57 protein-coding genes and 3 tRNA genes (2 of these 60 only partly in view) are annotated in these 55,767 nt (G+C 67.1%); 42 read left to right on the forward strand and 18 right to left on the reverse strand.

Features of this window, described 5'->3' with window-relative positions:
- On the reverse strand, positions 1–1,243 hold the 5' portion of the coding sequence (locus DWF00_RS03240) for a multicopper oxidase family protein (RefSeq protein WP_114830153.1). 227 nt of this gene lie to the left of the window's left edge; 1,243 of the gene's 1,470 nt are visible here — the first part of the coding sequence; it begins with the start codon at positions 1,241–1,243; its stop codon lies beyond the left edge, outside the window.
- Positions 1,244–1,431: 188 nt separating this feature from the next.
- Between DWF00_RS03240 and DWF00_RS03245 the strand changes: the two genes are divergently transcribed.
- The 7 genes from DWF00_RS03245 (at position 1,432) to DWF00_RS03275 (ending at position 8,945) form a co-directional block, all read left to right on the forward strand.
- A tRNA-Leu gene (locus DWF00_RS03245) sits at positions 1,432–1,516 on the forward strand.
- Between the two features lie 138 nt (positions 1,517–1,654).
- A complete protein-coding gene (gene tig, locus DWF00_RS03250) occupies positions 1,655–3,097 on the forward strand; it encodes a trigger factor (protein ID WP_114829979.1) in 1,443 nt (480 codons plus the stop codon).
- Positions 3,098–3,375: 278 nt separating this feature from the next.
- Positions 3,376–3,999 carry an ATP-dependent Clp protease proteolytic subunit gene (locus DWF00_RS03255; RefSeq protein WP_114830154.1) on the forward strand — a complete coding sequence of 208 codons (624 nt, stop codon included), beginning with the start codon at positions 3,376–3,378 and terminating at the stop codon, positions 3,997–3,999.
- Between the two features lie 341 nt (positions 4,000–4,340).
- Positions 4,341–5,612 (forward strand): ATP-dependent Clp protease ATP-binding subunit ClpX, encoded by a 1,272-nt coding sequence (clpX, locus tag DWF00_RS03260; protein WP_114829980.1) that lies wholly within the window; start codon positions 4,341–4,343, stop codon positions 5,610–5,612.
- A 385-nt stretch (positions 5,613–5,997) separates the two neighbouring features.
- A complete protein-coding gene (gene lon, locus DWF00_RS03265; protein ID WP_114829981.1) occupies positions 5,998–8,427 on the forward strand; it encodes an endopeptidase La in 2,430 nt (809 codons plus the stop codon).
- A gap of 147 nt (positions 8,428–8,574) precedes the next feature.
- Positions 8,575–8,650, forward strand: a tRNA-Val gene (locus tag DWF00_RS03270).
- 218 nt (positions 8,651–8,868) lie between these two features.
- Positions 8,869–8,945 (forward strand) — tRNA-Asp (locus DWF00_RS03275).
- 89 nt (positions 8,946–9,034) lie between these two features.
- On the opposite strand, the gene DWF00_RS03280 is transcribed toward DWF00_RS03275, so the two are convergent.
- Together DWF00_RS03280 and DWF00_RS03285 are read right to left on the reverse strand one after the other, a co-directional pair.
- Entirely contained in the window at positions 9,035–9,781 is a 747-nt protein-coding gene (locus DWF00_RS03280) for a DUF882 domain-containing protein (RefSeq protein WP_114829982.1), read from the reverse strand.
- A gap of 2 nt (positions 9,782–9,783) precedes the next feature.
- On the reverse strand, positions 9,784–10,101 hold the full coding sequence (locus DWF00_RS03285) for an HdeA/HdeB family chaperone (RefSeq protein ID WP_114829983.1): 318 nt from the start codon (positions 10,099–10,101) through the stop codon (positions 9,784–9,786).
- A gap of 273 nt (positions 10,102–10,374) precedes the next feature.
- On the opposite strand from DWF00_RS03285, the gene DWF00_RS03290 reads away from it, so the two are divergent.
- The 22 genes from DWF00_RS03290 (at position 10,375) to DWF00_RS03395 (ending at position 29,675) form a co-directional block, all read left to right on the forward strand.
- Positions 10,375–10,755: an NADH-quinone oxidoreductase subunit A gene (locus DWF00_RS03290; RefSeq protein WP_425453047.1), complete on the forward strand. Its 381-nt coding sequence runs from the start codon at positions 10,375–10,377 to the stop codon at positions 10,753–10,755.
- Between the two features lie 57 nt (positions 10,756–10,812).
- Positions 10,813–11,397 carry a NuoB/complex I 20 kDa subunit family protein gene (locus DWF00_RS03295; RefSeq protein WP_114829984.1) on the forward strand — a complete coding sequence of 195 codons (585 nt, stop codon included), beginning with the start codon at positions 10,813–10,815 and terminating at the stop codon, positions 11,395–11,397.
- Positions 11,394–11,717 carry a hypothetical protein gene (locus DWF00_RS03300; RefSeq protein WP_210207900.1) on the forward strand — a complete coding sequence of 108 codons (324 nt, stop codon included), beginning with the start codon at positions 11,394–11,396 and terminating at the stop codon, positions 11,715–11,717. The genes DWF00_RS03295 and DWF00_RS03300 overlap by 4 nt, the downstream gene beginning before the upstream one ends.
- Before the next feature lie 4 nt (positions 11,718–11,721).
- Entirely contained in the window at positions 11,722–12,327 is a 606-nt protein-coding gene (locus tag DWF00_RS03305; protein ID WP_114829986.1) for an NADH-quinone oxidoreductase subunit C, read from the forward strand.
- A gap of 11 nt (positions 12,328–12,338) precedes the next feature.
- Positions 12,339–12,584 (forward strand): hypothetical protein, encoded by a 246-nt coding sequence (locus DWF00_RS03310; RefSeq protein ID WP_114829987.1) that lies wholly within the window; start codon positions 12,339–12,341, stop codon positions 12,582–12,584.
- A 6-nt stretch (positions 12,585–12,590) separates the two neighbouring features.
- Positions 12,591–13,781: an NADH-quinone oxidoreductase subunit D gene (locus DWF00_RS03315; protein ID WP_114829988.1), complete on the forward strand. Its 1,191-nt coding sequence runs from the start codon at positions 12,591–12,593 to the stop codon at positions 13,779–13,781.
- Positions 13,781–14,722, forward strand: a complete 942-nt coding sequence (nuoE, locus tag DWF00_RS03320; protein ID WP_114829989.1) for an NADH-quinone oxidoreductase subunit NuoE — start codon at positions 13,781–13,783, stop codon at positions 14,720–14,722. Before DWF00_RS03315 ends, nuoE begins: the two co-directional genes overlap by 1 nt.
- A 9-nt stretch (positions 14,723–14,731) precedes the next feature.
- Positions 14,732–16,036 (forward strand): NADH-quinone oxidoreductase subunit NuoF, encoded by a 1,305-nt coding sequence (gene nuoF, locus DWF00_RS03325; RefSeq protein ID WP_114829990.1) that lies wholly within the window; start codon positions 14,732–14,734, stop codon positions 16,034–16,036.
- Positions 16,037–16,040: 4 nt separating this feature from the next.
- Positions 16,041–18,104, forward strand: a complete 2,064-nt coding sequence (gene nuoG / locus DWF00_RS03330) for an NADH-quinone oxidoreductase subunit NuoG (RefSeq protein ID WP_114829991.1) — start codon at positions 16,041–16,043, stop codon at positions 18,102–18,104.
- A gap of 6 nt (positions 18,105–18,110) precedes the next feature.
- Complete coding sequence (nuoH, locus tag DWF00_RS03335) at positions 18,111–19,130, forward strand: NADH-quinone oxidoreductase subunit NuoH (RefSeq protein ID WP_114829992.1); 1,020 nt, start codon at positions 18,111–18,113, stop codon at positions 19,128–19,130.
- 20 nt (positions 19,131–19,150) lie between these two features.
- Positions 19,151–19,372 (forward strand): hypothetical protein, encoded by a 222-nt coding sequence (locus tag DWF00_RS03340; RefSeq protein WP_114829993.1) that lies wholly within the window; start codon positions 19,151–19,153, stop codon positions 19,370–19,372.
- A 23-nt stretch (positions 19,373–19,395) separates the two neighbouring features.
- Entirely contained in the window at positions 19,396–19,884 is a 489-nt protein-coding gene (nuoI, locus tag DWF00_RS03345; RefSeq protein ID WP_114829994.1) for an NADH-quinone oxidoreductase subunit NuoI, read from the forward strand.
- A gap of 131 nt (positions 19,885–20,015) precedes the next feature.
- A complete protein-coding gene (locus DWF00_RS03350) occupies positions 20,016–20,639 on the forward strand; it encodes an NADH-quinone oxidoreductase subunit J (RefSeq protein ID WP_114829995.1) in 624 nt (207 codons plus the stop codon).
- Positions 20,636–20,944, forward strand: coding sequence for an NADH-quinone oxidoreductase subunit NuoK (gene nuoK, locus DWF00_RS03355; RefSeq protein WP_066620004.1), 309 nt, complete (start codon positions 20,636–20,638; stop codon positions 20,942–20,944). The genes DWF00_RS03350 and nuoK overlap by 4 nt, the downstream gene beginning before the upstream one ends.
- 26 nt (positions 20,945–20,970) lie before the next feature.
- Positions 20,971–22,986, forward strand: coding sequence for an NADH-quinone oxidoreductase subunit L (nuoL, locus tag DWF00_RS03360; RefSeq protein ID WP_114829996.1), 2,016 nt, complete (start codon positions 20,971–20,973; stop codon positions 22,984–22,986).
- A 4-nt stretch (positions 22,987–22,990) separates the two neighbouring features.
- A complete protein-coding gene (locus tag DWF00_RS03365; protein ID WP_114829997.1) occupies positions 22,991–24,505 on the forward strand; it encodes an NADH-quinone oxidoreductase subunit M in 1,515 nt (504 codons plus the stop codon).
- 67 nt (positions 24,506–24,572) lie between these two features.
- A complete protein-coding gene (nuoN, locus tag DWF00_RS03370) occupies positions 24,573–26,000 on the forward strand; it encodes an NADH-quinone oxidoreductase subunit NuoN (protein WP_114829998.1) in 1,428 nt (475 codons plus the stop codon).
- 11 nt (positions 26,001–26,011) lie between these two features.
- Positions 26,012–26,770, forward strand: coding sequence for a biotin--[acetyl-CoA-carboxylase] ligase (locus DWF00_RS03375; protein WP_114829999.1), 759 nt, complete (start codon positions 26,012–26,014; stop codon positions 26,768–26,770).
- 117 nt (positions 26,771–26,887) lie between these two features.
- Positions 26,888–28,558 carry a ribonuclease J gene (locus tag DWF00_RS03380; RefSeq protein ID WP_114830000.1) on the forward strand — a complete coding sequence of 557 codons (1,671 nt, stop codon included), beginning with the start codon at positions 26,888–26,890 and terminating at the stop codon, positions 28,556–28,558.
- Positions 28,559–28,607: 49 nt separating this feature from the next.
- The gene (mce, locus tag DWF00_RS03385) at positions 28,608–29,012 is read left to right on the forward strand and encodes a methylmalonyl-CoA epimerase (RefSeq protein WP_114830156.1); all 405 of its coding nucleotides are present in this window, start codon (positions 28,608–28,610) and stop codon (positions 29,010–29,012) included.
- Positions 29,013–29,026: 14 nt separating this feature from the next.
- Positions 29,027–29,413 carry a RidA family protein gene (locus tag DWF00_RS03390; RefSeq protein WP_114830001.1) on the forward strand — a complete coding sequence of 129 codons (387 nt, stop codon included), beginning with the start codon at positions 29,027–29,029 and terminating at the stop codon, positions 29,411–29,413.
- 28 nt (positions 29,414–29,441) lie between these two features.
- A complete protein-coding gene (locus tag DWF00_RS03395; RefSeq protein WP_114830002.1) occupies positions 29,442–29,675 on the forward strand; it encodes a DUF1467 family protein in 234 nt (77 codons plus the stop codon).
- Between the two features lie 332 nt (positions 29,676–30,007).
- Here DWF00_RS03395 and DWF00_RS03400 read toward each other — a convergent pair whose 3' ends face one another.
- The gene (locus DWF00_RS03400) at positions 30,008–30,253 is read right to left on the reverse strand and encodes a hypothetical protein (RefSeq protein ID WP_114830003.1); all 246 of its coding nucleotides are present in this window, start codon (positions 30,251–30,253) and stop codon (positions 30,008–30,010) included.
- 204 nt (positions 30,254–30,457) lie between these two features.
- Here DWF00_RS03400 and DWF00_RS03405 point away from each other — a divergent pair, with 204 nt between their 5' ends.
- The 4 genes from DWF00_RS03405 to queA all read left to right on the forward strand — a co-directional run bounded on the left by DWF00_RS03405 (position 30,458) and on the right by queA (position 33,321).
- Positions 30,458–31,018: a peptidylprolyl isomerase gene (locus tag DWF00_RS03405; protein WP_114830004.1), complete on the forward strand. Its 561-nt coding sequence runs from the start codon at positions 30,458–30,460 to the stop codon at positions 31,016–31,018.
- A gap of 16 nt (positions 31,019–31,034) precedes the next feature.
- Positions 31,035–31,661, forward strand: coding sequence for a hypothetical protein (locus tag DWF00_RS03410; RefSeq protein WP_114830005.1), 627 nt, complete (start codon positions 31,035–31,037; stop codon positions 31,659–31,661).
- The gene (locus DWF00_RS03415) at positions 31,661–32,128 is read left to right on the forward strand and encodes a peptidylprolyl isomerase (protein ID WP_114830006.1); all 468 of its coding nucleotides are present in this window, start codon (positions 31,661–31,663) and stop codon (positions 32,126–32,128) included. The genes DWF00_RS03410 and DWF00_RS03415 overlap by 1 nt, the downstream gene beginning before the upstream one ends.
- A 98-nt stretch (positions 32,129–32,226) precedes the next feature.
- The gene (gene queA, locus DWF00_RS03420; RefSeq protein WP_114830007.1) at positions 32,227–33,321 is read left to right on the forward strand and encodes a tRNA preQ1(34) S-adenosylmethionine ribosyltransferase-isomerase QueA; all 1,095 of its coding nucleotides are present in this window, start codon (positions 32,227–32,229) and stop codon (positions 33,319–33,321) included.
- Between the two features lie 28 nt (positions 33,322–33,349).
- Here the strand turns inward: queA and DWF00_RS03425 are convergent, their stop codons facing one another.
- Positions 33,350–34,366, reverse strand: a complete 1,017-nt coding sequence (locus tag DWF00_RS03425) for a purine-nucleoside phosphorylase (protein WP_114830008.1) — start codon at positions 34,364–34,366, stop codon at positions 33,350–33,352.
- Positions 34,367–34,587: 221 nt separating this feature from the next.
- On the opposite strand from DWF00_RS03425, the gene DWF00_RS03430 reads away from it, so the two are divergent.
- Together DWF00_RS03430 and der are read left to right on the forward strand one after the other, a co-directional pair.
- Positions 34,588–35,250, forward strand: coding sequence for a tetratricopeptide repeat protein (locus tag DWF00_RS03430; RefSeq protein ID WP_114830009.1), 663 nt, complete (start codon positions 34,588–34,590; stop codon positions 35,248–35,250).
- 37 nt (positions 35,251–35,287) lie between these two features.
- A complete protein-coding gene (gene der, locus DWF00_RS03435) occupies positions 35,288–36,703 on the forward strand; it encodes a ribosome biogenesis GTPase Der (protein ID WP_425453048.1) in 1,416 nt (471 codons plus the stop codon).
- A gap of 173 nt (positions 36,704–36,876) precedes the next feature.
- Here the strand turns inward: der and DWF00_RS03440 are convergent, their stop codons facing one another.
- From DWF00_RS03440 to rpsF, 10 genes are all read right to left on the reverse strand, one after another.
- The gene (locus tag DWF00_RS03440) at positions 36,877–37,617 is read right to left on the reverse strand and encodes an SDR family NAD(P)-dependent oxidoreductase (protein ID WP_114830010.1); all 741 of its coding nucleotides are present in this window, start codon (positions 37,615–37,617) and stop codon (positions 36,877–36,879) included.
- 17 nt (positions 37,618–37,634) lie between these two features.
- Positions 37,635–39,107, reverse strand: coding sequence for an amidophosphoribosyltransferase (purF, locus tag DWF00_RS03445; RefSeq protein WP_114830158.1), 1,473 nt, complete (start codon positions 39,105–39,107; stop codon positions 37,635–37,637).
- A 146-nt stretch (positions 39,108–39,253) separates the two neighbouring features.
- Positions 39,254–39,937, reverse strand: coding sequence for a CvpA family protein (locus DWF00_RS03450; protein ID WP_114830011.1), 684 nt, complete (start codon positions 39,935–39,937; stop codon positions 39,254–39,256).
- A 104-nt stretch (positions 39,938–40,041) separates the two neighbouring features.
- Positions 40,042–41,439 carry a DNA repair protein RadA gene (gene radA, locus DWF00_RS03455; protein ID WP_114830159.1) on the reverse strand — a complete coding sequence of 466 codons (1,398 nt, stop codon included), beginning with the start codon at positions 41,437–41,439 and terminating at the stop codon, positions 40,042–40,044.
- A 4-nt stretch (positions 41,440–41,443) separates the two neighbouring features.
- Positions 41,444–42,574 (reverse strand): alanine racemase, encoded by a 1,131-nt coding sequence (gene alr, locus DWF00_RS03460; protein ID WP_114830012.1) that lies wholly within the window; start codon positions 42,572–42,574, stop codon positions 41,444–41,446.
- Positions 42,571–44,058, reverse strand: coding sequence for a replicative DNA helicase (locus DWF00_RS03465; protein ID WP_114830013.1), 1,488 nt, complete (start codon positions 44,056–44,058; stop codon positions 42,571–42,573). Before DWF00_RS03465 ends, alr begins: the two co-directional genes overlap by 4 nt.
- Positions 44,059–44,289: 231 nt before the next feature.
- A complete protein-coding gene (gene rplI / locus DWF00_RS03470) occupies positions 44,290–44,856 on the reverse strand; it encodes a 50S ribosomal protein L9 (protein WP_114830014.1) in 567 nt (188 codons plus the stop codon).
- Between the two features lie 28 nt (positions 44,857–44,884).
- Positions 44,885–45,835 (reverse strand): DUF2232 domain-containing protein, encoded by a 951-nt coding sequence (locus DWF00_RS03475; protein WP_114830015.1) that lies wholly within the window; start codon positions 45,833–45,835, stop codon positions 44,885–44,887.
- 160 nt (positions 45,836–45,995) lie between these two features.
- Positions 45,996–46,241 (reverse strand): 30S ribosomal protein S18, encoded by a 246-nt coding sequence (rpsR, locus tag DWF00_RS03480; protein WP_038367644.1) that lies wholly within the window; start codon positions 46,239–46,241, stop codon positions 45,996–45,998.
- A gap of 3 nt (positions 46,242–46,244) precedes the next feature.
- Entirely contained in the window at positions 46,245–46,694 is a 450-nt protein-coding gene (gene rpsF, locus DWF00_RS03485; RefSeq protein ID WP_114830016.1) for a 30S ribosomal protein S6, read from the reverse strand.
- 333 nt (positions 46,695–47,027) lie between these two features.
- Here rpsF and fabD point away from each other — a divergent pair, with 333 nt between their 5' ends.
- The 7 genes from fabD to gmk all read left to right on the forward strand — a co-directional run bounded on the left by fabD (position 47,028) and on the right by gmk (position 53,774).
- The gene (gene fabD, locus DWF00_RS03490) at positions 47,028–47,972 is read left to right on the forward strand and encodes an ACP S-malonyltransferase (RefSeq protein ID WP_114830017.1); all 945 of its coding nucleotides are present in this window, start codon (positions 47,028–47,030) and stop codon (positions 47,970–47,972) included.
- Between the two features lie 47 nt (positions 47,973–48,019).
- Positions 48,020–48,757, forward strand: coding sequence for a 3-oxoacyl-[acyl-carrier-protein] reductase (gene fabG / locus DWF00_RS03495; protein ID WP_114830018.1), 738 nt, complete (start codon positions 48,020–48,022; stop codon positions 48,755–48,757).
- 255 nt (positions 48,758–49,012) lie between these two features.
- Positions 49,013–49,246: an acyl carrier protein gene (locus DWF00_RS03500; RefSeq protein WP_043236751.1), complete on the forward strand. Its 234-nt coding sequence runs from the start codon at positions 49,013–49,015 to the stop codon at positions 49,244–49,246.
- 45 nt (positions 49,247–49,291) lie between these two features.
- Positions 49,292–50,557 (forward strand): beta-ketoacyl-ACP synthase II, encoded by a 1,266-nt coding sequence (gene fabF / locus DWF00_RS03505; protein WP_114830019.1) that lies wholly within the window; start codon positions 49,292–49,294, stop codon positions 50,555–50,557.
- A gap of 136 nt (positions 50,558–50,693) precedes the next feature.
- Positions 50,694–52,118, forward strand: a complete 1,425-nt coding sequence (gene mltG / locus DWF00_RS03510) for an endolytic transglycosylase MltG (protein ID WP_114830020.1) — start codon at positions 50,694–50,696, stop codon at positions 52,116–52,118.
- 121 nt (positions 52,119–52,239) lie between these two features.
- Entirely contained in the window at positions 52,240–53,121 is an 882-nt protein-coding gene (locus DWF00_RS03515) for a YicC/YloC family endoribonuclease (protein ID WP_114830021.1), read from the forward strand.
- A 5-nt stretch (positions 53,122–53,126) separates the two neighbouring features.
- The gene (gene gmk / locus DWF00_RS03520) at positions 53,127–53,774 is read left to right on the forward strand and encodes a guanylate kinase (protein ID WP_114830022.1); all 648 of its coding nucleotides are present in this window, start codon (positions 53,127–53,129) and stop codon (positions 53,772–53,774) included.
- Positions 53,775–53,791: 17 nt separating this feature from the next.
- Here gmk and rsmA read toward each other — a convergent pair whose 3' ends face one another.
- The 3 genes in view from rsmA to DWF00_RS03535 are tightly spaced (at most 52 nt apart) and all read right to left on the reverse strand, a layout consistent with a single transcriptional unit that may run on beyond the window.
- Positions 53,792–54,640, reverse strand: a complete 849-nt coding sequence (rsmA, locus tag DWF00_RS03525) for a 16S rRNA (adenine(1518)-N(6)/adenine(1519)-N(6))-dimethyltransferase RsmA (RefSeq protein WP_114830023.1) — start codon at positions 54,638–54,640, stop codon at positions 53,792–53,794.
- Positions 54,637–55,653 carry a 4-hydroxythreonine-4-phosphate dehydrogenase PdxA gene (pdxA, locus tag DWF00_RS03530; protein ID WP_114830024.1) on the reverse strand — a complete coding sequence of 339 codons (1,017 nt, stop codon included), beginning with the start codon at positions 55,651–55,653 and terminating at the stop codon, positions 54,637–54,639. Before pdxA ends, rsmA begins: the two co-directional genes overlap by 4 nt.
- 52 nt (positions 55,654–55,705) lie before the next feature.
- Positions 55,706–55,767, reverse strand: partial view of an LPS-assembly protein LptD gene (locus DWF00_RS03535; RefSeq protein ID WP_114830025.1) — the end only. It continues 2,464 nt past the right edge of the window; only the last 62 of its 2,526 coding nucleotides appear in the window; its start codon lies off the right edge, out of view; it ends in the stop codon at positions 55,706–55,708.

Here is a 55,767-nt window from a genome sequence, read left to right on the forward strand (position 1 = left end):
TGTCGATGCCGATCACCACCGGCGTGCCGCGCTTGACGCTGAACAGCGGCTTGCCATTGGCCTCGCCGACGCCGCCATTGAGCGTCCAGGGCTTGGCCAGGTCGAGCCCGGCAAGGTCGAGCTTGGTGTCGGGCAGGAGCCTGGCACCGCCCGCGATCACGATCTCGCTGCGCCGCGCATCCTGCAGGCGCACGGCGGCAGGCAAAGCCGGATTCGGCTTCAGCATCGCGATGGGCGTGGCCTGCGTCCTCTTCGGTCCCTCGGCGACGAAGCGCACGAGCGGCACGCCCGAGCTGATCAGCGCCGTCACGATCGCGGTCGCGCCGTCCTCCTCCGGCATGTCGAAGATCAGGTCGTAGCGCGTGCCGGGCGGGAAGGGCAGTTGCCCGCGCACCGGCTCGAAATTCTCGGTCGGCTGGCTATCGACGGCGATGACGATGGGCTTCATCCCATCGAAGCGCAGCCGCGTGATCCTCGCGTTGCAGGCATTGGCCAGCCTGATCCGGACGCGCGCGCCGGGCGCGACCGCGACGCGCTGCGGCGGCGCCTTGCCGTTGGCGGTCAGCCAGCTGCCGAGCCGGCCGGCCGCGGCGTTCTCCGCAGCCTTGGCGTCGAACGGCTTGAGCACCTGGTCGTCGCCGAGCAGCCAGTCGTCGATCAGCACGGGCAGGTCGAGATCGACCGGCGGCGGGTTCTCCTCCTCCACGATGAGGAAGCCGCTCAGGCCGCGTTCGGCCGGCTCCGACGAGCCTCCGATCACAAGCGGCCGGTAGAGGTAGCTGCCCGAATCGGGCGGCGTCAGCGCGTATTCGAAGCTGGTGCCGGGCGCGATCGGCGGTTGGCTGAAGCCGCCGACGCCATCCATCTCCGACTGGCCGCGCAGGCCGTGCCAATGCAGCGAGAGCGGGGCGGTCGTCTTGTTCTCGACCAGAAGCCGGGTCTTCTCGCCTTGCTTCGCCCTGAGAACCGGCCCGGGCGTCGCGCCGTCGAAGGCCCAGATCTCCGTCTCAGGTGCCGGCGCCGGACGCAGCCGCACCTTGGCCGGGGCGGCCGTGAGCGTGCGGATGGCGGGCTTTACGGCGGCGGCGGGCGGCGTGATCGTCGGCGGGGTGCCCGCCGGCTGTTGGGCGGCAGCTCGCTCAGTCAGCAGCAGGGCGGCGGCCATGGCGCCAAACCCGGTCAGCGTCGCGCGTCGCGTCGGCTCGGTTGCGGATGGCGGGCGGCTTTGGCTGCGGTCGGTCATGGTCAGCGGCATAATCCGCCCGGCGCGATCTGGCGAGAGGGCGTGCACAGGTGCTCCGACGGTCCCTCGCCAGCCGACCTTCGCAGAAACGTCGCATTTTTTTGCTGCATGGTCCGTCCGAAATGCGTATAGCACCGCGGCCCAACGATGGCGGCGCTGCGCTTGCTCGCACGCGGCGCCTCGGGTCGGCGGGCGTGGCGGAACTGGTAGACGCACTGGATTTAGGTTCCAGCGGCGAAAGTCGTGGGGGTTCGAGTCCCTCCGCCCGCACCAGTGGCTTGCGATTGCGTCGGGATGATTGGTCCTGAGGAATCACATGCCGGGCATTGACGGAATTTCGCGAGCGCGGCGGCGGTTACCCGGCGTCGCGCTTTGGACATTGAAGTAAAGAGCTGTTGGCGGATCAGAACGATGAACGTGACCGAAACCCTGTCCCAGGGCCTCAAGCGCGAATTTCAGGTGGTGCTGAACGCCACCGACCTCAAGACGCGGCTCGATGACAGCCTGCAGGACCTCCAGGGCAAGGCCAAGATCAACGGCTTCCGTCCGGGCAAGGTCCCGGTCGCGCATCTGCGCCGGCTTTATGGCCGCTCGGTCATGGCCGATGTCGTGCAGAACGCGGTCAACGAGGCCAACCAGAAGATCGTCGCCGATAACGGCCTGAAGCTCGCCTTCGAGCCGCAGATCCGTTTCCCGGAGAACAAGGACGAGATCGAGGCCGCGATGGAGGCCAAGGGCGACCTCGCCTTCACCGTCGCGCTCGAAGTGCTGCCCAAGATCGAGATCGCCGACCTCTCGGACGTCTCGCTGGTCAAGCCCGTCGCCGAGGTGCCGGATTCCGAAGTCGATGCCGCCTTGGAGCGCATGGCCTCGTCGAACCGCACCTTCGCCTCGAAGGGCGAGAAGGCCAAGGCCGCCACCGGCGACCGCCTGCTGATCTCCTTCGTCGGCACGCTCGAGGGCCAGCCCTTCGACGGCGGCACGGGCGAGGGCATCCCGCTTGACCTCGGCTCCGGCCAGTTCATCCCCGGCTTCGAGGAGCAGCTCGAAGGCGTCAAGACCGGCGAGAAGCGCACCGTCAAGGTGACCTTCCCCGAGAACTACACCGCGACCCATCTCGCCGGTAAGGCGGCCGAGTTCGAGGTCACGGTCGACGACGTGCAGGGCCCGGAAGCCGTCAAGATCGACGACGAGCTCGCCAAGGCCTTCGGCATGGAATCGCTCGATTCGCTCAAGACCGCGATTCGCGAGCAGATCGGCCGCGATTTCGTCGCCCAGTCGCGCCGCAAGGTGAAGAAGAGCCTGCTCGACGCGCTCGACGGCAAGTACACCTTCGAACTGCCGCCGACCCTGGTTGAGCAGGAGTTCGCCAGCGTCTGGAGTCAGGTCGAGACCGACATGAAGGAGGCGAAGAAGAGCTTCGCCGATGAGGGCACGACCGAGGACGAGGCCCGCGCCGAGTACCGCAAGATCGCCGAGCGCCGCGTCCGCCTCGGCCTCGTGCTGGCCGAGATCGGCGAGCAGGCCAAGGTCCAGATTTCGGATGACGAGGTCACCCAGGCCCTGGTCGAGCGTGCCCGCCAGTTCCCCGGCCAGGAGAAGCAGGTCTGGGAGTTCTACCAGAAGAACCCGCAGGCCCTCGCCGAGATCCGCGCCCCGATCTTCGAGGAGAAGGTCGTCGATCATCTGCTCGGCCAGGTGAAGGTCGAGGACCAGACGGTCAGCCGCGAGGCTCTCTACGCCGACGAGGATTCGGACGAGGCTCCCGCCGCCGAGGCCAAGCCGAAGAAGGCCGCCGCCAAAAAGGCCAAGAAGGCCGAGCCCAAGGACTCCGACGCGGCCGAAGACGCCTAGAGCCGGATGATTTGCGTTGGAATCGCAAAGCGTTTCCAACGCAAATCTGAATCCGTCTCTCAGCTAAGAACAGAGCATGATGTCGTCCGAAAACCGCTTCGCACTTTTCGGCATCATGCTCCGCCTGAGGCGCTCGGAAACCTTGATCTCAGATTTGGCGCCGCCCGGCTTCCTGCGGGGCGGCGCTTCCCTTTTCAGCAGCCACAAGCGTGCTTATGTGGTGGCTCTCACGACATCCGCTGATTCCCGGCGCCCGCGATCTCAAGGATAAAACCATGCTGCGCGATCCGATCGAGACCTACAACAATCTCGTCCCGATGGTGGTCGAGCAGTCGAGCCGCGGCGAGCGTGCCTTCGACATCTATTCCCGCCTGCTGCGCGAGCGCATCATCTTCCTGACCGGCCCGGTCGAGGATTACTCCGCTTCGCTGATCGTGGCCCAGCTGCTCTTCCTCGAGGCCGAGAACCCGAAGAAGGAGATCTCCTTCTACATCAACTCGCCCGGCGGCGTGGTCACCTCGGGCCTCTCGATCTACGACACGATGCAGTTCATCCGCTGCCCGGTCACGACGCTCTGCGTCGGCCAAGCCGCCTCGATGGGCTCGCTCCTGCTGACCGCCGGTGCCAAGGACATGCGCTTCGCCCTGCCGAACGCCCGCATCATGGTGCACCAGCCCTCCGGCGGCTATCAGGGCCAGGTCACCGACATCCTGATCCACGCCCGCGAGGTCGAGAGCCTGAAGCGCCGGCTGAACGAGATCTACGTCAAGCACACCGGCCGCAGCTACGAGGACGTCGAATCGGCGCTGGAGCGCGACAACTTCATGACCGCCGAGGCGGCCCGCGATTTCGGCCTGATCGACAAAGTCATCGACAAGCGCTCTGACGAGGCCGCTGCCTGAGCTGGGCCGGCATCACGGAAGATCAAGGCGCGAGCGCCGCAAAAAAGCCTCGCGTCTTGCTGCATCATGTTTTGAGCCGGCTGCGACCACTGGCCCCGTTGCCTGTGGGTTGGCGTCGCCGGCCGAAGCCCCCATATTGCAAGGGGGGCGGCCCCATGTTTGCATGGGGAATCGGACGAGCTGCATAGCGCTCGGTTTTGGGTCAGCTTTTCGGGTCGGGTGTGCCGGTCTGCGACGTTAACCTAATAATCGTGAACTGAGCGCCCTATTATGACGGAGAGACGACGCCTGCATCTGCGCTTGCTGATGTGAGCCTCCGGCTCCGGGAATGGAGATGGACGATGAGTAAGGTCAGCGGCAGCGGCGATTCGAAGAGCACGCTCTACTGCTCTTTCTGCGGCAAGAGCCAGCACGAGGTTCGCAAGCTGATTGCGGGACCGACCGTGTTCATCTGCGACGAATGCGTCGAGCTCTGCATGGACATCATCCGCGAGGAATCGAAATCCGCGCTGGTGAAGTCGAAGGACGGCGTGCCGACTCCGAAGGAGATCCGCAAGGTCCTCGACGATTACGTCATTGGCCAGGATCACGCCAAGAAGGTGCTCTCGGTCGCGGTTCACAACCACTACAAGCGCCTGTCGCACGCGACGAAGCACAACGACGTCGAGCTCGCCAAGTCGAACATCCTGCTGATCGGGCCGACCGGCTCGGGCAAGACGCTGCTCGCGCAGACGCTGGCCCGCATCCTCGACGTGCCCTTCACCATGGCCGATGCGACGACGCTGACCGAGGCCGGCTATGTCGGCGAGGACGTCGAGAACATCATCCTGAAGCTGCTCCAGGCCTCCGACTACAATGTCGAGCGGGCCCAGCGCGGCATCGTCTACATCGACGAGATCGACAAGATCAGCCGCAAGTCGGACAACCCCTCGATCACCCGCGACGTCTCGGGCGAGGGCGTCCAGCAGGCGCTGCTCAAGATCATGGAGGGCACGGTCGCCTCGGTGCCGCCGCAGGGCGGGCGCAAGCATCCGCAGCAGGAATTCCTCCAGGTCGACACCACCAACATCCTCTTCATCTGCGGCGGCGCCTTCGCCGGGCTCGACAAGATCATCTCGAGCCGCGGCAAGGGCACCTCGATCGGCTTCGGCGCGACCGTGAAGGCGCCGGACGATCGCCGCACCGGTGCGATCTTCCGCGAGGTCGAGCCCGAGGACCTGCTGAAGTTCGGCCTGATCCCCGAGTTCGTCGGCCGCCTGCCGGTCCTGGCGACGCTGGAGGACCTCGACGAGGCCGCGCTCAAGACCATCCTCACCGAGCCGAAGAACGCGCTGGTCAAGCAGTACCAGCGCCTCTTCGAGATGGAGGATACCGAGCTCACCTTCACCGACGAGGCGGTCAGCCTGATCGCCCGCAAGGCGATCGAGCGCAAGACCGGCGCGCGCGGCCTGCGCTCGATCATGGAGGGCATCCTGCTCGAGACCATGTACGAGCTGCCGGGGCTGGAAGGCGTCGAGCAGGTCGTGATCGGGCCGGAGGCGGTCGAGACCAAGTCGCGCCCGCTCTTCATCTATTCCGAGCGCGAGGACGAGGCGAAATCGGCCTCGGCCTGATCGCCCTAGCGACAGCACAAGCTCGTGAACGCGCGCCCCGTGGCGCGCGTTTTGCGTTGTGGGTCCACTGCTTTCGGGCATGGATTGGGCGCGACGAACCGGTCGTCCGACGCCTGTTCCACGTTCTCCTGGCGCGCGTTTTGCGTATAGAACATGGCTGGTCTGCCGCAGGCCTCGATTTGCGATAATCCAGCATGGGATGACGTAGCGGGCAGCTTGAAAGCCGGCGCGGAAATCTCCACCTTGGTCTCACTCGCGAGAGTCGCGTGCCTGTCTAGGGCGCGGCCGGCGAGGGTGGATGGGGTGAATAGTCGTCTCAGGCCGCTTACGTCCGATCGCTCCGCCCATGAGGGGGTCCGCCGGGCGCAACCACAAAGGATAAGTCATGACTGGCTCGGCGCCCCGCGCTCCATTCGTTCCTGGTGAGACCGGCACCTATCCGGTTCTTCCCCTGCGTGACATCGTGGTCTTCCCGCATATGATCGTGCCGCTCTTCGTCGGCCGCGAGAAGTCGATCCGCGCGCTCGAGGAGGTGGTCAAGACCGACGGGCTGATCCTGCTCGCCACCCAGAAGAATGCCGGCGACGACGACCCGGCGACCAAGGACATTTACGAGATCGGCACGCTCGCCCGCGTGCTCCAGCTGCTGAAGCTGCCCGACTCCACCGTCAAGGTGCTGGTCGAGGGCGTCGGCCGCGCCAAGGCCACGGGCTATGTCGCCGACGAGACCTTCTACCAGGCCGAGGCCGTCGCGCTCGCCGAGGAAGATGGCAAGAAGGTCGAGGTCGAGGCGCTCGGCCGCTCGGTCGTCAGCGAGTTCGAGAGCTATGTGAAGCTCAACAAGAAGATCTCGCCCGAGATCGTCGCCGCCGTCTCGCAGATCGACGAGCCCTCCAAGCTCGCCGACACCGTCGCCTCGCATCTGGCTGTGAAGATCGCCGACCGGCAGGCCGTGCTCGAGGTCGTCAACGTCGCGCACCGGCTGGAGAAGGTGCTCTCGCTGATGGAAAGCGAGATGTCCGTCCTCCAGGTCGAGAAGCGCATCCGCTCGCGCGTCAAGCGCCAGATGGAGAAGACCCAGCGCGAGTACTACCTCAACGAGCAGATGAAGGCGATCCAGAAGGAGCTGGGCGACGGCGAGGAAGGCCGCGACGAGCTGGCCGAGCTGGAGGAGCGCATCGCCAACACCAAGCTCTCCAAGGAGGCCCGCGACAAGGCGATGGCGGAGATGAAGAAGCTCCGCCAGATGTCGCCCATGTCGGCGGAGGCGACCGTCGTGCGCAACTACCTCGACTGGATGCTCGGCATCCCGTGGGGCAAGAAGTCGAAGATCAAGAAGGACCTCAACGTCGCCCAGGCGGTGCTCGACGACGACCATTACGGCCTCGACAAGGTCAAGGACCGCATCGTCGAATACCTTGCCGTGCAGCAGCGCACCAACCGGCTCGCCGGTCCGATCCTGTGCCTCGTCGGCCCTCCGGGCGTCGGCAAGACCTCGCTCGGCAAGTCGATCGCCAAGGCGACCGGCCGCGAGTTCGTGCGCATGTCGCTCGGCGGCGTGCGTGACGAGGCCGAGATCCGCGGCCACCGCCGCACCTATATCGGCTCGATGCCCGGCAAGATCATCCAGTCGATGAAGAAGGCCAAGACCTCGAACCCGCTCATCCTGCTCGACGAGATCGACAAGATGGGCCAGGACTTCCGCGGCGATCCGTCGGCGGCCCTGCTCGAGGTGCTCGATCCCGAGCAGAACGCCGCCTTCAACGACCACTACCTGGAGGTCGACTACGACCTCTCGAACGTGATGTTCGTGACCACGGCCAACACGCTGAACATTCCGCCGGCCCTGCTGGACCGGATGGAGGTGATCAGGCTCGCCGGCTATACCGAGGAAGAGAAGGTCGAGATCGCGCGTCGCCACCTGATCCCGGGTGCGATCAAGAAGCACGGCCTCGAATCCAAGGAATGGTCGATCGACGACGAGGCCCTGCTGACGCTGGTGCGGCGCTATACCCGCGAGGCCGGCGTCCGCAACCTGGAGCGCGAGCTCTCCAACACCATCCGCAAGGCGGTGAAGGACATCGTGCTGGCGAAGAAGAAGAGGGTCGCCGTCACCACCCCGGTGCTCGAGGAGTACCTCGGCCCGCCGCGCTTCCGCTATGGTGAGGCTGAGACCGAGGATCAGGTCGGTGTCGTCACCGGTCTGGCCTGGACCGAGGCCGGCGGCGAGCTGCTGACGATCGAAGGCGTCATGATGCCCGGCAAGGGCAAGATGACCGTCACCGGCAACCTGCGCGACGTGATGAAGGAATCGATCTCGGCGGCGGCGTCCTACGTCCGCTCGCGCGCCATCGATTTCGGCATCGAGCCGCCGCTCTTCGACCGGCGCGACATCCACGTCCACGTTCCCGAGGGGGCGACCCCGAAGGACGGTCCCTCGGCCGGCATCGCGATGGCCACGGCCATCGTCTCGGTCCTGACCGGCATCCCGGTCCGCCGCGATCTCGCCATGACCGGCGAGGTGACGCTGCGGGGCAGGGCGCTGCCGATCGGCGGCCTCAAGGAGAAGCTCCTGGCGGCCCTGCGCGGCGGCATCAAGAAGGTGCTGATCCCGGAGGACAACGCCAAGGATCTGGTCGACCTGCCCAAGTCCGTGAAGAACGGGCTGGAGATCGTCCCGGTCTCGCGCATGGAGCAGGTGCTCCAGCACGCGCTGGTGCGCCAGCCCGTGCCGATCGTCTGGGAAGAGGACCTGACCACCTTGCGGCCGAAGTCGGCGGAGGATGACGCGGCGGGCGGTTTCGTCGCCCACTGAAGTCTTATACCGTCGGGAATCATCAACCGCCGACCTTCGGGTCGGCGGTTTTTCATATCGGCGTGGCCGCGAGAATGAGCGGCATTCTTGGGAAAGCGGTTGTCGAGGCTTGAAGGCGCCTTAGCTAGGCCTTAAACGCTGCCTGAAGGGCGGTTAGCTCAGTTGGTAGAGCATCTCGTTTACACCGAGAGGGTCGGCGGTTCGAGCCCGTCACCGCCCACCAGGCTTCATGCGGCGCAGCTCTCGATTCGGGGATGGGCTTGCCGCCTGACCCGCTGCGTTAAAGTTCCATTCAGAACGAAATTGCGTTTCGCCGGCTTTGCCGGGTCGATTGGTTCGGTTTGCGTGGATGGTTCAATTTGCCGGCGTGAGGTGCTTGACACTTCGGGCCGGGGGCCATAATCCCAACCCCGCTGGCGACCGAGGTCGTCAGCCGCCCGCGCGGGCGTAGCTCAGTTGGTTAGAGTGCCGGCCTGTCACGCCGGAGGTCGCGGGTTCGAGCCCCGTCGCCCGCGCCATTTTTCCTTTCTCTTCCATCGACATATCCAAAGCAGCCGACCCGGCGTACGATTTTGCGCTGGGCGATTTGCACGCCGATGGCCAGCCCTCACCAGGGCCGGCGCGGCCCGGTGTCGATATGGATCAGCCCGTTCCAGTAGACCTTGTGGCCGCCGACCTCCGGCAGGCCGCGCGCATAGTCGAGCACCACGCGCGGGCGCACGCCCGGCACGCGAAAATCCATCGCCTCGCAGCGCTTGTGATAGGAGCCGCGCCGCGCCCGCCAGGGCGGCCGCCAGGTCGAGGTCACCTTCACTGCCCCGTACTTATCGACGATCTTGCCGAGGATCGCCTTGAGCACTTGCGGCAGGCAGGCTGTCGAGGTGCCGGGGTCGGTGCTGATTCCCGGCTTGTCCGGCTTCTCGTTCGGATCGAACTCGGGCTCGGCACCTGCCTTCTGGCCGGGCGTGAGCTGCGGCCATTCCGGCCCTTCGTCTTCGTCCGGTTCGGTGACGGCGGGAGAATCGGGCCCGGCCGGATTCGTCTGCACCGGCGCGGTCGGGACCAGCACCGGCGGCGCCTCGACCGAGGCCGGCGCCGTCACCGTCGGTATGGGGGGCTGGACAGCGACCGTGGGGGGCGGAGCAGCTGGCGGCGGCACGATCAGCGCCGGCAATGTCGGCTTCGCCGGGAGGTCGAGGTCGAAGGGCCGCTCGGGGGGTAGCGGCGCCCGCATCATCTGCCCTTGCGCTTGCGCGTGGCTCGCCGCGAGCATGGCGGTGAATGCGATCAGCGGGAGCAGGGAAGAGGCCGGACGTGCTGTCTTGGCTGCGCCCGCGAAGGTCGGCGTCGGCATGGTCAGGGTGCCGGGGCGAAGACGGCGCGCGTCTCGGCGCTGAGGAGCGAGAGCTGCGGCGACTTTCCGCACAAGGCCTGCAATGCGGCCGGGGCCGCGATGATCTTATCAAGATCGAGCAAGGGCTTTTGCCCGCCACCGGCGAAATAGCCGGCGAGCCAGAGCGAAAGCTGTGCCTGGTCGTTGCCGTTCATCCCGGAGAAATCGGCGCAGGTCGCGCGGGTCAGGTCGATGCTCTGGGCCCGGGCGGCACTGCCAGCGCCGAGCAGGGGCGCCGCCAGCGCCGCCAGGACCGCCAGATTACGAGGGTATCGAGGCATATGACGGTCCCATGGCGCAGGAGAAGCCGATTCGCGTTCATCCTGTCGTGCCGCGCGTTCGCCAACCAGTCAAATTGCGGCTAAACCACCGAAATCCGCGCTGCCGATGGGTGATCCGCCGCTTTCCCCGGCGGCTTTACCGACCGTAATGCGCCACATTCATCCCCCTTGGGCGATTGTGCGGCGCGGCGAACCCTTGCAGGATTCTAAAGCAGGGGCTAATCGACTGCCATGCGTGCGTCATGCTGGGCGCAGCGCGAAGCGAGGTAGTCCATGCAAGCTCTTCCGGTGCCGTCCTTGCTGAACGACTACCTGCCGCTCGCCATCTTCATCGGCGTCTCGCTCGTCATCGGCCTGGCCCTGCTGATCGCGCCCTTCGCGGTGGCCTATTCGAAGCCGGATGCCGAGAAGCTCTCGGCCTATGAGTGCGGCTTCAACGCCTTCGACGATGCCCGCATGAAATTCGACGTGCGCTTCTATCTCGTCGCCATCCTGTTCATCATCTTCGACCTCGAGGTCGCCTTCCTGTTCCCGTGGGCCGTCGCGTTCGGCGGCCTCGGCTGGTATGGCTTCTGGTCGATGATGATCTTCCTGGGCGTGCTGACCGTCGGCTTCGTCTACGAGTGGCGCAAGGGCGCCCTGGAATGGGACTAGCCGCTGGTTGATCGGCGTTGGACGGCAGGCGGTAACGGGTTCACAAGGGTTTAGATCATGGCAGTCACAGCGATCGACCGCGGCGACCCGCTCGTCGCCCCCGCGCCCAAGGGCCTGCTCGGCCCGGACGGCAAGCCCGTCGGCGCGCGCGACCCCTTCTTCGTCGAGATCAACAACGAGCTGGCCGACAAGGGCTTCCTGGTTACCGCCACCGACGACCTGATCAACTGGTCGCGCACCGGCTCGCTGATGTGGATGACCTTCGGCCTGGCCTGCTGCGCCGTCGAGATGATGCAGCTCTCGATGCCGCGCTACGATGTCGAGCGCTTCGGCTTTGCCCCGCGCGCCTCACCGCGCCAGTCGGACGTGATGATCGTGGCTGGCACGCTGACCAACAAGATGGCTCCGGCCCTGCGCAAGGTCTACGACCAGATGCCGGAGCCGCGCTACGTCATCTCGATGGGCTCCTGCGCCAATGGCGGCGGCTACTACCACTACAGCTATTCGGTCGTGCGTGGCTGCGACCGCATCGTGCCGATCGACATCTACGTGCCGGGCTGCCCGCCGACGGCGGAAGCGCTGCTCTACGGCGTGCTGCTGCTGCAGAAGAAGATTCGGCGCACGGGGACGATCGAGCGGTGACGGCGAGCAGTGCCATGGTGGTCCGGCAGTGGTGCGCGCGCGCCACGCAGAACGGGGCGCTCGCCTATCGCGAGCATCTCGAAGGCTCGGTGCTGCCGCAGCTTCGGGCGCTGCCCGGGTTTGCCGGCGTCTCGCTGCTCAATCGGCCCGATGGTGGCGAGGTGGTCGTCACCGTCCTGACGCGCTGGGATTCGATGGATGCGGTCGCAGCTTTCGCTGCGCCCGATCTTGAGACAGCAGTGGTCGAGCCGGCAGCTGCCGCCGTGCTGTTGAACTACGACGCGAAGGTGACGCATCACCACGTGATGCTCGAAGGATGATGCGATGAGCGAAGCGCTCGTGACACTCGGCGAAGACATCAAGGCGGCGCTGCCCGGCGCCGTCACCAATGCTGTCGTCGTCTTCGGCGAACTGACGATCGAGGCCGAGGCTTCGCAGATCGTCCAGGTGCTGAAGACGCTCTATGACGACCCGCGCTTCCGCTTCGTGAATTTCACGGACCTTGCCGGTGCCGACTATCCCGAGCGCGAGAAGCGCTTCGACGTCGTCTACCACCTGCTCTCGCCGCGCCATAACCGGCGTGTGCGCGTCAAGATCCAGACCGACGAGAAGACGCCGGTTCCCTCGGCGATCGAGGTCTATCCGGCGGCGAACTGGTTCGAGCGGGAGGCCTATGATTTCTACGGCATCCTGTTCTCGGGCCATCCCGACCTGCGCCGCATCCTCACCGATTACGGCTTCGAGGGTTACCCGCTGCGCAAGGACTTCCCGCTGACCGGCTTCGTCGAGGTCCGCTACGACGACGAGCAGAAGCGGGTGGTCTACGAGCCGGTGAAGCTCAACCAGGAATTCCGCAACTTCGACTTCCTGTCCCCCTGGGAAGGCACGGACTACGTGCTTCCCGGCGATGAAAAGGCGAAAACGCCATGAGGAGCGCGGCTATGTTTTACCGTTCGGTCTTTGTCGCTGTTGCGATCGCGGCTTCGTCTGTTTGGGCTCATTCGGCCCTGGCCGAGGTGAACGTCCTGAAGCAGGCGCCCGATGGCGTCGTCGAGGAATGCCGCTCGCGGCTGGCGCAGAGCGGCCCCTGGTCGCAGCCGTTCTGGAGCTGCATCCGCGCGCAGGGCTTCAACGCCGTCGAATATGACGGCCGCATCGCCTACCAGCACGACGGCCAGAGGTTCTGACTTGTCATGACCGAGCACAACATCCGAAATTTCTCGATCAATTTCGGGCCGCAGCATCCCGCGGCTCACGGCGTGCTGCGCCTTGTGCTCGAACTTGACGGCGAGATCGTCGAGCGCGTCGATCCGCATATCGGCCTGCTGCACCGCGGCACCGAGAAGCTGATCGAGGCCAAGACCTATCTGCAGGCCGTGCCCTATTTCGACCGGCTCGACTACGTCGCGCCGATGAACCAGGAGCACGCCTTCGCGCTCGCGGTCGAGAAGCTGATGGGCGTGAGCGTGCCGCGCCGCGGCCAGCTCATCCGCGTGCTCTATTCCGAGATCGGCCGTATCCTCTCGCACATCCTCAACGTCACCACGCAGGCGATGGACGTCGGCGCGCTGACGCCGCCGCTCTGGGGCTTCGAGGAGCGCGAGAAGCTGATGATCTTCTACGAGCGGGCTTGCGGCGCGCGCATGCACGCAGCTTATGTTCGGCCGGGCGGCGTCCACCAGGACCTGCCGACCTCGCTGATCCACGACATCGCCGAATGGTGCGACCCGTTCCTCAAGGTCTGCGACGACCTCGAGACCCTGCTCACCGACAACCGCATCTTCAAGCAGCGCAACGTCGATATCGGCGTGGTCGATCTCGAGACCTGCTGGAAATGGGGCTTTTCCGGCGTGATGGTGCGCGGCTCCGGCGCCGCCTGGGACTTGCGCAAGAGCCAGCCCTACGAGTGCTACGAAGAGCTCGAGTTCGACATCCCGATCGGCAAGAACGGCGATTGCTACGACCGCTACTGCATCCGCATGGAGGAGATGCGCCAATCCGTGCGCATCATGAAGCAGTGCTGCGAGAAGTTGCTGGGCGCGGATGGCGGCGGGCCGATCTCCTCGCTCGACGGCAAGATGGTGCCGCCCAAGCGCAGCGAGATGAAGCGCTCGATGGAAGCGCTGATCCACCACTTCAAGCTCTATACCGAGGGCTACAAGGTCCCGGCCGGCGAGGTCTATGCCGCGGTCGAGGCGCCCAAGGGCGAGTTCGGCGTCTATCTCGTCTCCGACGGCACCAACCGGCCCTATCGCTGCAAGATCAAGGCCCCGGGCTTCGCCCATCTCCAGGCCATGGACTTCATGTGCCGCAAGCACATGCTGGCGGACGTCTCCGCCATCCTCGGCTCTCTCGACATCGTCTTTGGTGAGGTGGACCGCTAATGTCCGTCCGTCGTCTCGCGCCCGATCAGGTCCAGCCTACCTCCTTCGCCTTCACCGCGGCGAACGAGAACTGGGCCGATCAGCAGATCGCCAAATATCCCGAAGGCCGCCAGGCCTCGGCCGTGATCCCGCTCCTGTGGAAGGCGCAGGAGCAGCATGACGGCTGGGTGCCGCGCGCCGCGATCGAGACCATCGCCCGGAAGCTCGCCATGGCGCCGATGCGCGTCATGGAGATCGCGACCTTCTACACCATGTTCAACCTGCAGCCGGTCGGCGAGCACTTCATCCAGCTCTGCGGCACCACGCCCTGCGCGCTGCGCGGCGCCGAGGCGCTGAAGAAGGTCTGCGAGGATGTCATCGGCCCGCAATCGACGGTGACGGCCGATGGCAAGCTTTCGTGGCTCGAGGTCGAGTGCCTCGGCGCCTGCTGCAACGCCCCGATGGCGCAGGTCAATTTCGACTATTACGAGGACCTGACGCCGGAGAATTTCCGCGCGCTGCTCGACGACCTGCGCCATGGCCGGCCGACCAAGCCCGGCCCGCAGGTCGAGCGCTCCGGCTCGGAGCCGCTCGGTGGCGGCGAGACGCTGAAGGATCCAGCCCTTTATGACGGCACGGTGATCGGCGCCGGCGATTGGCAGGCCCGCATCACCGAGCAGCGCAAGGCCGCTGCCGAAGCCGCCGCCGCCAAGGCTGCGGCCGAAGCGGCTGCGAAGGCTGAAGCCGAGGCCGCCGCTGCGGCGCAGAAGGCCGGCCCGACCGACGTCAAGGCAGCGCCGGCTCCCGAGGCCGCGACGCCCGCCCGCCCACAGCCATCCGACGCCCAGCAGCCGTCGAGCCGTGCGCAGGACACGCCGTCCGCCGCAAGCGACGCCATCAAGGACACGCCGGCCAAGGCCGCGCCCCCCAAGCGGGCCGCCAAACCCAAGTCGGAAGAGTGAGATAGAGACATGCTCGCCGATCGCGACCGCATCTTCACCAATCTCTACGGCCGGCATGACCTGTCGCTGAAGGGCGCCATGGCGCGTGGCGCCTGGGACGGCACAAAATTCCTGCTCGAGCAGGGCCGCGACTGGATCATCGACGAGATGAAGAAGTCGGGCCTGCGCGGGCGCGGCGGCGCCGGCTTCCCGACCGGGCTGAAATGGTCCTTCATGCCCAAGCAGAGCGACGGGCGCCCGCACTACCTCGTCGTCAACGCCGACGAGTCGGAGCCGGGCACCTGCAAGGATCGCGAGATCATGCGCAACGACCCGCATACGCTGGTCGAGGGCTGCCTGATCGCCTCCTTCGCCATGGGCGCCCATGCGGCCTATATCTACATCCGCGGCGAGTACATCGCCGAGCGCGAGGCGCTGCAGCGCGCCGTCGACGAGGCCTATGAGGCGAACCTCATCGGCAAGAACAACAAGCACGGCTATCCCTTTGATCTCTATGTGCATCACGGCGCCGGCGCCTATATCTGCGGCGAGGAGACGGCGCTGCTCGAGAGCCTCGAGGGCAAGAAGGGCATGCCGCGGCTGAAGCCGCCATTCCCGGCCAATGTCGGCCTCTACGGCTGCCCGACCACGGTCAACAACGTCGAGTCGATCGCGGTGGCGCCGACCATCCTGCGCCGCGGGGCGAGCTGGTTCTCCTCGCTCGGCACGCCCAACAATGTCGGCACCAAGCTGTTCTGCGTCTCCGGCCACGTGAACACGCCCTGCAACGTCGAAGAGGCGATGGGCCTGACCTTCCGCGAGCTGATCGACCGCCATTGCGGCGGCATCCGCGGCGGCTGGGACAATCTCAAGGCGGTCATCCCCGGCGGCTCCTCGGTGCGCATGGTCCCGGCCGAGCAGATCATCGACACGCCGATGGATTTCGACTCGCTCTCGAAGCTGCGCTCCGGCCTCGGCACGGCGGCGGTGATCGTGATGGACAAGTCGACCGACGTCATCCGCGCCATCGCCCGCCTGAGCTATTTCTACAAGCACGAGAGCTGCGGCCAGTGCACGCCCTGCCGCGAGGGCACCGGCTGGATGTGGCGCGTCGTCAGCCGCATGGCCGAGGGTAGGGCGCAGAAGCGCGAGATCGACATGCTGCTCGACGTCACCAAGCAGATCGAGGGCCACACGATCTGCGCGCTCGGCGACGCCGCCGCCTGGCCGATCCAGGGCCTGATCGCGCATTTCCGTCACGAGATTGAGCAGCGCATCGACGATTATGCCGCCAACCCGCATTCAGAGCCGGTGCGGCTGATGGCGGCGGAGTGAGATCATGACCAAACTCCTCATCGACGGCATCGAGGTCGACGTACCCGCCGACTACACCGTGCTCCAGGCCTGCGAGGCCGCGGGCGCCGAGGTGCCACGCTTCTGCTTCCATGAGCGCCTCTCGATCGCCGGCAATTGCCGCATGTGCCTGGTCGAGGTGAAGGGCGGCCCGCCGAAGCCGCAGGCCTCCTGCGCCATCGGCGTGCGCGACCTGCGCCCCGGCCCCAACGGCGAGCCGCCGGTCGTCTCGACCAAGTCGCCGATGGTCAAGAAGGCGCGCGAAGGGGTGATGGAGTTCCTGCTCATCAACCATCCGCTCGACTGCCCGATCTGCGACCAGGGCGGCGAATGCGACCTGCAGGACCAGGCCATGGCCTATGGCGTGGACAATTCCCGCTACGCCGAGAACAAGCGCGCGGTCGAGGACAAGTATATCGGCCCGCTGGTCAAGACCTCGATGACGCGCTGCATCCAGTGCACGCGCTGCGTCCGCTTCACCACCGAAGTTGCTGGAGGCACCGATCTCGGCGCCATCGGCCGCGGCGAGGACATGGAGATCACGACCTATCTCGAGCAGGCGATGACCTCCGAGCTCCAGGGCAACATCGTCGATCTCTGCCCGGTCGGCGCGCTGACCTCAAAACCCTACCAGAACAAGGCCCGGCCCTGGGAGCTGACCAAGACCGAATCCATCGACGTGATGGACGCGGTCGGTTCGGCGATCCGCGTCGATTCCCGCGGCCGCGAGGTGATGCGCATCCTGCCGCGCATCAACGAGGCGGTGAACGAGGAGTGGATCTCCGACAAGACCCGCCATGTCGTCGACGGCCTGCGCACCCAGCGGCTCGACCGGCCCTATATCCGCGAGAACGGCACGCTAAAGCCCGCGAGCTGGAGCGAGGCCTTCGCTCTGATCGCCGCCAAGGTTAAGGCGGCTAGCCCTGAGCGCATCGGTGCGATCGCCGGCGATCTCGCCGCGGTCGAGGAGATGTTCGCGCTCAAGGCGCTGATTTCGTCGCTCGGCAGCGCCAGTCTCGACGCGCGCCAGGACGGCGCCAAGCTGCACCCGAAGCATGGCCGCGCCAGCTACATCCTCAACGCCGGCATCGCCGGCCTCGACGACGCGACCTCGCTGCTGATCATCGGCGCCAACCCGCGCCGCGAGGCTCCGATCCTCAACGCCCGCATCCGCAAGCGCTGGCTGCGCGGCGACTTCAAAATCTCGGTCATCGGTGAGCAGGTCGACCTGACCTACGCCCATGACTATCTCGGCGCCGGTCCGGAGACGCTGGCCGATCTGGTCAAGAACGCCTCCGCCGCCGGCGACAGGCCAATGGTGCTGGTCGGGCAGGGCGCTCTCGCCCGCACTGATGGCGAGGCGGTGCTCTCGCTCGCCGCCAAGGCGGCGCAGGTGCTCGGCGCCGTCAAGGACGGCTGGAACGGTTTTGGCGTGCTCCATACCGCCGCCGCCCGCGTCGGCGCGCTCGATCTCGGCTTCGTGCCGGGTGACAATGGCCTGGACGTCGCCGGCATGCTCCAGCCCGGCGCGCTCGACGTGCTCTACCTGCTGGGCGCCGACGAGGTCGAGGTGCCGGAGGGCGCCTTCGTGATCTACCAGGGCACCCATGGCGACAAGGGCGCGCATCGCGCCGACGTCATCCTGCCGGGCTCGGCCTATACCGAGAAGTCGGGTACCTACGCCAATACCGAGGGCAGGGTGCAGATGGCCGACCGCGCCACCTTCCCGCCGGGCGATGCCCGCGAGGACTGGGCGATCCTGCGGGCGCTCTCGGCCGCGCTCGACAAGACGCTGCCCTTCGACTCGCTCAGCGCGCTGCGCCAGGCGCTCTATGCGGCCCATCCGCATTTCGCCGCGCTCGACACGGTGGCGGTGGCTGATGCCTCTGTGCTCGGCGCGCTCGCGGGCCTGGGCGGCAAGACCGACAAGGCCGGCTTCGTCTCGCCTGTCACCGATTTCTATCAGACCAACCCGATCGCACGCGCCTCGGCCGTGATGGCCGAATGTTCGGCGCTGGCCTCCGGCCGGATGCGGCAGGCGGCGGAGTAAGGCACGATGAACTGGGATATCGTCCTCGACCTCGCGATCATTCTCGGCAAGAGCCTGCTGTTGCTGATCTGCCTGCTGGTCTTCATCGCCTACATCCTGCTGGCCGATCGCAAGATCTGGGCGGCGGTGCAGCTCCGGCGCGGCCCCAACGTGGTCGGGCCCTTCGGCCTGTTCCAGAGCTTCGCCGACCTGCTGAAATTCGTCTTCAAGGAGCCGATCATCCCGGCCAGCGCCAACAAGGGCGTCTTCTTGCTGGCGCCGCTGGTCTCCTGCGTGCTGGCGCTGGCGGCTTGGGCCGTCATCCCGGTGGCGGAAGGCTGGGCGATCGCCGACATCAATGTCGGCATCCTCTACATCTTCGCGATCTCGTCGCTCGGCGTCTACGGCGTCATCATGGGCGGCTGGGCCTCGAACTCGAAATATCCGTTCCTCGGCGCCCTGCGCTCGGCGGCGCAGATGGTCTCCTACGAGGTCTCGATCGGCTTCGTCATCATCACCGTGCTGCTCTGCGTCGGCTCGCTGAACCTCTCGGCCATCGTCGAGGCGCAGAACACCAGCTGGGGCATGCTGCGCTGGTACTGGCTGCCGCTCTTCCCGATGTTCGTGGTCTTTTTCATCTCGGCCCTGGCCGAGACGAACCGCCCGCCCTTCGATCTGCCGGAAGCGGAATCCGAACTCGTCGCCGGCTTCATGGTCGAGTACTCGTCGACGCCGTACCTGCTCTACATGCTCGGCGAGTACGTGGCGATCATGACCATGTGCTCGCTGACCACGATCCTGTTCCTCGGCGGCTGGCTGCCGCCGTTCCCGATCGCGCCCTTCACCTGGCTGCCGGGCGTGTTCTGGTTCGCGCTCAAGATCTGCATGGTCTTCTTCATGTTCGCGATGGTGAAGGCCTTCGTGCCGCGCTACCGCTACGACCAGCTGATGCGGCTGGGCTGGAAGGTCTTCCTGCCGCTTTCGCTGGTCTCCGTGGTCGTGGTCGCGGCAGTGTTGCAGCTTACCGGCTGGGCGCCGGTGCATTAGTGGTAGAGTCGGTTCCAGGCTTGGTCGGAGCCCTGCTCGGCTTCGTCTTCGGCTGGATCCAGTATCAGATGATCGTGGCGGTGGTTGTCGGCGGTCTGCGCCGGACGAACCGCTCGAAGACGCCGGCAGAGGATAGCGACTACAAGCGCCGCATCCGGATCCTTCAGGCGATCATGCTGGTGCTCTTGTTGTTCGGGTTGCCCGTGTTGGGCTATTGGGTCGGCCGAACCCTGTTCGGCTGAGGTATTGAAGAGGATCGTGGGCGATGTCACTCGCGCAAGCCGCCAAGGGATTGCTGCTCCAGGAGTTCGTTTCGGCGTTCTTCCTGTCGATGCGCTATTTCTTCAAGCCGAAAGCGACGCTGAACTACCCCTTCGAGAAGGGGCAGCTCTCGCCGCGCTTCCGTGGCGAGCACGCGCTGCGCCGCTACCCGAACGGCGAAGAGCGCTGCATCGCCTGCAAGCTCTGCGAGGCGATCTGCCCGGCCCAGGCCATCACCATCGAGGCCGGCCCGCGCCGCAACGACGGCACGCGGCGCACCACGCGCTACGACATCGACATGACGAAGTGCATCTATTGCGGCTTCTGCCAGGAGGCCTGCCCGGTCGACGCCATCGTCGAGGGCCCGAATTTCGAGTTCGCGACCGAGACCCGCGAGGAGCTGTTCTACGACAAGGACAAGCTGCTCGCGAACGGCGCGCGCTGGGAACGCGAGATCGCGCGCAACATCGCGATGGATGCGCCGTATCGCTGAAGACCTGTGTCCCGTCGCGCGGTTGTCGCGCTCCGCGGGCCTGACTATAGACGCTCCAAACTGCGCCGGGTCCGAAACCGGCGCGTGACTAGAAACGAGGGCCGCCCGCAAGGGCGGAAGGGCTGGCCGAGATGAACGCCGCAGCGGCTTTCTTCTATTTGTTCTCTGGCATCACCATCGCCTCGGCGTTCATGGTGGTGTCCTCGCGCAACCCCGTTCATTCGGTGCTGTTCCTGATCCTCGCCTTCGTCAACGCGGCGGGCCTCTTCCTGCTGCTCGGGGCCGAGTTCCTCGCGATGCTGCTGGTCGTGGTCTATGTCGGCGCGGTCGCGGTGCTCTTCCTGTTCGTGGTGATGATGCTCGACGTCGACTTCGCCGAGTTCCGCCAGGGCTTCCTGCAATACCTGCCGGTCGGCGCGCTGATCGGCCTGATCTTCGCGGTCGAGCTGCTGCTCGTCGTCGGCTCCTGGGTCATCGACCCGCAGATCGTGCGCGCGCCGGTCGCGGCGATCCCCGCCAACATCAGCAACACCGAGGCGCTCGGCCGGGTGCTCTACACCCAGTACATCTACTACTTCCAGGCCGCCGGCCTCGTGCTGCTCGTCGCCATGATCGGCGCCATCGTGCTGACCCTGCGCGAGCGTCCCGGCGTCAAGCGCCAGAGCATCCCGCAGCAGAATGCCCGCACCAAGGCCACCGCCATGGAGGTGCGCCAGGTGCAATCGCATGCCGGCGTGCCGGAGGAGACCGTCTGATGATCGGCCTTGGACACTACCTCGCGGTCGGCGCGATCCTGTTCACGCTCGGCGTGCTCGGCATCTTCATCAACCGCAAGAACGTCATCGTCATCCTGATGTCGGTCGAGCTCATCCTGCTCTCGGTCAACATCAACTTCGTCGCCTTCTCCAGCTTCCTGAACGACATCGTCGGCCAGGTCTTCGCCCTGCTGGTGCTGACGGTGGCGGCGGCGGAAGCCGCGATCGGCCTCGCCATTCTCGTCGTCTACTTCCGCAACCGCGGCACGATCGCGGTGGAAGACATCAACATGATGAAAGGCTGAGCGCCCTCGAGGCCCCGCGACCTGCCATGTATCACCTGATCGTCTTCCTCCCCCTCATCGGCTTCCTGATCGCCGGCCTGCTCGGCCGCCTGATCGGGCCGCGCGGCTCCGAGATCGTCACGACCTCGCTGCTGATGGTCTCGGCCGCGCTCTCCTGGGTCGCCTTCTTCCAGGTCGGCTTCGGCTCGGGCACGACCCGCATCCAGATCGCGACCTGGCTCGCCTCGGCCGACCTGCGCGTCGACTGGGCCTTCCGCATCGACACGCTGACCGTGGTCATGCTGGTCGTGGTCAACACAGTCTCGTCGCTCGTGCACCTCTACTCGATCGGCTACATGAGCGAGGATCCGCACCGGCCGCGCTTCTTCGCCTACCTGTCGCTCTTCACCTTCGCCATGCTGATGCTGGTGACGGCCGACAACCTCGTCCAGATGTTCTTCGGCTGGGAGGGCGTCGGCCTCGCCTCCTACCTGCTGATCGGCTTCTGGTACCAGAAGCCCTCGGCCAACGCCGCGGCGATGAAGGCCTTCATCGTCAACCGCGTCGGCGATTTCGGCTTCGCGCTCGGCATCTTCCTGGTCTTCGTGCTGTTCGGCACGGTCGCCTTCGACGGCATCTTCCCGAAGGCGGGTGAACTCGTCACCCAGACCTTCCGCTTCGTCGGCTACGAGTGGAACGCGCTGACCCTGACCTGCCTGCTCCTCTTCATGGGCGCCATGGGCAAGTCGGCGCAGTTCCTGCTGCACACCTGGCTGCCGGATGCGATGGAGGGCCCGACCCCGGTCTCGGCGCTGATCCATGCCGCGACCATGGTCACCGCCGGCGTCTTCATGGTGGCGCGCCTGTCGCCGATCTTCGAATACGCCCCGGTCGCGCTCACCGTCGTCGTGGTCATCGGCGCCACCACCGCGTTCTTCGCCGCCACGGTCGGCCTCGTCCAGAACGACATCAAGCGGGTCATCGCCTATTCGACCTGCTCGCAGCTCGGCTACATGTTCGTGGCGATGGGGGTCGGCGCCTACTCGGCCGGCATCTTCCACCTCTTCACCCACGCCTTCTTCAAGGCGCTGCTCTTCCTCGGAGCCGGCTCGGTCATCCACGCGATGCACCATGAGCAGGACATGCGGAAGATGGGTGGTCTGAGGAAGTACATCCCGCTCACCGCGGCCGCCATGACGATCGGCAACCTTGCGCTGACCGGCTTCCCCTTCTTCGCCGGCTACTTCTCCAAGGACGCGATCATCGAGAGCGCCTATGCCTCTGTCGCGCATGGGGGCTTCGCGAGCTCATACGCCTATGTGCTGCTGGTCGTCGCGGCCTGCTTCACCTCGTTCTATTCTTGGCGGCTCTACTTCATGACCTTCGAGGGCCAGCCGCGCTGGGCAGGTCAAGGTCATGATGCCCATGGGCACGACGCGCATGGCCACGACGACCACGCCGCGCATGGTCATGACGATCACGGCCACGGCCATGATCACACGCCGCATGAAAGCCCGTGGGTGATGATGATCCCGCTCGCCGTGCTGGCGCTTGGCGCGGTCGCGGCCGGCTTCGTCTTCAAGGAGGCCTTCATCGGCCACGACTACGAGCATTTCTGGAAGGCGGCGCTCTTCACCGGCAAGGACAACCACATCCTGCACGCCATGCACGAAGTGCCGGGCTGGGTGGTCTGGTCGCCCTTCGTCGCGATGGTGCTCGGCTTCCTCGTCGCGCTCTACATGTACGTGCTGCGGCCGGACGTGCCCGGCAAGCTCGCGGCGGCGAACCCGGCTCTGTACCAGTTCCTGCTCAACAAGTGGTACTTCGACGAGATCTACGACTTCCTGTTCGTGAAGCCGGCGATGTGGCTCGGCAAGTTCCTCTGGAAGAAGGGCGACGGCTTCGTCATCGACGGCATGGGGCCGGACGGCATCTCGGCCCGCGTGGTCGACGTCACCAACCGCGTCGTGCGGCTGCAGACCGGCTTCGTTTATCACTATGCCTTCGCCATGCTGATCGGCGTTGCGGGCCTTGTGACCTGGTATCTCCTGGCGCGCGGGTGAGATGATGAATTTCGGCTTCGGCATCCTCACCGGCCTTCTGGTCCTGCCGCTCGTCGGCGCTGCCTTCATCCTGGTGCAGCGCGGCGACGAGGCGGCGGTCAACTCCAACGCGCGCTATGCGGCGCTGGCGGCGACGGTCGCGACCTTCGTCCTGGCCTGCGTCGCCTGGTACCAGTTCGATCCCGCCAACCCCGGCTTCCAGCTCGTCGAGACCCATGGCTGGGTCTCCGACGCGATCAAGTTCAAGCTCGGCGTCGACGGCTTCTCCTTCCCCTTCGTCGTGCTGACGGCCTTCCTGATGCCGTTCTGCATCCTCGCCTCCTGGACCTCGGTCGAGAAGCGCGTGCGCGAGTACATGGTCGCGTTCCTGATCCTCGAGACGCTGATGATCGGCGTCTTCGTGGCGCTCGACCTCGTGCTGTTCTACCTGTTCTTCGAGGCCGGCCTGATCCCGATGTTCCTGATCATCGGCATCTGGGGCGGCAAGCGCCGCGTCTACGCCTCCTACAAGTTCTTCCTCTACACGCTGCTCGGCTCGGTCTTGATGCTGCTGGCGCTGATGGCGATGTACTGGAATGCCGGCACGACCGACATCCCGACGCTGCTGAACCATCACTTCCCGTCGGGCATGCAGCCCTGGCTCTGGCTCGCCTTCTTCGCCTCCTTCGCGGTGAAGATGCCGATGTGGCCGGTCCATACCTGGCTACCCGACGCCCACGTCGAGGCGCCGACCGCCGGCTCCGTCATCCTGGCGGCGATCCTGCTGAAGATGGGTGGCTACGGCTTCATCCGCTTCTCGATCCCGATGTTCCCGGAAGCCTCGGCGATGTTCGCGCCGCTGGTCTTCGCGCTCTCCGTCATCGCCATCGTCTACACCTCGCTGGTGGCGCTGATGCAGGAGGACATCAAGAAGCTGATCGCCTACTCCTCCGTCGCCCATATGGGCTTCGTCACCATGGGCCTGTTCACCCTGACGCCGCAGGGCATCCAGGGCGCGATGTTCCAGATGGTCAGCCACGGCCTGGTCTCCGGCGCGCTCTTCCTCTGCGTCGGCGTGGTCTATGACCGGATGCACACCCGCGAGATCTCGGCCTATGGCGGGCTGGTGAACCGGATGCCGCTCTATGCGGTCGTGTTCATGGTCTTCACCATGGCCAATGTCGGGCTGCCCGGCACGGCCGGCTTCGTCGGCGAGTTCCTGACGCTGCTGGGGGCCTTCAAGGCCAATCCCTGGGTCGCCTTCATCGCGACCTCCGGCGTCATCCTCTCGGCCGCCTACGCGCTCTGGCTCTATCGCCGCGTCGTCTTCGGCGAGATGGTCAAGCCGGAGCTGATGAACATCACCGACCTCAACCGCCGCGAGATCGTCATCCTGGCGCCGCTGGTCATCCTGACGATCTGGTACGGCATCGCGCCGGGCACGATCCTCGACGCCTTCGCTGCGCCGACCGAACACCTCATCAAGAACTATCAGGCCGCACTCACCGCCGCGAAAACGGCGATGCTGGCTCTCCAGTGAGCATGATCCCGAAAAGTGGATCGCGGTTTTTGGACAAGATCATGCGTATGAAAGAGGCCTGCACGAGATGACCTTGCCCGCTCTCGGCCCCGCGCTGCCGGAAATCATCCTCGCCATCGGCGCCATCGCCATGGTGCTCATCGGCGCGTTCCGCGGCGAAAGCGCCACGCGGCTGCTCGAAGGCGCGGCGCTCGCGCTCTTCGCGCTGGCGCTCGTGCTGGTGCTTTCGGGCGAGGGCAAGGCCGTGACCTTCAACGGCGCCTTCATCGCCGACGGCTTCGGCCGCTTCATGAAGGTGCTGACCCTGATCGGCGCCGCCGCCGCGATCCTGCTCTCGTCGGACTACCTGCGCCGCGACGGCACGATGCGCTTCGAGTTCCCGATCCTCGTCGTCCTCGCCACCATCGGCATGATGATGATGATCTCGGCCAACGACCTGATCGGCCTCTATGTCGGCCTCGAGCTGCAGTCGCTCGCGCTCTACGTCGTCGCCGCTTTCGATCGCGACAACGCCAAGTCGACCGAGGCCGGCCTGAAGTACTTCGTCCTCGGCGCGCTCTCCTCGGGCATGCTGCTCTATGGCGCCTCGCTGGTCTACGGCTTCACCGGCACGGTGACCTATTCGGGAATCGCCCAGGCCGTTCATGGCGGGCATGTCGGCATCGGCCTGATCTTCGGCATCGTCTTCGTCGCCGCCGGCACCGCCTTCAAGATCTCGGCCGTGCCCTTTCACATGTGGACGCCGGACGTCTACGAGGGCGCCCCGACCCCGGTCGCAGCCTTCTTCGCCTCGGCCCCCAAGATGGCGGCGATGGCGATGATCGTGCGCCTCTTCGTCGGCGCCTTCCCGGGGGCGCTGCACGACTGGCAGCAGATCATCATCTTCATGGCGGTCGCCTCGATGGCGCTCGGCGCCTTCGCCGCGATCGGCCAGAGCAACATCAAGCGCCTGCTCGCCTATTCCTCGATCGCCAACATGGGCTATGCGCTGGTCGGCCTCGCCGCCGGCACAGCGGCCGGCGTCCAGGGCGTGATGACCTACATGGCGATCTACCTCGCCACCACGCTCGCGGCCTTCGCCTGCGTGTTGATGATGCGCCGCGACGGCAAGCCGGTCGAGGAGATCTCCGAGCTCGCCGGCCTGTCGCGCACCAATCCCTGGATGGCCTTCGCGCTGTCGATGATGATGTTCTCGCTCGCCGGCATCCCGCCGCTCGCCGGCTTCTGGGCGAAGTTCTACGTCTTCCTCGCGGCGATCGACGCCAAGCTCTACACGCTCGCCGTCATCGGCGTGGTGACCAGCGTGGTCGGCGCCTACTACTACCTGCGCCTCGTCAAGATCATCTATTTCGACGATGCCAAGCCGGCCTTCGAGAAGGGCGATCTCGGGGTGCGCGCGGTGCTTCTGGTCTCGACCATCTTCGTGCTGGTGCTCTCGCTGGTGCCGGCCCCGCTCTTCGACTCGGCTGCGGCCGCGGCGAAGTCGCTGTTCTGAGCTGATCGCGCGTGCTCGGCGAGGCGGCCCGCGCCGCCGGCTATCGGCTGATCGTCCGCGACGAGGTCGCCTCCACCATGGAGGAGGCCCGCCGCGCCCTCGACCAGGGCGATCCCGGCCAGCTCTGGGTCGTCGCGCGCAGCCAGAGCGCCGGGCGCGGCCGCCATGGCCGCTCCTGGGGCTCGCCTCCCGGCAACCTCTATTCCAGCCTGCTGCTGGTCCAGCCCTGCGAGATGGCGCTGGCGCCGCAGCTCGGCTTCGTCGCCGGCCTCGCGCTGCATGACGCCGCCGCCAAGGTCACCGGCCTGAGCGCGCCGCAACTCGCGTTGAAATGGCCGAACGACCTGCTGATCGACCGCGCCAAGACCGCCGGCCTGCTGCTCGAGGGCGAGAGCCGGGCAGGGCGCTTCGCCGTCACGATCGGCATGGGCGTCAATGTCGCGAGCCGCCCCGACGACACGCCCTATCCCGCGAGCTTCCTCAAGCAGGCGGCGCCATCCGCCAGCATCGAGACGCTGCTCGCCGCGCTGAGCGATGCCTGGGTTGCGCGCTTCAGCGCCTGGTCGCTGCCGGGCGGCTTCGGCCCGACGCGGGCGGCCTGGCTCGAACGCGCCGCCTTCCTCGGCGAGACCATCACGCTCCGGCTGGCGGAAGGGCCGCTCTCCGGCCGCTTCACCGGGCTCGACACCTCCGGCCGGCTCGAACTCGAAACCGCGGCTGGTCCGCGCATCGTCGATGCCGGCGATCTCTACTTTGGCGCTCCCGCCTGATCGCCGCTCCGTGGTGAGGTTCTCGCCGCGGTCTGGAGACCAGCCGGCGCGCGTGCTAGGCCTTCCCGTCCAACCTCAGGCGCCAAGCGCCCACCATCACCCAAGTCAGGAATTGCCGTGACCCGTTCCAGCGATCAGCTCGTCTTCGTGCCTCTCGGCGGCCTCGGCGAGATCGGCATGAATGCGGCGCTCTACGGGTTTGGGCCCGAGGGCCGGCGCAAATGGATCCTGGTCGATTGCGGCCTGTCCTTCGCCGGGCCGGAGGCGCCGGGCGTCGACATCGTGCTGCCCGACCTGCGCTACATCATCGAAGAGCGTGCCAACCTGCTCGGCATCATCATCACCCACGCGCATGAGGACCATATCGGCGCGCTCGCGGCGCTGTGGCCGAGCCTGCGCGCCCCGGTCTACTGCACCCAGTTCGCCGCCGGCCTGCTGGCGACCCGCCGGCTCTCCGAGCCCGGCGCGCCCAAGGTGCCGATGAACATCGTGGCGCAGGGCGGCCGGGTCACGCTCGGCCCGTTCGACATCGAGTTCGTCCCGGTTGCGCACTCGATCCCTGAATCGAACGCGCTCGCCATCCGCACCCCGGTCGGGCTCATCGTCCATACCGGCGACTGGAAGATCGACCCGACGCCGCAGGTCGGCCTGCCGACCGACGAGAAGCGCCTGCGCGAGCTCGGCGACGAGGGCGTGCTGGCGCTGGTCTGCGATTCGACCAACGTCATGCGCGACGGCATCAGCCCGAGCGAGGCCGATGTCGCCGCCAAGCTCAAGGAGCTGATCAGTTCTGCGCCGGGCCGCGTCGCCGTCACCACCTTCGCCTCGAACGTGGCGCGCCTGCGCGCCGTCGCCGAGGCCGCCATGGCCGCCCAGCGCGAGGTCGTCGTCGTCGGCCGCGCGATGGACCGCGTCATCGATGTCGCCCGCGAATGCGGCTATCTCGACGGCATCCCGGCCTTCCGCTCGGCCGACACCTATGGCTACCTGCCGCGCGACAAGGTCGTGGCGCTGCTCACCGGCAGCCAGGGCGAGCCGCGCGCCGCGCTCTCGCGCATCGCCTCCGACGACCATCCCGAGATCGCGCTCTCGCCGGGCGACCGGGTGATCTTCTCGTCGCGCACCATTCCCGGCAACGAGAAGTCGGTCGGCAACATCCTCAACGCGCTGGCCCGCGACAATATCGAGATCATCACCGACCGCACCCACCTCGTCCACGTCTCCGGCCACCCGCGGCGCGAGGAGATGGCCAGGCTCTATGGCTGGCTCAAGCCGAAGATCGTGATCCCCGCCCATGGCGAGGACCTGCACCTCTCCGAGCACGCCGCCTTCGCCCGCGGCCTCGGCGTCAAGCACGTCGTGCGCGCCGGCAATGGCGATGTCGTCGCGATCGGCGCCGACAGTGCCGGCAAGATCGACCAGGTGCCGCATGGCCGGCTCTACCAGGACGGCATGCTCCTGGTGAACGCCAACGAGAAGACCATTTCCGAGCGCCGTAGGCTCTCCTTCGCCGGTATGATCTCGGTCGCGGTGGCGATCGACGAGAAGGGCGGGCTCGCCGGCGATCCGGAAATCGCGGTGCTCGGCCTGCCGGCCATGGCGCGCGACGGCACGCCCTTCGACGAACTCGTCGCCGACGCGGTCTCCGACCTGCTCGACAACATCCCCAAGGCGCGCCGGCGCGACCCCGAGGCCCTGCGCAACGCGCTGGAGCGCGGCCTGCGCAGCGCCGTCAACGAGGAGTGGGGCAAGAAGCCGCTGGTGCATGCGCTGGTGATCGAGGTGTAGATAGGCGGATAAGCAGCGTCGCTGCTTCGCCTTTTGCTTGGGGGAGCTGATGATCGGACGCCTCAACCACGTCGCCATTGCCGTGAAGGACCTCGGCGCCTCCACCGCGCTCTATCGCGACACGCTCGGCGCGCGCGTGTCGCAGCCGCTGCCGCAGCCCGAGCATGGCGTCACCGTCGTCTTCGTCGAACTGCCCAACACCAAGATCGAGCTGCTGGAGCCGCTCGGCGCCGATTCGCCGATCGCGAAATTCCTCGAACGCAACGCCGATGGCGGCATCCACCACATCTGCTACGAGGTCGACGACATCCTGGCGGCGCGCGAGCGCCTGAAGGAGGCCGGCGCGCGCGTGCTGGGGTCCGGCGAGCCGCGCATCGGCGCCCATGGCAAGCCGGTGCTCTTCCTTCACCCCAAGGATTTCTGCGGCACGCTCGTCGAGCTCGAGCAGGCCTGAGCGGGACCAGAGAGATGATCGAGTTCATCGGAGAGCCCGAGGCGGGATCGTCGCGCCCGTTCAGCGCCGCGACGCGGGCCGGCAACCTCGTCTTCGTCTCCGGCCATTCGGCACCGCACGATCCCGCGCTCGGAATCTTCCGCGGCGACACGCCGGCGGAGGAGGTGCGCAACGCGCTGGCCCGCATCGGCGCGATCCTGCGCGAGGCCGGCAGCGGGCTCGACCGCGTCGTTCAGGTCGCGATGCTGATCACCGATCCGGCCGATTATGCCGCCTGCAACGCCGAATACGTCAAGCATTTCCCAGGCGGCCTGCCGGCCAGGCACACGGCGCGCTTCGGCGTGCCGACGCAGGCGCGGGTCGCCTTTTCCTGCATCGCTTTGGTGGAGGAGGGGCGGTGAGCGCCCCCTTCCGCGAGGAACCGACATCATGACCATTGCCGGTGGCCTGGCCGTTTACTTCGTGATCTGGTGGACCGTGCTCTTCGCCGTGCTGCCCTTTGGCGTCCGCAGCGAGGCCGAGACGGGCGAGGCGCATGTCGAGGGCACCGATCCCGGCGCGCCGGTCGTTCCCGGGCTCGTCAAGAAAGCGCTGATCACCTCTGTGATCGCCGCGATCGTCTTCGCGATCGTCTGGTATATCTGGGCTGCCTACGACCTCTGACAAGAAGAGACGCTCGCCCCAAAAACAAAAGGCAAGGCCGAAGCCTTGCCTCTGAGTCTGTTTTTACCGCAGCAATGGCACACGTCTGATGCGTGCAGCTCATATACTAGGCGGGCGTTTGTTCCTCCCGAGACCTGGTCCGCGGCGCTCAAGGTTTACCCGAGCGAGCCCAGCCCCGAATGATTAGCGGATTGTAACACTCCTGTCACCCATTTAGGCAGGGCTAGCCTCATCTTTTTGCAAATTTAATCCGTTTTGCCCTTGTGCAGTGCAATAAAAATAACCGAGCCGGCTGTAACGGGAGAAGAACACCGCTGTTTCCCGCGAAAAGATCATCGTCGTGTCGTGAAGCGTCGGATTGATCGCAAAATGCGCAGGAGCGCGATCAGGCCGAAGATCGCGGCGGGAATGCTCCAGACCATGCCGCCGCCGGTCAGGTTGTTGCCATCCGGCGTCAGGCAACTCGATTCGGCTTCCGCGATGCAGGCGCGCCAACTCCAGTAACGTTCGTAGAACAGCCGGAGGAAGAAGCCGGCCAGCGCCAGCACGCCTGCAGTCGTCAGGCCGGAGAACAGCATCCGCACGGACTCTCATCCTCGCTCTCGGCATTGCGTTCCATCGTGCTTGCCGCCCAGTATATCCGCCTTGTTCCGGTCAAAGGATAAAGCTACCACCCGCCCGGATATCGATCTGCCGGACCACTCCGGCGGCGGCGCGCTTTCCGTCCGGTCGAACGATCGGAATTCGCGCCAGATCAACTGGTCCTATGGAGACGGTCTCTCATGCTGCGCAGCGCTTTCGCCATCCTTGCCCTTGCCGTCTCGCTCGGCGCCGCCCAGGCGCAGGCTCCGGCGCCGGCCAATCTCGATCCGAACAACACGCTCGTGATGGACACCAAGGACGGCAAGATCACCATCCGCCTGCGGCCCGACCTCGCGCCCAAGCATGTCGCGCAGATCAAGGCGCTGACCAAGCGCGGCTTCTACGATGGCATCGTCTTCCACCGCGTCATCGACGGCTTCATGGCCCAGACCGGCGATCCGACCGGCACCGGCACCGGCAAGTCCGATCTGCCGAACCTGCCGGCCGAATTCACCCCGACGCCCTACAAGGTCGGCTCGGTCGGCATGGCCCGCTCCAGCGCGCCGGATTCGGCCAATTCCCAGTTCTTCATCTGCTACGAGGGCTGCGGCTCGCTGACCGGCCAGTACACGCTCTTCGGCGAGGTCGTCTCCGGCATGGACATCGCCCGCAAGATCAAGAAGGGCAGCTCGGCCGATAACGGCCAAGTCAGCGCGCCTGACAAGATCGTCCGCATGCGCCTGCTGGCCGACGCCAAGTAACGGGCGAGGCCCAGCCATGTCGCGCGCCCTGCCAGTCCTGGTCGTCCTCGCCTGCGTGGGGATGGTCGGCGCGGCCGCCGCGCAGGGCACGCTCGATCTCGGCTTGCCGCCGCCCTCCGGTTCGCAGAACCCGGTCCTGCCGCCGCCGTCGGGCTCGCAAAACCCGGTGCTGCCGCCGCCCTCGGGGCAGCGCTACCAGCCCGGTGTTGGCGGGCGCTTCGGCAGCGGCGCGCCCCGCCCGGCGGTTCCCAGCCCCTATCCCGGCGTCGACCAGGGCCTGAGCGGCTCGGTCTCGCCGATCACGCGCGGGTTGGAGGGCGATGCCGTCGACCGCGTCTCCGAGATCGGCCCGGCCTTGCGCCGCTGCTGGAATCCGCCGGAGATGGCTGGAAACGACGGCGCCATGGCGACGGTGCGCTTCAGCTTGCGCCGCGACGGCACCATTTTCGGCCAGCCGCGCGTCACCTGGGAGACGCGCCGCTCGAACCCGGACCTGCAGGCCGCCTTCACCACCTCGATCCTGGCTGCGGTGCGCAATTGCACGCCGATGAGGTTGTCGCCGCGCTTCGGAGCGAGTATCGCGGGGCGACCCTTCACCATCCGCTTCCACGGCCGTGCGCCGTCCAATGAAAGGCCGACCTGATGGCACTCGATCCCGAGAACACCCTCGTCATGGAAACCACCAAGGGCCGCGTCGTCATCGAGCTGCGCCCCGATCTCGCGCCTGGCCATGTCGAGCGCCTGAAGACGCTGTCCCGCCAGGGCTTCTATGACGGCATCGTCTTCCACCGCGTCATCGACGGCTTCATGGCCCAGGTCGGCTGCCCGCATGGCACCGGCACCGGCGGCTCCGACCTGCCGGACCTGAAGGCCGAGTTCAACGCCGAGCCGCATGTCCGCGGCATCTGCTCGATGGCCCGCTCGCAGAACCCGAACTCGGCCAACAGCCAGTTCTTCATCGTCTTCGACGATGCCAACTTCCTCGACAAGCAGTACACCGTCTGGGGCAAGGTCGTCGAAGGCATGGACAATGTCGACAGGATCAAGCGCGGCGAGCCGGTGCGCGATCCCGACTCGATCGTCTCGATGAAGGTCATGGCCGACGCCTGATCCTCTGCTATTCGGGCGAGCCCTCGTCCCGGGAGCGGCCACTGCCGCTCATCGGGGCGGGGGCTTGTCCATTTCCAGCATAAGGTGAGCGCCACACCGTGGATGTCGGGCTCTTCGATTTCGACCTGCCTGAAGACCGGATCGCGCTGAGGCCCGTCAGCCCGCGCGATGCGGCCCGTATGCTCGTCGTCAGGCCGGATGCGGCCGAGCCCTTCGCCGACCGCGGTGTGCGCGACCTCGTCTCGCTGTTGCGGCCGGGCGATGCGCTCGTGCTCAACGACACCCGCGTAATCCCGTCGCGGCTCTATGGCAGGCGCGTCCGCGGCGAGGCTTCGGCCCGCATCGAGATCATGCTGCACAAGCGCGAGGCCGCCGATCGCTGGCTCGCCTTCGCCCGTCCGGCCAAGAAGCTCGCGCTCGGCGAGACCATCGTCTTCGGCACAGGCGCAGCCTCGAACGCTTGCGAGCTTGGGTCGCTCCATGCCGAAATCATAGGCAAGGGCGAGGGCGGCGAGGTCGAGCTGCGCTTCGCCTTCTCCGGCCCGGTCCTCGACGAGCAGATCGCCCGGCTCGGCGAATTGCCGCTGCCGCCCTACATCGCCGGCAAGCGCCCGACCGACGAGGCCGATGCGCACGACTACCAGACCATCCACGCCCGCGAGGACGGCGCGGTCGCGGCCCCCACGGCCGGCCTGCATTTCACGCCGGAACTCTTCGCCGCGCTCGATGCGCGCGGCATCTCCCGCCATTTCGTCACGCTGCATGTCGGCGCCGGCACCTTCCTGCCGGTGAAGGCCGAGGATACGCGCGAGCACCGCATGCACGCCGAATGGGGCAGCGTCAGCGCTGCGGCGGCTGACGCGCTGAACGCGGTAAAGGCGCGAGGCGGCCGCATCGTCGCGGTCGGCACCACGGCTCTGCGCCTGCTCGAAAGCGCGGCCGGCGAGGATGGCGTGGTGCAGCCCTTCTCGGGCGACACGGCGATCTTCATCACGCCGGGCTATCGCTTCCGCGCCGTCGACATCCTGATGACGAACTTCCATTTGCCGCGCTCGACGCTGTTCATGTTGGTCTCCGCCTTCTGCGGACTCGACATCATGAAGTGCGCCTACGCCCATGCGATCGCTCAGGAATATCGCTTCTATTCCTACGGCGATTCCAGCCTGCTGTTCCGGGCGGGTCTCGACGGCTAGGGTTCGCGTCCCAGCCGTCCGCGTTTCCTCACTTCGCCGGCAGCGCCGGCACGCCCTTCTGCCATTGCGGCCAATCGGCGACGATGTGGTCGACCACCCGCGCGCCGACCAGCTCGATATTCTCGACCGTCTCGGCGAAGCCGCCGGCGGTCTGGCCCGGCGCCGGGTCGAGATGCTGCTGCGTCGTCTCGTTCGGGTTGCCCTGGTCGAAATTGACCGCGCCGCGCAGGCTCATGATCCGGTCGGTGCCGAATTGCCGCTTGATCACCAGCGTGATCGCGGCGGCCTCCATCTCGGTGATGACATAGTCGTCGGCGCCGTAGAGCTTGGCGATGTACTGCGCCTCCTTCGACAGGCCGGGGCCGTGGAAGAAGGTGTCGCCGGTCATATGCGTGCCGGTCTGGACCGAGGGCGCCGCGTTCGCCCGCGCGTCCGGGTAGCGCTGGCGGTATTTCTGGGCGGCCTCGGAATCCTTCAGGTTGACGCCAGCGCTGAGCTTCACGGCCCAGTTCACCAGCACCGGGTTGAGCTGGAACAACCGGTAGCTCTCGTAGCCCTTGCGCGGAATGAAGACGGGCTCGCCGGGCTTGCCTTCCTCCGGGGCCCAGCGATGGCCGAGATCATAGTCGACCAGCCAGGTGCCCCAGCTCACGTCGCCGATCGTGCCGCGCGAGGGCGGCGTCCCGGCGACGCCGGTGAGGACGAAATAGGCTTCCGAGAAATCATAGTCGGGGTCGAGCAGGATCGCCTGTATGGATGAGGAGGAATTGACCTTGCCCATGCCGAGGACCGAGCCGCAGACGCCGTCATCGTTGCAATAGACCGGCTTCAGCGCCCCGCGCACCTCATGCGGCGCGCTCTTCTGCCAGTAGCGCTCGTACCAGTACTGAAACTCGCCGGCCCGGTCGCCGGTATTGGCACCGATCTCGAACATCGAGGCGACGAAGACCTTGACCTTCGTCGGGGCGGCAAGGGCCGTGTTGGTGGCGCAGAGAGAAACGAGTGCGAAAAGCCCGGCTTTGAGCCCGATTGTAACCCGTTGCATGCTCATCTCCTGCCGCTACGTGAATGGTGCAGCTGAAACAGCTCGGCAATTTGCATGCCATGCCTGGCCGGGTGATGCGATCCTGCGGTGCGGCGAGCGGGAATGGGGTGGCGCGCCTCAGCTGCCATCGGCTTTGGAGGCCGGCACACGTATTGTTCAACCGGCTCGCAATCCGCGGGTGAAAGTGCTACCCGGCAGGGCAAGAAGGAATGTGACAGCTCATGGCCGATATTTTTCGTGAGATCGACGAGGAGGTCCGGCGCGACAAGGCGGCGGAGCTCTGGAAGAAATATGGAACCTTCATCACCGCGCTGGTGGTGCTCGCCGTGCTGGGCGTCGCCGGCTGGCAGTTCTGGCTGCACCGCGAGCTGCAGGCCTCGCAGGCGGTCGGCGCCAAGCTAGAAGAGGCGCTGAAGGCCTCGCGCGACAATCGCGGCGCCGAGGCCGAGTCGATCCTGGTCGAGCTTTCGGCCAATGCCCCGGCGGGCTATCGCCAGATCGCCCGTTTCCGCCTCGCCGCCGAGACCGCCAAGCGCGACGCCACTGCCGGCGCCACCGCCTTCGACGGGCTCGCCAATGACGCGACGCTCGACCAGCTCTATCGCGATCTCGCCCGCCTGCGCGCCGGCATGCTGCGCGTCGATCTCGTGCCCTATACCGAGATCCGCACGGCGCTGGAGCCGCTCGCGACGCCGCAGGGCGTCTGGCGCCATTCGGCCCGCGAATTCCTCGGCATCGCCGCGATGAAGGCGAACCTGTTCGACGATGCCGGGCGCTGGTTCGACGCCATCGTCACCGATCCCGCCTCGCCGCAGGTGCTGCGCCAGCGTACCGACCTCTACCTGGCGCTGGTCCGCGGCGGCCCGGTCCAGACCAAGAACTGATCCGGCTCTCCAAGACGCTGGACGAATTGCGAGTATCATGAGCGCGACCGTCGCCATCATCGGCCGGCCGAATGTCGGCAAATCGACCCTGTTCAACCGGCTCGTCGGCAAGAAGCTTGCGCTGGTCGACGACCGGCCGGGCGTCACGCGCGACCGGCGCGAGGGCGAGGCCGCGCTTGGCCATCTCCGCTTCACGGTGATCGACACTGCCGGCCTCGAGGAGGCCGACAGTGCTTCGCTCGCCGGCCGCATGCGCGCTCAGACCGAGACCGCGATCGCGCAGGCCGACGTCATCCTGTTCATGATCGACGCGCGGCTCGGCATCACGCCGATGGACCAGCCCTTCGCCGACTTGGTGCGCCGCTCGGGCAAGCCCGTGATCCTGCTTGCCAACAAGGTCGAGGGCAACAAGGGCAAGGACGGCGTGTTCGAATCCTATGGGCTCGGCCTCGGCGATCCCGTGCCGTTCTCGGCCGAGCATGGCGAAGGCACCTCCGACCTGCTCGAGGCCCTGGCGCCCTTCATCGACGTGGAGCCGGAAGAGGAAGAGGCTTTCGACGAGAGCTATGGCGACAAGCGCTGGGTCGATGCTCCTGCAGCTGTGAGCGAGGACGACGAGGAGTACAGCGACCCGAGCAAGCCGCTGCGCGTCACCATCATCGGCCGCCCCAACGCCGGCAAGTCGACGCTGGTCAACCAGATGATCGGGCAGGAGCGCCTGCTCGTCGGCCCCGAGGCCGGCATCACCCGCGACACGATTTCGGTCGACTACGAATGGCGCGGCCGGCCGGTGAAGCTGTTCGACACGGCCGGCATGCGCAAGCGCGCCCGCATCGAGGAAAAGCTTGAGAAGATGTCGGTGCAGGATGCGCTGCGCGCCATCCGCTTCGCCGAGGTCGTGGTCGTGCTGCTCGATTCGACCATCCCCTTCGAGAAGCAGGACCTGACCCTAGTCGACCTGACCGAGCGCGAGGGCCGCACGGTGGTCATCGGCCTGAACAAATGGGACCTCGTCGCCGACAAGAACGGCCTGCTCGCCGAGCTCAAGGAGAAGGCGACCCATCTGCTGGCGCAGGTCCGCGGCGTGCAGATCGTGCCGCTCTCGGGCCTCGCCGGCGAAGGCATCGACCGGCTGATGCAGGCGGTGTTCCTGAGCTACGACATCTGGAACCGCCGCATCTCGACGGCGCGGATCAACCGCTGGCTCGAAGGCGTGCTCTCGGCCCATCCGCCTCCGGCCGTGGCCGGCCGCCGCATCAAGATCCGCTACATGACGCAGGCCAAGGCGCGCCCGCCGACCTTCGCGCTCTTCGGCAACCAGCTCGACCACTTGCCGGTCTCCTACACGCGCTACCTGGTCAACAACCTGCGCGAGGCCTTCGAGCTGCCGGGCACGCCGATCCGCCTGCACACACGCGGCGGCGACAATCCCTACGACAAGGGTAAGAAGTAGCGCGTTTCTCCCTTCTCCCCTCGGGGGAGAAGGTGGCAGCGCGAAGCGCTGACGGATGAGGGAAGTCCCTCAACCCACTGAAACAAGAAAAAAGGGCCGCTCTCGCGACCCTTCCCTCATCCGGCTCGGCTTCGCCGATCCACCTTCTCCCCCGAGGGGAGAAGGGAAGAGTTCTACGCCGGCATTTGCGGCGTCAGCACCTTGCCCTGCGGGAAGTCGAAGATCTTGCCGGTCTCGCCCCAGCTCGGCGAAGCCATCTCGACCAGGTGCGGCGCGAGCTCCTCCGGTGTCCTAAGCGTCAGCGGATCCTCGCCCGGCATTGCCTCGGCGCGCATCCGGGTGCGCAGCGGGCCCGGGTTGACCATCATCACCTTGAGCGTCGTCGTCGCGGTCTCGGCCGCATAGGTCCGCGCCATCGCCTCGACCGCGGCCTTCGAGATCGAATATGGCCCCCAGTAAGCGAAGCATTTATGCGCCGCACCTGAGGACATCACGATCACCCGGCCAGCGTCAGAAGCCTTCAGGGCCGGCTCGGCCGTCTTGATCAGCCGCCAGTTGGCGGTGACGTTGGTGTCGAACACCTTGCTCCACTCGTTCGGCTGGACATGGGTCAGCGGCGACAGCGGCCCGAGGATGCCGGCATTGGCGAGCAGGATGTCGAGCTTGCCCCAGCGCTCGAGCAGGGCAGGGCCGAGCTTCTCGATTGCGGGTGCATCGCCGAGGTCGACCGGCACCAGCGTCGCGCTGCCGCCGATCGCGTTGATCTCGTCGTCGAGCTCTTCGAGCGCGCCCGAGGTCCGCGCCAAAGCCACGACATGGGCGCCGGCCTGGGCGAAGGCGAGCGCAGCCGCGCGGCCGATGCCGCGCGAGGCGCCGGTGACGAGCGCGATGCGCCCTTCGAGAGGCTTGGTCATGCAGGGATCCGTAGAAATCAGCCGGCTTCGGCCAACAGCGACAATTGCTGCTTGGCGCTCTCGCCGATCACGTCTGTCAGCGAGGTCGGGTAGTCGCCGGTGAAGCAATGGTCGGTGAATTGCGGCCGGACCGGATCGCGCCCGGCATGGCCCATGGCGCGGTAGAGGCCCTCGACCGAGAGGAAGGCGAGCGAATCGGCGCCGACGAACTGGCGCATCTCCTCAAGCGAATGCGTCGCGGCGAGTAGCTTCTCGCGGTCGGGCGTGTCGATGCCGTAATAGTCGGGATGGGTGATCGGCGGCGAGGAGATGCGGAAATGCACCTCGCGGGCGCCGGCCTCGCGCATCATCTTGACGATCTTGAACGAGGTCGTGCCGCGCACGATCGAATCGTCGACCAGCACGATGCTCTTGCCCTCGACCACCGAGCGGTTGGCCGAGTGCTTCAGGCGCACGCCGAGCTCGCGCACCTTCTGCGTCGGCTCGATGAAGGTGCGGCCGACATAATGGTTGCGGATGATGCCGAGCTCGAATGGGATGCCGCTCGCCTGGGCATAGCCCAGCGCCGCCGGCACGCCGGAATCGGGCACGGGCACGATCACGTCGGCATTGGCCGGCGCTTCCGCCGCCAGCACGGCGCCCATCTGCTTGCGGCGCTCGTAGATGCTGCGGCCCTTCACGATCGAGTCCGGGCGGGCGAAGTAGATGTACTCGAAGATGCAGGGCCGTTCCGGCATCGGCGGGAAGGGCTTGTGGCTCTCGATCCCGTCTTCGGAGACGACGATGACCTCGCCGTTCTCGACCTCGCGGATGAACTTGGCGCCGATGATGTCGAGCGCGCAGGTCTCCGAGGTCAGGATCGGGCAGCCGTCGAGCTCGCCCAGCACCAGCGGCCGGATGCCGAGCGGGTCGCGCGCGCCGATCAGCTTCTTGTTGGTGATGCCGACGAAGGCATAGGCACCCTCGATCTGCCTGATGGCCTCGACGAAGCGCTCGATGAAACGGGTCTTGCGGCTGCGCGCGACGAGGTGCAGCAGCACCTCGGTGTCGGAGGTCGACTGGTAGATCGCGCCGTCGCGCACGAGGTTGCGGCGCAGCGTCAGGCCGTTGGTCAGGTTGCCGTTATGCGCCACCGCGAAGCCGCCGCCATGCAATTCTGCAAAGAGCGGTTGGACATTGCGCAGGATGGTTTCGCCGGTCGTCGAGTAGCGGACATGGCCGATCGCCTGCGAGCCGGCGAGCTTCTCGATCACCGAGGCTTCCGAGAAGGCGTCGCCGACGAGGCCAAGGCGGCGCTCGGAATGGAAGCGCTTGCCGTCGAAGGAGACGATGCCCGCCGCCTCCTGGCCGCGATGCTGCAGCGCGTGCAGGCCGAGCGCGGTCAGCGCAGCGGCATCGGCATGGCCGAAGATGCCGAACACGCCGCACTCCTCGCGGAGCCGGTCCGCATTGGGATCGAAAGCTGAGTCGGCTTCATCCTGAGGCATCATCATGGCTCCATGCGCTCTGCGACGCGGCAATAACGGCAATGAACACGGTTTCCGCCCGGCTTTTCAGCCAAACGGAACCCGCGTCTGTACGATCCCTTGGGCATGGTCCTGTCGCAAAAGTGGGGCCACTTCTGCGGACCATGGCCTCAGGGCCTGGCCGGGACGGAGCCGGTGGTCTGGCCCGTCTCGATTGCCCGTTGCAGTGCTTGCCTGTCGGGCGCAGCAGGAGCCTGCGTGCGGCGTTGCGGATCGCTCGTCGGATTGGCCGGCGTACGCGGTTCCTCAGCCGGGGCCTCGACAGGCTCGTCGCCCGTCTTTGGCTTCAGCAGGTTCTTGATGAAGTCGGAATTGATGTCTTGGGGCAGCATCGTCAAGAGCGAGCGCCCGGTTTCTTCGAGAATGGGCTTGGCCTTGGCGTCCTTGGCCCAGGCCGGCTGCATCTTCTCAGGCACCAGCGCGGAGAAGAACAGGTAGCCTATCACTGCGAGCAGCAGGCCGCGCCCGGCGCCGAAGACGAAGCCGAGCGTGCGGTCGAGCGCCCCGATGCGCGAGTCGAGCACGAAGTCGGAGATCCGCGCCGTGACCAGCGAGACCACGATCAGCGTCACCAGGAAGAGCGCGCCGATCACCGCGACCAGGGCGATCGTCTTGTTGGGGATGTGCTGCTCGGCGATCGGCAGGAGCTGCGGATGGAACACCCAGGCGACGAGCGCCGCGGCGACCCAGGAGGCAATCGCCAGCACTTCGCGGGTCAATCCGCGCACGGTTGCCAGCAATGCCGAGATCAGAACCACGCCGATGACGACGAGATCGAGGATGGTAACAGGCATTTCAGGAGCCGCTTCGCTAGGACATCAGGATGGCCAGGAGGTGGGCCGGCCGCATCGCGCTTGCTATACGCGCGAAAGCGGCCCTCGTCACCCTTGCACAAAGCTCATTTCACATCTCTGCGCGGCGCACGTGCCGCGATATCCGCAACAAGTTCCGTGACATGGCCGAAACGCCGCAGGTTGAGCCCGCTGCCGTCGCCGAAATCCGCTCCGCCCGAGGGCAGGAAGGCCGCCCCGAAGCCGAGCTTCGCCGCCTCCCTGAGTCGCGCCGCCGCGACCGAGACGGGGCGAATCGCCCCCGACAGCGCGACCTCGCCGAAATAGACCGACTCGTTCGGCAGGATCGCGCCGGTGAGCGAGGAGACCAGCGCCGCCGCGACCGCGATATCCGCCGCCGGCTCGTTGACCCGCAAGCCACCGGCGACGTTGAGGTAGACGTCGTGCTGGCCCAGGCGCAGGCCACCATGCGTCTCAAGCACAGCGAGCACCATGGCGAGCCGGCTGTTCTCCCAGCCGACCACGGCGCGCCGCGGCGTGCCGAGCGAGGTCGGCGCGACCAGGGCCTGGATCTCGACCAGCACCGGCCGCGTGCCCTCGACGCCGGCGAAGACGGCCGCGCCCGGCGCCGGCTGGTCCCGCCCCGCAAGGAAAAGCGCGGACGGGTTGGACACTTCGGAGAGACCCTTGCCGGTCATCTCGAACACGCCGATCTCGTCGGTCGCGCCGAAGCGGTTCTTCTGGCCGCGCAGGATGCGGAAGGAATGGGCGCCTTCGCCCTCGAAGGAGAGCACGGCGTCGACCATGTGCTCGACCACGCGCGGGCCGGCGATCTGCCCGTCCTTGGTGACGTGGCCGACCAGGATCAGGCAGGCGCCGCTGGTCTTGGCGTAGCGGATCAGGGCCTGGGCCGAGCCGCGCACCTGCGTCACCGTGCCCGGCGCGCTCTCGACCTCGCCCGACCACATCGTCTGGATCGAATCGATCACCACGAGGGCAGGGCGCTGGCCCTGGCCGAGCGTCGCAATGATGTCCTCGACATTGGTCTCGGCGGCGAGATCGACCGGCGCCTCGGCCAAGCCCATGCGCTCGGCGCGCAAGCGAACCTGCCCGGTCGATTCCTCGCCGGAGACATAGACGACGCGCTGGCCGCGCAGCGCGAGCGCAGCGCAGGCCTGCATCAGCAGCGTCGACTTGCCGATGCCGGGATCGCCGCCGATCAGCAGCACCGAGCCCGGCACGAAGCCGCCGCCGGTGACGCGGTCGAGCTCGCCGATGCCGGCGACGATGCGCGGCGCGTCCTGCGTCTCGCCCTTCAGCGTCTCGAGCGCGAAGACCCGGCCACGCGCCTTGCCGCCGGACGAACCGCGCCCGCCCGGAACGGGCGCGGCCTGCGCCTCCTCGGAAAGCGAGGACCAGGTGCCGCAGGCGTCGCATTTGCCCTGCCAGCGATGATAGACTGCGCCGCAGGCTTGGCAGATATAGGTCGGGCCGCGCTTCGCCACGCGCTCAGAGCCCGACATAGCGGCGCGCGTAGCGCCGGCCGAGCCTGGTCAAAATCTCGTAGCCGATCGTCTTGGCGCCCGCGCCGACCGTCTCCAGGTCGAGCGGGCCGCCGATCAGCGTCACGGCTGAGCCGCGCTTGACGGCATCGGCCGGCGCATCGCTGACATCGATGATGACGAGGTCCATCGAGACCGTGCCGACGAACGGGCACAGTACGCCGCCGACGATGGCCGAGCCGCCGGTCGAGGTATCGGTCCAGCTCGCATTGCGCGGATAGCCGTCTGCATAGCCGAGATCGATCGTGGCGAGCTTGCGCCGGCTCTTCGCCGTCCAGCGGCCGTTATAGCCGACCTGCGTGCCGGCCTCGACCTCGCGCAGCTGGATGATGCGCGCCTCCATGCCCAGGACCGGCAGCATCGGGTTCGGCTGCCCCGGCGTCGGGTTGCCGCCATAGAGCGCGTAGCCGGGGCGGGTGAGCTGGTAGGACGGGCAATCGGCGAGGAAATGCCCGGAGGAGTTCTTCAGCGAGGCCGGAATGCCCGGGAAGGCGGCGGCGATCTCGGCGAAGGCCTTGATCTGGCGGGCATTGGCCGGGGCGGCGACGTCTTCCGACGAGGCGAAATGCGACATCACCAGCCCGATCCCGGCGGCTTCGATGTCGCGCTTGCGCTCGCGGGCGAGGTCGAGCCCTTCGCCCGGCCAGAGCCCAAGCCGATTCATGGCGGTGTCGATGTGGAGCGCTGCCAAGCGGGCATTGTTCGTCGTGGCGCGGAACGCCGCCCATTCGGACAATTCGTCATGCGAGCCGAGCACCGGCGAAAGATCATGCTGGACGTAGCGGCCGCAGGTGCCGGGCATGAGCCCGTTCAGGATGTAGATCGTCGCCTCGGGCGCGACGGCGCGCGCGCGGATGCCCTCCGAGAGATGCGCCACGAAGAAGTTGCGGCAGCCGGCCCTGGCGAGCGCCGTCACGGCCGGCTCGATGCCGATGCCATAGGCGTCGGCCTTGACCGCAGCGCCGGCTTCCGCGCCGGCCCGCTGGCCGAGCGCGCGCCAGTTCTTGACCAGCGCGCCGAGGTCGATGGTCAGCGTCGCGCCGGCGGTGCCGGCATCAAGCGTATCGAATGGGCTCATAGGTGGTCCGGCAGGCGGGCCTCATCGGCGCGGTCGGAGAAGCGGGTGACGTCGGCATCGAACTGGAGCGCGACCGTGCCGGTCGGGCCATGGCGCTGCTTGCCGATGATCAATTCGGCGAGGCCATGCGCCTGCTCCATCTCGATCTGCCACTTGTTGTGCTCGTCGGTGCCGGGCCGCGGCTCCTTGCCCTTGAGGTAGTATTCCTCGCGGTAGACGAACATCACGACGTCGGCATCCTGCTCGATCGAGCCGGATTCGCGCAGGTCGGAGAGTTGCGGGCGCTTGTCGTCGCGGCTTTCGACCTGGCGCGAGAGCTGCGAGAGCGCCACGATCGGCACCGAAAGCTCCTTGGCCAGCGCCTTCAGGCTGGTGGTGATCTCGGTCAGCTCCTGCACGCGGTTCTGGCCGTTCTTGGCCGAGCCGGAGAGGAGCTGCAGGTAGTCGATGAAGAGGACGTCGAGCCCCTTCTGGCGCTGCAGGCGGCGGGCGCGGGCGACGAGCTGGGCGATCGAGATGCCGCCGGTCTGGTCGATGTAGAGCGGCAGCTTCTCGATCTGCGCCGCGACATCGGTCAGCCTTGCGAAATCGCCCTCGGTGATGCGGCCCTGCCTGATCTTGTAGGAGGAGATGCCGGATTGCTCGGCGACGATGCGGGTCGCGAGCTGGTCGGACGACATTTCGAGCGAGAAGAAGCCGACGATGCCGCCATCCACCGACTTGAGCGAGCCATCCTCCTGGCGTTCGCCGCGCCAGGCCTTGGCGATGTTGAAGGCGATGTTGGTGGCGAGCGAGGTCTTGCCCATGGCCGGGCGGCCGGCGAGCACGATCAGGTCGGAGCGCTGCAGGCCGCCCATGCGCTGGTCGAGGTCGCGCAGGCCAGACGAGATGCCGGACAGGCCGCCGGCGCGCTGGTAGGCGCTCGCGGCCATGTCGATGGCGAGGCGCAGCGCGCCGTCGAACTTCTGGAAGCCGCCCTCGTAGCGGCCCTTCTCGGCCAGCGCGTAGAGCTTGCGCTCCGCCTCCTCGATCTGCTCGCGCGGCGGCATCTCGACCGGGGCGTCATAGGCGACGTTGACCAGCTCCTCGCCGACGCCGATGAGCTGGCGCCGGATCGCGAGATCATAGACGGTGCGCCCGTAATCGGCGGCGTTGATGACGGTCGTCGCCTCGGCCGCAAGCCGGGCGAGATATTGCGAGGCGGTGATGCCGCCAAGGTCGATCTCGCCGACGAAGGTCTTGAGCGTGATCGGCGTCGCGATCTTGCCGGCCCGGATCAGGCTCGCCATCAGCTCGAAGACGCGCTGGTGCACCGCCTCGAAGAAATGGTCCGACAGCAGGAAGTCCGAGACGCGGTAGAACGCGTCGTTGTTGACCAGGATCGCGCCCAGCAGCGCCTGCTCGGCCTCGATGTTGTGAGGCTGGACGCGGTAGTCGGCCTCGCGGTTGTCGAGGCGGGCAACGAGGGCGGTGGCAGTGGCCATGATTGAGGAACGAGCCTGATCCGTTTGAGTCGATTCGATCGGTCCAATCTCGGAGTACGATGTGTCAGATCATGGCGGTACCATGAAGCATCGTTCTGGCCGGGAGCCGATGTAAGGTCAGCATCCTCTTAGATGCAATTTGCCGCTCAAAGCTTCCCCTAGTTCCACAGGAAACAAAAAAAGGCGCCGTGTTGCCACGGCGCCCTTGACTTGGTGTGAAGCTGATACGGCTCAGCGATCGTCGTCGCCGCCGGCCTCGGCCAGCGCCGCGCCGACCTCGAGGCCGAGGTCGTCGAGGTCGAATTCCTCGCGGGCGGTGACGTTCTCACCGCGGACCTGGCGCTCGGCCTCTTCAGCCGAACGGGCGACGTTGACGGTGACCGTGACCGAGACTTCCGGGTGCAGCACGACCGGGACGGTGTGCAGGCCGAGCGTCTTGATCGGCGCGTTGAGCGTGACCTGGCTGCGCGCGACGTTGAAGCCGTTGGCGGTCAGCGCGTCGGCGATGTCGCGGGTCGAGACCGAGCCGTAGAGCACGCCGGATTCGCCAGACTGGCGCAGGATCACGACCGAGTGGCCGTTCAGCGTCTCGGCGACCGCATCGGCCTCCGACTTCAGCTCGAGGTTGCGGGTCTCGAGCTCGATGCGCTGGGTCTCGAAGCGCTTGCGGTTGTCCTCGGTGGCGCGCAGCGCCTTGCCGCGGGCCAGCAGGTAGTTGCGGCCGAAGCCGTCGCGCACGCGGACGACTTCGCCCATCTGGCCGAGCTTGGCGACGCGTTCGAGCAGAATCACTTCCATGGTTTTGTCTCCTTCTTGAGTTTTGTGTTCAGGCGTTAGGCGTAGGCGGAAGGGGTGGCTTCGGGCCGCGCTTGCGCAGGCCGAACAGGGAATCGGCCATGCCGGCGAGCGTCAGCACCGGCGTCAGCAGGGCCTGCATGACGACGAGCGCGACATAGACGGCGATCAGCGCCGGCGCGCGCCAGGACTTGCCGCGGGTCAGGTCATGGATCAGGGCAAGTCCGCTCAGCATGAAGACGGCGAGCAGGGCGCCGGTCATCGCCGCGCCGGCGACGCCGACGAAGCCGCCGAACGCGATCGTCACCAGCGCGAGGGCCATGAGCGGCAGTGCCCGGCGCGGCACGGTGGTCGCGGGGATGAAGGGCCAGGGGCGCGGCAGCCGGCCGGACAATTGGACCGCCTTGCCCGCCAGCCAGAGATTGACGACCAGCGTGGTGACGAAGGAGGCGCCGATGCCGACGGGCACCGCCGGCGCCAGCATCTGCGCCAGGTCGGACAACTTGGTGTCGGGCGCCAGGGCGATCAGCCGCGAGCGCACCATCTCGTTCAACAGGTTCTCGACGACGCGGGCGATCACGGTGCGGTAGGCCTCGTAATCCGTGGTCATCACCAGCGCGCTGCCGACGGTGGTCAGCGCTGCCGTCGCGGCGATCCAGACCAGCAGGTGGCCAAGCGGGTACCATTCCGTGGTGGTCCCGTCCGTGCGCGCGAGCAGCACGAGATAGGCGATCCACCAGGCGGGAAGCGCGACGATCAGGGCGAAGTTGAAGCCGGCCGGCAGGCTGAGCGCAACGGCGCCGGCGACGGCGCCCGCGGCGGTCGCGACCAGCCCGGCGCGGTGGTTCCAGCCGAGCGCGGCGATGAAGATCGGCAGGGGGGCGGCCGAATACAGCAGGATCGCCAGCGGCGATCCTGTGATCACCACTGCGAAGAGAAGCGCCGAAACCAGGCCGGCGCCGATGCCGACGATCGGAAGCATGTTCTCGTCCTGCTGTCCCGCTGCTCCCGGGCCATTCGGCCGGGCAGGGTGAGAGGCTCTCGCCTCAACATACCCGGTGGGTTTTCACCGCCGGGCGACTAATGGATATCGTTTTTGTAAACTGGTGGCGCCGGAGCGCCACCAGAAATAGCTCACCCGCTCAGCGGATGACGTAGGGCAGCAGGCCGAGGAAGCGGGCGCGCTTGATCGCCTGGGCGAGCTCGCGCTGCTTCTTGGCCGAGACGGCCGTGATGCGCGACGGCACGATCTTGCCGCGCTCCGAGATGTAGCGCGAGAGCAGGCGGACGTCCTTGTAGTCGATCTTCGGGGCGCCTTCGCCCGAGAAGGGGCAGGACTTGCGGCGGCGGAAGAAGGGGCGGCGAGCGCCGGCAGATGCGGTCGACATGGATCAGGCCTCCCCAGCGACGGCTTCGCCGGCTTCGTCTTCACGGCGCGGACGGTCGCGGCGCGGGCCGCGGTCGAAACGGTCGCCACCACGCTCGAAGCGGTCGCCCCGCTCGCCGCGGTCGTCACGGTCGCGCTTCTGGAGCATGGCCGACTGGCCTTCCTCGAGCTCCTCGACGCGGATGGTCAGGAAGCGCAGGACGTCCTCGTTGATGCGCATCTGGCGCTCCATCTCCAGCACGGCGGCGGAGGGGGCGTCGATGTTCAGCAGCGAATAATGCGCCTTGCGGTTCTTCTTGATGCGATAGCCGAGGGACTTCACGCCCCAGTACTCGATCTTCGGGACCGAGCCGCCATTCGCTTCGATGATGCCCTTGTACTGTTCGACAAGAGCCTCGACCTGCTGCGCGCTGACATCCTGCCGCGCGAGCAGCACATGCTCGTACAATGCCATAGATGGCCTTCCTTTTTCACCCTGCTTCGCTCGGCGCGGAGCCCTCCGAGCCCTGGATAAGGCCCGACAGGATTTCATCGAAGGCGGAGACACGGGATGACGGCTCAACCTAGAGCCTGCGACGATGCCCGAAGGAATCGTAACGCCATCCGTTCAGCCTCCGGCCGAACAGCAGGAGGCGGCTGATACAGGCTTGGGTGCATTTGCGCAAGCTCAATCCAGAGCTCATCGGGGCGGATGGCCGATTACTTCTCCGGCAATGCTTGACTTGTCATGCCAAGCAATGTGAGAGGCGCGCCAGTTTGCCACATCGTTAACATGAGGTTTGCCAGAATGACGACCGCGCTGATCTTTCCCGGCCAGGGTTCTCAGGCTGTCGGCATGGGCAAGAGTCTGGCCGAGGCATTCCCGGCGGCGAAGGCGGTTTTCGACGAGGTCGATGCGGCGCTGTCGCAGAAGCTCTCGGCCTTGATGTGGGACGGGCCGGCCGAGGAATTGACGCTCACGGCCAATGCCCAGCCGGCACTGATGGCCGTCAGCCTCGCGGTGGTGAAGGTGCTTGAGGCCGAGGCCGGCTTCTTGCTCAAGCGCGACGCCGCCTTCGTCGCCGGCCATTCGCTCGGCGAATATTCGGCGCTGGCCGCGGCCGGCACGTTCTCTATTTCCGACGCCGCCCGGCTGCTGCGCATTCGCGGCGACGCCATGCAGAAGGCCGTGCCGGCCGGCGCGGGCGCCATGGCGGCGCTGCTCGGCGTCGAACTCGACAAGGCCCGCGAACTGGCGGCCGAGGCGGCGCAAGGCGAGGTCTGCGAGGCGGCGAACGACAATGGCGGCGGCCAGATCGTGCTGTCGGGCGCCAGGGCCGCGATCGAGCGCGCCATCGCGCTGGCGCCGGAGCGCGGCATCAAGCGCGCCCTGCCGCTGCCGGTCTCGGCACCGTTCCATTGCGCGCTGATGCAGCCGGCGGCCGACGCGATGCGCGAGGCGTTGGCCAATGTCGCGCTGAACGCGCCCGCCGTGCCGGTGATGGCCAATGTCGGCGCGGCACCGCTGAGCGATCCCGACGCGATCCGCGCCTCGCTGGTGGCGCAGGTCACCGGCACGGTGCGTTGGCGCGAATGCGTCGAGGCGCTGGCCGCCGCCGGCGTCACCCGTTTCATCGAGGTCGGCAACGGCAAGGTGCTCGCCGGCCTGGTCAAGCGCATCGCCGCCGGCACGGCGACCATGTCGCTCGGCACCGCCGACGATATCCGGAACTACAACGCCCAGAATGGGTAGACCCAGAACGGGTGAATTCGGCGAAGGCGCCGAAAAGGGGAGGTATCATGTTTGATTTGACCGGCAAGAAGGCCTTGGTCACCGGTGCGACCGGCGGCCTTGGCGGCGCCATCGCGCGCGTGCTCCATGCCCAGGGCGCGAGCGTCGCGCTTTCGGGGACGCGGGTCGAGGCGCTCGACGCGCTTGCGGCCGAGCTCGGCGAGCGCGTCGCGGTGACGCCCTGCAACCTCTCCGACAAGGATTCCGTCGAGGCGCTGGTGCCGGCGGCCGAGGAGAAGCTCGGCGGGCTCGACATCCTCGTCAACAACGCCGGGGTCACCCGCGACAACCTGTTCATGCGCCTCAAGGACGAGGACTGGGACAGCGTCATCGCCGTCAACCTCACCGCCGCCTTCCGCCTCTCGCGCGCCGCCGTGAAGACCATGATGCGCCGCCGCCATGGCCGCATCATCTCGATCGGCTCGATCGTCGGCGTCACCGGCAATCCGGGGCAGGGCAACTACGCCGCATCAAAAGCCGGGCTGATCGGCATGTCCAAGGCGCTCGCCGCCGAGGTCGCGAGCCGCAACATCACCGTCAACGTGGTGGCTCCCGGCTTCATCGAGTCGCCGATGACGCAGGCGCTGAACGAGAAGCAGCGCGAGGGCATTCTCTCCGACGTGCCGATGGGCCGGCTCGGCGCCGGCGCCGACGTTGCCGCCGCGGTGGCCTATCTCGCCAGCGACGAGGCTGCCTACGTCACCGGGCAGACCCTGCACGTCAATGGCGGAATGACAATGATCTGAGCGTGTTACGGGGTTTTTTTGACTCGTTCCCGAACCGGATTCCGGCTCTCGCCAGTCCGTATCGAGTATGTTAACTAGCGCCGTCACGCTGCGCCGAGACTGTCCGGGGGGACTTGACGCGAACCCGGTAGTTGCGTTTGTGCAGCCTTGAGAGTTCCGCTCCGGGCGCATCCCTGGGATGCAACCGGGTCGCGGGAGCAGTCCCTATACGCGTCGCGATCCAGCGGTGTGTTTCAATCTTTGAGGAAAAGACCCATGAGCGATGTCGCCGAGCGCGTGAAGAAGATCGTGATCGAGCATCTCGGCGTCGAACCCGAGAAGGTCGTCGAAGGCGCCAATTTCATTGAGGACCTCGGCGCCGACAGCCTCGATACGGTCGAGCTCGTGATGGCTTTCGAGGAAGAGTTCGGCGTCGAGATTCCCGATGACGCGGCCGAGACGATCGTCACCGTCGGAGACGCCGTCAAGTTCCTGTCGAAGAGCGCCTGACCGGCCGTTGGCCGACACGAGATCATGAGCCTACGCAGTCACACCATGCGACGCGTCGTGGTGACTGGGCTCGGCATGGTGACGCCGCTTGGCTGCGGCGTCGAGCCGACCTGGTCCCGTTTGGTCTCCGGCGCCAGCGGCGCCGGCCCGATCACGGCATTCGACGTCAGCGACCTGCCCGCGCAGATCGCCTGCAGCATTCCGCGCGGCGACGGCTCCGACGGCACCTTCAATCCGGATGATTGGATGGAGCCGAAGGAGCAGCGCAAGGTCGACGACTTCATCATCTTCGCGATGGCCGCTGCGACGCAGGCGCTGCGCGATTCCGGCTGGACGCCCGAGAGCTACGAGGACCAGATCGCGACCGGCGTCGCGATCGGCTCCGGCATCGGCGGCCTCGGCGGCATCTACGAGGCCTCGCTCCTGCTCAAGGAGCGCGGCCCGCGCCGTCTCTCGCCGTTCTTCATTCCGGGCCGTCTGAGCAATCTTGCGGCCGGCTACGTCTCGATCGAGCACGGGCTGAAAGGCCCCAACCACGCGGTCGTCACCGCCTGCTCGACCGGCGCGCACGCCATCGGCGACGCCTCGCGCATGATCGCGCTCGGCGATGCCGAGGTGATGGTCGCGGGCGGCACGGAATCGGCGATCAACCGCATCGGCATTGCCGGGTTCTGCGCCTGCCGCGCGCTCTCCACAGGTTTCAACGAGACGCCCGAGAAGGCCTCCCGCCCCTACGACAAGGACCGCGACGGCTTCGTCATGGGCGAGGGCGCCGGCGTCGTCGTGCTGGAAGAGCTCGAGCACGCCAAGGCGCGCGGCGCGCGCATCTATGCCGAGATCGTCGGCTACGGCATGTCGGGCGACGCCTATCACATCACCTCGCCGGCCGAGGATGGCGACGGTGCCTATCGCTGCATGTCGGCGGCGCTGAACCGCGCCGGCATCACGGCTGGAGACGTCGACTACATCAACGCCCACGGCACCTCGACCCAGATCGGCGACGAGATCGAGCTGCGCGCGGTCGAGCGGCTGCTGGCGAACGCGCCGAGGAAGCCCTCCATGTCCTCGACCAAATCCGCTACCGGCCACCTGCTTGGGGCAGCCGGCGCGATCGAGGCGATCTTCTCGGTACTGGCGATCCGCGACCAGATCGTGCCGCCGACGATCAACCTCGACAACCCTTCCGTCGAGACCGATCTCGACCTCGTGCCGAACGTCGCCAAGAAGCGCCATGTCGAGGTCGCCCTGTCGAACTCCTTCGGCTTCGGCGGCACCAACGCCTCGCTGGTGATGCGGCGCTACGTCGACTGACGCGCCGCCGGCCAACCGGCAGCGCGCTTTCGCCATATTTTTCGCTAGTCTCCCTTGGAGATTCGATACACCTTAGAGCGCGATGCCGAAGATCGGATATCGGTTTTCAAACAGCATCATGCCCTGACTTTTGCAGATGTCGCGCCGACGACCGCCTCCGGCGGAAGGCGCTCTTGAGACCAGAACCGCGAGCGCCCGCACCGTGAACAATTCGCCCCGCGTCGCCCCCAAGAGTCCGAGCGAGGCGTTGAAGCCGGTCGCGCCGCCGGCTCCGCCGCCCAAGGCCCGCCGTAGGCGCCGCAGCCCCTTCGTCGCCATGCTGAGCGGGCTGTTCACCGCAGCCCTCGTGCTGGCGGGCGTGGTCGGCGCGGGCATCGCCATGGTCTCAAGCCAGAGCAAGGCGCCGGGTCCGCTCGCCAGCGACCGCGTCCTGATCATCCCGAAGGAGAGCGGCATCACCGAGATCTCCGACCTGCTCCAGCGCGAGGGGTTGATCGAGCATCCCTGGGCCTTCCGGATCTCGGCGCTGATCTCCGGCAACTGGACCAAGCTCAAGGCCGGCGAATACCTGTTCAAGGCCCGCGTCAGCCAGGCCGACATCCTCGAGATCATCGCCGACGGCAAGGCGGTCGAGCATGCGATCACCATTCCCGAAGGCCTGACCAGCGAGCAGATCGTGGCCCGGCTGATGGACAACGACCTCCTGACCGGGGACATCAACCAGGCGCCGCGCGAGGGCGCGATCCTGCCCGACACCTACAAGTTCCAGCGCGGCTATCCGCGCCAGCAGATCATCAACCGCATGGCGCAGGACCAGCGCCGCATCCTGAACGACGTCTGGAACCGCCGCCCGGCCGACCTGCCGATCAAGACCCCGCAGGAACTGGTGACGCTCGCCTCGATCGTCGAGAAGGAGACCGGCCGTGCCGACGAGCGGCCGCGCGTCGCCGGCGTCTTCATCAACCGGCTGAACCGCAAGATGAAGCTGCAATCCGACCCGACCATCGTCTATGGCCTGGTCGGCGGCAAGGGCACGCTCGGCCGCCCGATCCAGCGCAACGAGATCACCCAGTCGACGCCCTACAACACCTATGTCATCGACGGGCTGCCCCCGGGGCCGATCGCCAATCCCGGCCGCGCCGCGATGGAGGCCGTGGTCAACCATTCGCGCACGAAAGACCTGTACTTCGTCGCCGATGGCAGCGGCGGCCATGCCTTTGCCGAGACGCTGGAGCAGCATAACCGCAACGTCTCGCGCTGGCGCCAGGTCGAGACCCAGCGCCGCGAGACCAACAAGCCGGCCGATACCGTCGACAAGGTCGAGCCGCCGCCGGCTCCCGACAGCCGCACGGAAGCGCCGGGCGCCTCGCGCGCGGCCGTCGATCCGGCTTCTGCCGATGCGACTGCGGCAGTGGGGCCGCAGCCCGGCCCCGCCGGCGTTGCCGGCGGCTCGCGCATACGCGCCTTCGATGCCTCGGAAGGCACGCAGCGCGACCCGCTGCTGAATCGTACCTACGATCTCAATTCACCGAAGCAGATTCCGGCAATAAAGCAGCCTTGATCTGCGCGAATCCGCGCCCTTCATCCCCATCTTCGCAGCGTCTGTGGCCTGGCCCGACTTGCGGGCCGCTGCCCCCGTCTCTACGGTCCCGCCGCATCGCAACGGCGGAGTTTGAGCCCCAATGGCCATCGAGAGCATGACCGGTTTTGCCCGCATGGCGGGCGTGGCGGGCATTCATGCCTGGGCCTGGGAGGTAAAGAGCGTCAATGCGCGCGGGCTCGACGTCCGCGTGCGCGTGCCGCCGGGCTTCGAGCTTCTGGCCGAGGCGGCGCGCAAGCGCCTGAGCGGCGCCTTCTCGCGCGGCACGCTCCACGTCAACCTCTCGATCACCAGCGATGCCGGCCCGCCGCGCCCGCGCATCAACGAGCAGGCGCTCTCGGCTCTGATCGAGGCGGTCGGCCGGCTCCCGGTCTCCGCGACCATCCAGCCGCCATCCTTCGATTCCCTGCTCGGCATTCGCGGTGTGGTCGAACTGGCCGAGGAGAGCGAGGACGCGCTGAGCGTCCTGGAGGCGCCCGTGCTCGCCGGGCTCGAGGCCGTCGTGCTTGGCCTCACCGAGGCCCGCGCCTCCGAGGGGCGGGCGCTGGAGGCGGTCGTTTTCGGCCACCTCGCCACGATCGCCCGCCTCACCGAGGAGGCCGAACTGCATCCTGCGCGCGGTGTCGAGGCCATTCGCGAGCGCCTTGCCGCCCAGGTCCAGGCTCTGCTGGAGGCGAGCCAGGCGCTCGATCCGCAGCGCCTGCACCAGGAGGCGGCGCTGCTCGCGGTCAAGGCCGATATCCGCGAGGAGATCGACCGGCTGCACGCCCATGTCGCGGCGCTCAAGGCGCTGCTTGCGCAAGGCGGGCCGATCGGCCGCAAGCTCGATTTCCTGGCGCAGGAATTCGGCCGCGAAGCCTCGACCCTTTGCGCAAAGGCGGGCGATGCCGGCCTCTCGCGCATCGGCCTCGAACTGCGCACGGTCGTCGACCAGCTGCGCGAGCAAGTCCAGAACGTGGAGTAGGGCCGATGGCCGATCTCATCCGCCCGGCCCGTCGCGGCCTGATGCTCATCCTCTCGTCGCCCTCGGGCGCCGGCAAATCGACCCTGACGCGGACGCTGTCGCAGAAGGAGACCAATCTCGACCTCTCCGTCTCGGTCACGACGCGGCCGAAGCGCGCCTCCGAGATCGACGGCGTGCACTACCATTTCATCGATCGTCCGGCCTTCGACACACTGCGCGAGCACGACGACTTGCTGGAATCGGCCGAGGTGCACGGCAATGGCTACGGCACGCCGCGCAAGCCGGTCGAGGCCGCGCTGAAGGCCGGCCGCGACGTCCTCTTCGACATCGACTACCAGGGCACCCAGCAGATCCTGGAGAAGGCGCGCGAGGACGTCGTCGCCATCTTCATCCTGCCGCCCTCGATGGCCGAGCTGCGCTCGCGCCTGGTGCGCCGGGCCGAGGATGCGCCGGAGGTGATCGCCAAGCGCCTCGCCAATGCCCGCGACGAGATCGCGCGCTGGAGCGTCTACGACTACGTGATCGTCAATGACGACCTCGGCGCGGCCTACGAGTCGGTCCGGGCCATCCTGACGGCCGAACGCCAGAAGCGCGCGCGCGCCATCGGCATGGCCGCCTTCGTCGACAAGCTCCTGGGCGAACAGATCGCCTGAGACGGTCTCTAAGGGCCTCAGCGCTGCGCCGCCAGCGCATTGGCGAGGCGCACGAAACCCGAGACCGGTATCTCCTCCGCCCGCGCGGTCGGATCGAGGCCGGCCGCCTCGATCAGCAGCTGCGGGTCGGGCGTGACGGCCTTCAGGCTCTGGCGCAGCATCTTGCGGCGCTGGCCGAAGGCGGCGAGCGTGACCCGCTCCAGCAGCCTCTGCTCGCAGGGCTCCGGCTCGGCGCGGGGCACGAGCTGGACGATCGAGGAGGTGATCTTCGGTTGCGGCACGAAGGCGGTTTTGGGCACGTCGAACAGGATCCTGGTCTCGCAGCGCCAGTTCGCCAGCACGGCGAGGCGGCCGTAATCGGCGCGCTGCTCCGGCGTCGCGACGATGCGCTCGGCCACCTCGCGCTGGAACATCAGCGTCAGCGAACGCCACCACGGCGGCCACGGCTCCAGGCTGAGCCAGCCGACCAGCAGCGGCGTGCCGATATTATAGGGCAGGTTGGCGACGATGCGGGCCGGCTCGCCCTTGAGATGGACGGAGAGGTCGACCGCCAGCGCATCGCCGTCGACGACATCGAGCCGGCCGGGATAATGCGCGGCGATCTCGGCCAGGGCCGGCAGGCAGCGCCGGTCGCGCTCGACCGCGATGACGCGCGCCGCGCCATTGGCGAGCAGCGCCCGCGTCAGCCCGCCGGGGCCGGGGCCGATCTCGACGACGGTCTCGCCTTCGAGCGGCCCGGCCGCGCGCGCGATCTTGCCGGTCAGGTTGAGGTCGAACAGGAAGTTCTGGCCGAGCGCCTTCTGCGCCATCAGCCCGTGCTGTTCGACCACCTCGCGCAAAGGCGGCAAATCGTCGATCTGGCTCATGCGCCCGCGCCATCCTGATAAGTGGCCATTCGCGCGGCGAGGCGCAGCGCTGCGCAGAGGCTGTCGGGTCGCGCCACGCCCTTGCCGGCGATGTCGAAGGCCGTGCCATGGTCCGGCGAGGTGCGGATGAAGGGCAGGCCGAGCGTGACGTTGACGCCCTCGTCGAAAGCGATGGTCTTGATCGGGATCAGCGCCTGGTCGTGGTACATCGCGAGCGCGGCGTCATAGCCGGTCCGCGCCCGGGCATGGAACATCGTGTCGGCCGGATAGGGCCCGCGCGCATCGATGCCCTCGGCCTTGAGCTGCGCGATTGCCGGCGCGACCACCGCATCGTCCTCCTTGCCGAGCGCACCGCCTTCGCCGGCATGCGGGTTGAGCCCGCTGAGTGCGAGGCGCGGCTTGGCGACGCCGAAGCGGCTCGTCAGCTCGGCCGCGACGATGCGCCCGGTCGCGACGATCAGCTCGGTCGTCAGCAGCGCCGGCACCGCGCTGAGCGGCACGTGGATCGTCACTGGCACGACGGCGAGCGCGTCGCACCAGAGCAGCATCACCGGCAGCGGCGCCGGGCCGCCATCGGCCGCCAGATGGGCCAGGTATTCGGTATGGCCGGGATGGGCGAAGCCGGCCGCATAGAGCACGCTCTTGGCGATCGGGTTGGTGACCAGCGCGGCCGCCTGCCCGTCCCTCACCGCGGCGACGGCGCGGTCGATCGACTCGATCGTGCCGGGTGCGGTCCTGGGATCGGGGCGGCCTGCCTCGACCTCGACCCGATGATGGAGCGGGATCACCGGCAAGGCCGTCGCGAAGAGGGCGGGCGCCTCGCGCCAATCGCAGGGCATGACGGGCACGTCGAGCGCGAGCTTCTGCGCGAGCCGCTGCAGGTGCTCCGGGTCCGCCAGGCAAGCGAAGGGCGGCAGCGCCGCCTCCCGCCGCTGGCGCCAGGCCAGCAGCGTCAGCTCAGGTCCGATGCCGGCCGGGTCGCCTTGGGTCAGAGCGAGAAGTCTTGGCGGCACGTCTCTCTCCGGGGCGGGACGTGTCAGCCCCGTCCGATGCGATTGCGATGCCTCAGCGCGAGCTGCTCGAGGACACGCCGTCGCCGGCGGTGCTCTGGCCGAGATTCTGCGAAT

The organism is Allobosea caraganae (assembly GCF_003351345.1).
GTDB lineage: Bacteria > Pseudomonadota > Alphaproteobacteria > Rhizobiales > Beijerinckiaceae > Allobosea > Allobosea caraganae.

Bases quoted from the DNA above. Each gene is read 5' to 3' on its own strand.
- tig (WP_114829979.1), top strand. From the start codon at position 1,655: ATGAACGTGACCGAAACCCTGTCCCAGGGCCTCAAGCGCGAATTTCAG.
- clpX (WP_114829980.1), top strand. From the start codon at position 4,341: ATGAGTAAGGTCAGCGGCAGCGGCGATTCGAAGAGCACGCTCTACTGC.
- lon (WP_114829981.1), top strand. From the start codon at position 5,998: ATGACTGGCTCGGCGCCCCGCGCTCCATTCGTTCCTGGTGAGACCGGC.
- DWF00_RS03280 (WP_114829982.1), bottom strand. From the start codon at position 9,781: ATGCCGACGCCGACCTTCGCGGGCGCAGCCAAGACAGCACGTCCGGCC.
- DWF00_RS03285 (WP_114829983.1), bottom strand. From the start codon at position 10,101: ATGCCTCGATACCCTCGTAATCTGGCGGTCCTGGCGGCGCTGGCGGCG.
- DWF00_RS03290 (WP_425453047.1), top strand. From the start codon at position 10,375: ATGCAAGCTCTTCCGGTGCCGTCCTTGCTGAACGACTACCTGCCGCTC.
- DWF00_RS03295 (WP_114829984.1), top strand. From the start codon at position 10,813: ATGGCAGTCACAGCGATCGACCGCGGCGACCCGCTCGTCGCCCCCGCG.
- DWF00_RS03305 (WP_114829986.1), top strand. From the start codon at position 11,722: ATGAGCGAAGCGCTCGTGACACTCGGCGAAGACATCAAGGCGGCGCTG.
- DWF00_RS03310 (WP_114829987.1), top strand. From the start codon at position 12,339: ATGTTTTACCGTTCGGTCTTTGTCGCTGTTGCGATCGCGGCTTCGTCT.
- DWF00_RS03315 (WP_114829988.1), top strand. From the start codon at position 12,591: ATGACCGAGCACAACATCCGAAATTTCTCGATCAATTTCGGGCCGCAG.
- nuoE (WP_114829989.1), top strand. From the start codon at position 13,781: ATGTCCGTCCGTCGTCTCGCGCCCGATCAGGTCCAGCCTACCTCCTTC.
- nuoF (WP_114829990.1), top strand. From the start codon at position 14,732: ATGCTCGCCGATCGCGACCGCATCTTCACCAATCTCTACGGCCGGCAT.
- nuoG (WP_114829991.1), top strand. From the start codon at position 16,041: ATGACCAAACTCCTCATCGACGGCATCGAGGTCGACGTACCCGCCGAC.
- nuoH (WP_114829992.1), top strand. From the start codon at position 18,111: ATGAACTGGGATATCGTCCTCGACCTCGCGATCATTCTCGGCAAGAGC.
- nuoI (WP_114829994.1), top strand. From the start codon at position 19,396: ATGTCACTCGCGCAAGCCGCCAAGGGATTGCTGCTCCAGGAGTTCGTT.
- DWF00_RS03350 (WP_114829995.1), top strand. From the start codon at position 20,016: ATGAACGCCGCAGCGGCTTTCTTCTATTTGTTCTCTGGCATCACCATC.
- nuoL (WP_114829996.1), top strand. From the start codon at position 20,971: ATGTATCACCTGATCGTCTTCCTCCCCCTCATCGGCTTCCTGATCGCC.
- DWF00_RS03365 (WP_114829997.1), top strand. From the start codon at position 22,991: ATGAATTTCGGCTTCGGCATCCTCACCGGCCTTCTGGTCCTGCCGCTC.
- nuoN (WP_114829998.1), top strand. From the start codon at position 24,573: ATGACCTTGCCCGCTCTCGGCCCCGCGCTGCCGGAAATCATCCTCGCC.
- mce (WP_114830156.1), top strand. From the start codon at position 28,608: ATGATCGGACGCCTCAACCACGTCGCCATTGCCGTGAAGGACCTCGGC.
- DWF00_RS03390 (WP_114830001.1), top strand. From the start codon at position 29,027: ATGATCGAGTTCATCGGAGAGCCCGAGGCGGGATCGTCGCGCCCGTTC.
- DWF00_RS03395 (WP_114830002.1), top strand. From the start codon at position 29,442: ATGACCATTGCCGGTGGCCTGGCCGTTTACTTCGTGATCTGGTGGACC.
- DWF00_RS03400 (WP_114830003.1), bottom strand. From the start codon at position 30,253: ATGCTGTTCTCCGGCCTGACGACTGCAGGCGTGCTGGCGCTGGCCGGC.
- DWF00_RS03405 (WP_114830004.1), top strand. From the start codon at position 30,458: ATGCTGCGCAGCGCTTTCGCCATCCTTGCCCTTGCCGTCTCGCTCGGC.
- DWF00_RS03410 (WP_114830005.1), top strand. From the start codon at position 31,035: ATGTCGCGCGCCCTGCCAGTCCTGGTCGTCCTCGCCTGCGTGGGGATG.
- DWF00_RS03415 (WP_114830006.1), top strand. From the start codon at position 31,661: ATGGCACTCGATCCCGAGAACACCCTCGTCATGGAAACCACCAAGGGC.
- DWF00_RS03425 (WP_114830008.1), bottom strand. From the start codon at position 34,366: ATGCAACGGGTTACAATCGGGCTCAAAGCCGGGCTTTTCGCACTCGTT.
- DWF00_RS03430 (WP_114830009.1), top strand. From the start codon at position 34,588: ATGGCCGATATTTTTCGTGAGATCGACGAGGAGGTCCGGCGCGACAAG.
- der (WP_425453048.1), top strand. From the start codon at position 35,288: ATGAGCGCGACCGTCGCCATCATCGGCCGGCCGAATGTCGGCAAATCG.
- DWF00_RS03440 (WP_114830010.1), bottom strand. From the start codon at position 37,617: ATGACCAAGCCTCTCGAAGGGCGCATCGCGCTCGTCACCGGCGCCTCG.
- purF (WP_114830158.1), bottom strand. From the start codon at position 39,107: ATGATGCCTCAGGATGAAGCCGACTCAGCTTTCGATCCCAATGCGGAC.
- DWF00_RS03450 (WP_114830011.1), bottom strand. From the start codon at position 39,937: ATGCCTGTTACCATCCTCGATCTCGTCGTCATCGGCGTGGTTCTGATC.
- alr (WP_114830012.1), bottom strand. From the start codon at position 42,574: ATGAGCCCATTCGATACGCTTGATGCCGGCACCGCCGGCGCGACGCTG.
- DWF00_RS03465 (WP_114830013.1), bottom strand. From the start codon at position 44,058: ATGGCCACTGCCACCGCCCTCGTTGCCCGCCTCGACAACCGCGAGGCC.
- rplI (WP_114830014.1), bottom strand. From the start codon at position 44,856: ATGGAAGTGATTCTGCTCGAACGCGTCGCCAAGCTCGGCCAGATGGGC.
- DWF00_RS03475 (WP_114830015.1), bottom strand. From the start codon at position 45,835: ATGCTTCCGATCGTCGGCATCGGCGCCGGCCTGGTTTCGGCGCTTCTC.
- rpsR (WP_038367644.1), bottom strand. From the start codon at position 46,241: ATGTCGACCGCATCTGCCGGCGCTCGCCGCCCCTTCTTCCGCCGCCGC.
- rpsF (WP_114830016.1), bottom strand. From the start codon at position 46,694: ATGGCATTGTACGAGCATGTGCTGCTCGCGCGGCAGGATGTCAGCGCG.
- fabD (WP_114830017.1), top strand. From the start codon at position 47,028: ATGACGACCGCGCTGATCTTTCCCGGCCAGGGTTCTCAGGCTGTCGGC.
- fabG (WP_114830018.1), top strand. From the start codon at position 48,020: ATGTTTGATTTGACCGGCAAGAAGGCCTTGGTCACCGGTGCGACCGGC.
- DWF00_RS03500 (WP_043236751.1), top strand. From the start codon at position 49,013: ATGAGCGATGTCGCCGAGCGCGTGAAGAAGATCGTGATCGAGCATCTC.
- fabF (WP_114830019.1), top strand. From the start codon at position 49,292: ATGCGACGCGTCGTGGTGACTGGGCTCGGCATGGTGACGCCGCTTGGC.
- mltG (WP_114830020.1), top strand. From the start codon at position 50,694: ATGTCGCGCCGACGACCGCCTCCGGCGGAAGGCGCTCTTGAGACCAGA.
- DWF00_RS03515 (WP_114830021.1), top strand. From the start codon at position 52,240: ATGGCCATCGAGAGCATGACCGGTTTTGCCCGCATGGCGGGCGTGGCG.
- gmk (WP_114830022.1), top strand. From the start codon at position 53,127: ATGGCCGATCTCATCCGCCCGGCCCGTCGCGGCCTGATGCTCATCCTC.
- rsmA (WP_114830023.1), bottom strand. From the start codon at position 54,640: ATGAGCCAGATCGACGATTTGCCGCCTTTGCGCGAGGTGGTCGAACAG.